The organism is Streptomyces sp. UG1 (genome assembly GCF_049974585.1).
GTDB lineage: Bacteria > Actinomycetota > Actinomycetes > Streptomycetales > Streptomycetaceae > Streptomyces.
In genome coordinates, this window is the sequence record NZ_JBNGGG010000017.1 from 1 (window position 1) to 57,126 (window position 57,126).

The 57,126-nt window shown below is 70.7% G+C and carries 47 protein-coding genes, 1 tRNA gene and 1 pseudogene (1 of these 49 only partly in view); 23 read left to right on the top strand and 26 right to left on the bottom strand.

Annotation, left to right across the window (positions count from 1 at the left end; all coding sequences use genetic code 11):
- Positions 1 to 521 precede the first annotated feature (521 nt).
- Complete coding sequence (locus ACP4J3_RS19965) at positions 522 to 1,967, top strand: DUF2079 domain-containing protein (protein WP_426536222.1); 1,446 nt, start codon at positions 522 to 524, stop codon at positions 1,965 to 1,967.
- A gap of 111 nt (positions 1,968 to 2,078) precedes the next feature.
- Here the strand turns inward: ACP4J3_RS19965 and ACP4J3_RS19970 are convergent, their stop codons facing one another.
- Together ACP4J3_RS19970 and ACP4J3_RS19975 are read right to left on the bottom strand one after the other, a co-directional pair.
- Positions 2,079 to 4,685 carry an ABC transporter permease gene (locus tag ACP4J3_RS19970; RefSeq protein WP_426536224.1) on the bottom strand — a complete coding sequence of 869 codons (2,607 nt, stop codon included), beginning with the start codon at positions 4,683 to 4,685 and terminating at the stop codon, positions 2,079 to 2,081.
- Positions 4,682 to 5,470 (bottom strand): ABC transporter ATP-binding protein, encoded by a 789-nt coding sequence (locus ACP4J3_RS19975; protein ID WP_426536226.1) that lies wholly within the window; start codon positions 5,468 to 5,470, stop codon positions 4,682 to 4,684. Before ACP4J3_RS19975 ends, ACP4J3_RS19970 begins: the two co-directional genes overlap by 4 nt.
- A gap of 464 nt (positions 5,471 to 5,934) precedes the next feature.
- Between ACP4J3_RS19975 and ACP4J3_RS19980 the strand changes: the two genes are divergently transcribed.
- A complete protein-coding gene (locus tag ACP4J3_RS19980) occupies positions 5,935 to 7,494 on the top strand; it encodes an MFS transporter (RefSeq protein ID WP_426536228.1) in 1,560 nt (519 codons plus the stop codon).
- Here the strand turns inward: ACP4J3_RS19980 and ACP4J3_RS19985 are convergent.
- Positions 7,475 to 8,644: an alpha/beta hydrolase family protein gene (locus ACP4J3_RS19985; RefSeq protein ID WP_426536230.1), complete on the bottom strand. Its 1,170-nt coding sequence runs from the start codon at positions 8,642 to 8,644 to the stop codon at positions 7,475 to 7,477. The genes ACP4J3_RS19980 and ACP4J3_RS19985 overlap by 20 nt on opposite strands.
- Before the next feature lie 141 nt (positions 8,645 to 8,785).
- On the opposite strand from ACP4J3_RS19985, the gene ACP4J3_RS19990 reads away from it, so the two are divergent.
- From ACP4J3_RS19990 to ACP4J3_RS20000, 3 genes are all read left to right on the top strand, one after another.
- On the top strand, positions 8,786 to 9,274 hold the full coding sequence (locus ACP4J3_RS19990; protein ID WP_426536232.1) for a GNAT family N-acetyltransferase: 489 nt from the start codon (positions 8,786 to 8,788) through the stop codon (positions 9,272 to 9,274).
- Between the two features lie 198 nt (positions 9,275 to 9,472).
- Positions 9,473 to 9,895 (top strand): DUF485 domain-containing protein, encoded by a 423-nt coding sequence (locus ACP4J3_RS19995; RefSeq protein ID WP_426536234.1) that lies wholly within the window; start codon positions 9,473 to 9,475, stop codon positions 9,893 to 9,895.
- On the top strand, positions 9,892 to 11,511 hold the full coding sequence (locus tag ACP4J3_RS20000; protein WP_426536236.1) for a cation acetate symporter: 1,620 nt from the start codon (positions 9,892 to 9,894) through the stop codon (positions 11,509 to 11,511). Before ACP4J3_RS19995 ends, ACP4J3_RS20000 begins: the two co-directional genes overlap by 4 nt.
- 49 nt (positions 11,512 to 11,560) lie before the next feature.
- Here the strand turns inward: ACP4J3_RS20000 and ACP4J3_RS20005 are convergent, their stop codons facing one another.
- From ACP4J3_RS20005 to ACP4J3_RS20015, 3 genes are all read right to left on the bottom strand, one after another.
- Positions 11,561 to 12,451, bottom strand: coding sequence for a cellulose-binding protein (locus ACP4J3_RS20005; protein WP_426536238.1), 891 nt, complete (start codon positions 12,449 to 12,451; stop codon positions 11,561 to 11,563).
- 207 nt (positions 12,452 to 12,658) lie between these two features.
- Positions 12,659 to 15,331, bottom strand: a complete 2,673-nt coding sequence (locus ACP4J3_RS20010; protein ID WP_426536528.1) for an SUKH-4 family immunity protein — start codon at positions 15,329 to 15,331, stop codon at positions 12,659 to 12,661.
- A gap of 902 nt (positions 15,332 to 16,233) precedes the next feature.
- A complete protein-coding gene (locus tag ACP4J3_RS20015; protein ID WP_426536530.1) occupies positions 16,234 to 17,259 on the bottom strand; it encodes an SMI1/KNR4 family protein in 1,026 nt (341 codons plus the stop codon).
- Positions 17,260 to 17,567: 308 nt separating this feature from the next.
- On the opposite strand from ACP4J3_RS20015, the gene ACP4J3_RS20020 reads away from it, so the two are divergent.
- On the top strand, positions 17,568 to 18,092 hold the full coding sequence (locus ACP4J3_RS20020; RefSeq protein ID WP_426536240.1) for a YwqJ-related putative deaminase: 525 nt from the start codon (positions 17,568 to 17,570) through the stop codon (positions 18,090 to 18,092).
- Between the two features lie 112 nt (positions 18,093 to 18,204).
- On the top strand, positions 18,205 to 18,699 hold the full coding sequence (locus ACP4J3_RS20025; protein ID WP_426536242.1) for an SUKH-3 domain-containing protein: 495 nt from the start codon (positions 18,205 to 18,207) through the stop codon (positions 18,697 to 18,699).
- Between the two features lie 24 nt (positions 18,700 to 18,723).
- On the opposite strand, the gene ACP4J3_RS20030 is transcribed toward ACP4J3_RS20025, so the two are convergent.
- Positions 18,724 to 20,058, bottom strand: coding sequence for a sensor histidine kinase (locus ACP4J3_RS20030; RefSeq protein WP_426536244.1), 1,335 nt, complete (start codon positions 20,056 to 20,058; stop codon positions 18,724 to 18,726).
- 167 nt (positions 20,059 to 20,225) lie between these two features.
- Between ACP4J3_RS20030 and ACP4J3_RS20035 the strand changes: the two genes are divergently transcribed.
- The 8 genes from ACP4J3_RS20035 to ACP4J3_RS20070 all read left to right on the top strand — a co-directional run bounded on the left by ACP4J3_RS20035 (position 20,226) and on the right by ACP4J3_RS20070 (position 26,638).
- The gene (locus tag ACP4J3_RS20035; RefSeq protein WP_426536246.1) at positions 20,226 to 21,098 is read left to right on the top strand and encodes a hypothetical protein; all 873 of its coding nucleotides are present in this window, start codon (positions 20,226 to 20,228) and stop codon (positions 21,096 to 21,098) included.
- A 6-nt stretch (positions 21,099 to 21,104) separates the two neighbouring features.
- A tRNA-Gln gene (locus ACP4J3_RS20040) sits at positions 21,105 to 21,175 on the top strand.
- A 112-nt stretch (positions 21,176 to 21,287) separates the two neighbouring features.
- Complete coding sequence (glmU, locus tag ACP4J3_RS20045; RefSeq protein WP_426536248.1) at positions 21,288 to 22,736, top strand: bifunctional UDP-N-acetylglucosamine diphosphorylase/glucosamine-1-phosphate N-acetyltransferase GlmU; 1,449 nt, start codon at positions 21,288 to 21,290, stop codon at positions 22,734 to 22,736.
- 98 nt (positions 22,737 to 22,834) lie between these two features.
- Positions 22,835 to 23,815: a ribose-phosphate diphosphokinase gene (locus tag ACP4J3_RS20050; protein WP_426536250.1), complete on the top strand. Its 981-nt coding sequence runs from the start codon at positions 22,835 to 22,837 to the stop codon at positions 23,813 to 23,815.
- 175 nt (positions 23,816 to 23,990) lie between these two features.
- Positions 23,991 to 24,587, top strand: a complete 597-nt coding sequence (locus ACP4J3_RS20055; protein ID WP_426536252.1) for a 50S ribosomal protein L25/general stress protein Ctc — start codon at positions 23,991 to 23,993, stop codon at positions 24,585 to 24,587.
- An 83-nt stretch (positions 24,588 to 24,670) separates the two neighbouring features.
- Entirely contained in the window at positions 24,671 to 25,267 is a 597-nt protein-coding gene (gene pth, locus ACP4J3_RS20060) for an aminoacyl-tRNA hydrolase (protein WP_426536254.1), read from the top strand.
- Positions 25,268 to 25,332: 65 nt separating this feature from the next.
- Positions 25,333 to 25,821: a hypothetical protein gene (locus ACP4J3_RS20065; RefSeq protein WP_426536256.1), complete on the top strand. Its 489-nt coding sequence runs from the start codon at positions 25,333 to 25,335 to the stop codon at positions 25,819 to 25,821.
- Between the two features lie 136 nt (positions 25,822 to 25,957).
- A complete protein-coding gene (locus tag ACP4J3_RS20070; protein WP_426536258.1) occupies positions 25,958 to 26,638 on the top strand; it encodes an LPXTG cell wall anchor domain-containing protein in 681 nt (226 codons plus the stop codon).
- A gap of 82 nt (positions 26,639 to 26,720) precedes the next feature.
- Here the strand turns inward: ACP4J3_RS20070 and ppc are convergent, their stop codons facing one another.
- Positions 26,721 to 29,450, bottom strand: coding sequence for a phosphoenolpyruvate carboxylase (gene ppc / locus ACP4J3_RS20075; RefSeq protein WP_426536260.1), 2,730 nt, complete (start codon positions 29,448 to 29,450; stop codon positions 26,721 to 26,723).
- Between the two features lie 311 nt (positions 29,451 to 29,761).
- On the opposite strand from ppc, the gene ACP4J3_RS20080 reads away from it, so the two are divergent.
- Both ACP4J3_RS20080 and ACP4J3_RS20085 read left to right on the top strand, forming a co-directional pair.
- Positions 29,762 to 30,772 (top strand): acyl-CoA desaturase, encoded by a 1,011-nt coding sequence (locus ACP4J3_RS20080; protein WP_426536262.1) that lies wholly within the window; start codon positions 29,762 to 29,764, stop codon positions 30,770 to 30,772.
- Positions 30,769 to 31,446: a TetR/AcrR family transcriptional regulator gene (locus tag ACP4J3_RS20085; RefSeq protein ID WP_194045210.1), complete on the top strand. Its 678-nt coding sequence runs from the start codon at positions 30,769 to 30,771 to the stop codon at positions 31,444 to 31,446. Before ACP4J3_RS20080 ends, ACP4J3_RS20085 begins: the two co-directional genes overlap by 4 nt.
- Positions 31,447 to 31,485: 39 nt before the next feature.
- On the opposite strand, the gene ACP4J3_RS20090 is transcribed toward ACP4J3_RS20085, so the two are convergent.
- The 3 genes and pseudogenes from ACP4J3_RS20090 to ACP4J3_RS20100 form a co-directional block, all read right to left on the bottom strand.
- Positions 31,486 to 31,659 (bottom strand): CsbD family protein, encoded by a 174-nt coding sequence (locus ACP4J3_RS20090; RefSeq protein ID WP_426536264.1) that lies wholly within the window; start codon positions 31,657 to 31,659, stop codon positions 31,486 to 31,488.
- A 63-nt stretch (positions 31,660 to 31,722) separates the two neighbouring features.
- Positions 31,723 to 32,105: pseudogene (locus tag ACP4J3_RS20095) on the bottom strand (glyoxalase).
- Positions 32,105 to 32,914, bottom strand: coding sequence for a trans-aconitate 2-methyltransferase (locus ACP4J3_RS20100; RefSeq protein ID WP_426536266.1), 810 nt, complete (start codon positions 32,912 to 32,914; stop codon positions 32,105 to 32,107). The pseudogene ACP4J3_RS20095 and the gene ACP4J3_RS20100 overlap by 1 nt, the downstream one beginning before the upstream one ends.
- A 94-nt stretch (positions 32,915 to 33,008) precedes the next feature.
- Here ACP4J3_RS20100 and tamR point away from each other — a divergent pair, with 94 nt between their 5' ends.
- On the top strand, positions 33,009 to 33,506 hold the full coding sequence (tamR, locus tag ACP4J3_RS20105; RefSeq protein WP_019753616.1) for a MarR family transcriptional regulator TamR: 498 nt from the start codon (positions 33,009 to 33,011) through the stop codon (positions 33,504 to 33,506).
- A gap of 100 nt (positions 33,507 to 33,606) precedes the next feature.
- Here the strand turns inward: tamR and ACP4J3_RS20110 are convergent, their stop codons facing one another.
- Positions 33,607 to 34,380: a LuxR C-terminal-related transcriptional regulator gene (locus ACP4J3_RS20110; protein ID WP_194045202.1), complete on the bottom strand. Its 774-nt coding sequence runs from the start codon at positions 34,378 to 34,380 to the stop codon at positions 33,607 to 33,609.
- A gap of 278 nt (positions 34,381 to 34,658) precedes the next feature.
- Here ACP4J3_RS20110 and ACP4J3_RS20115 point away from each other — a divergent pair, with 278 nt between their 5' ends.
- Both ACP4J3_RS20115 and ACP4J3_RS20120 read left to right on the top strand, forming a co-directional pair.
- On the top strand, positions 34,659 to 35,120 hold the full coding sequence (locus ACP4J3_RS20115; protein ID WP_426536532.1) for a GNAT family N-acetyltransferase: 462 nt from the start codon (positions 34,659 to 34,661) through the stop codon (positions 35,118 to 35,120).
- 41 nt (positions 35,121 to 35,161) lie between these two features.
- Positions 35,162 to 36,064 (top strand): sulfotransferase family protein, encoded by a 903-nt coding sequence (locus ACP4J3_RS20120; protein WP_426536269.1) that lies wholly within the window; start codon positions 35,162 to 35,164, stop codon positions 36,062 to 36,064.
- A gap of 91 nt (positions 36,065 to 36,155) precedes the next feature.
- On the opposite strand, the gene galK is transcribed toward ACP4J3_RS20120, so the two are convergent.
- Genes galK through galT form a run of 3 tightly spaced genes read right to left on the bottom strand, consistent with a single transcriptional unit; the run spans position 36,156 to position 39,366 of the window.
- Positions 36,156 to 37,319: a galactokinase gene (gene galK, locus ACP4J3_RS20125; RefSeq protein ID WP_426536271.1), complete on the bottom strand. Its 1,164-nt coding sequence runs from the start codon at positions 37,317 to 37,319 to the stop codon at positions 36,156 to 36,158.
- A gap of 26 nt (positions 37,320 to 37,345) precedes the next feature.
- Entirely contained in the window at positions 37,346 to 38,308 is a 963-nt protein-coding gene (gene galE / locus ACP4J3_RS20130) for a UDP-glucose 4-epimerase GalE (RefSeq protein WP_426536273.1), read from the bottom strand.
- Complete coding sequence (galT, locus tag ACP4J3_RS20135) at positions 38,305 to 39,366, bottom strand: galactose-1-phosphate uridylyltransferase (RefSeq protein ID WP_426536275.1); 1,062 nt, start codon at positions 39,364 to 39,366, stop codon at positions 38,305 to 38,307. The genes galE and galT overlap by 4 nt, the downstream gene beginning before the upstream one ends.
- Before the next feature lie 159 nt (positions 39,367 to 39,525).
- On the opposite strand from galT, the gene ACP4J3_RS20140 reads away from it, so the two are divergent.
- Together ACP4J3_RS20140 and ACP4J3_RS20145 are read left to right on the top strand one after the other, a co-directional pair.
- On the top strand, positions 39,526 to 41,217 hold the full coding sequence (locus ACP4J3_RS20140; protein WP_426536277.1) for a sodium:solute symporter family protein: 1,692 nt from the start codon (positions 39,526 to 39,528) through the stop codon (positions 41,215 to 41,217).
- 20 nt (positions 41,218 to 41,237) lie between these two features.
- Positions 41,238 to 41,573 carry a hypothetical protein gene (locus ACP4J3_RS20145; protein ID WP_426536279.1) on the top strand — a complete coding sequence of 112 codons (336 nt, stop codon included), beginning with the start codon at positions 41,238 to 41,240 and terminating at the stop codon, positions 41,571 to 41,573.
- Positions 41,574 to 42,179: 606 nt separating this feature from the next.
- On the opposite strand, the gene ACP4J3_RS20150 is transcribed toward ACP4J3_RS20145, so the two are convergent.
- From ACP4J3_RS20150 to rsmI, 11 genes are all read right to left on the bottom strand, one after another.
- Positions 42,180 to 42,875, bottom strand: a complete 696-nt coding sequence (locus tag ACP4J3_RS20150) for a helix-turn-helix transcriptional regulator (RefSeq protein ID WP_194045195.1) — start codon at positions 42,873 to 42,875, stop codon at positions 42,180 to 42,182.
- A 298-nt stretch (positions 42,876 to 43,173) separates the two neighbouring features.
- Entirely contained in the window at positions 43,174 to 45,072 is a 1,899-nt protein-coding gene (locus ACP4J3_RS20155) for a PQQ-binding-like beta-propeller repeat protein (protein WP_426536282.1), read from the bottom strand.
- A gap of 92 nt (positions 45,073 to 45,164) precedes the next feature.
- Positions 45,165 to 46,979, bottom strand: a complete 1,815-nt coding sequence (locus ACP4J3_RS20160; protein ID WP_426536284.1) for a PQQ-binding-like beta-propeller repeat protein — start codon at positions 46,977 to 46,979, stop codon at positions 45,165 to 45,167.
- Positions 46,980 to 47,294: 315 nt separating this feature from the next.
- Positions 47,295 to 49,103, bottom strand: a complete 1,809-nt coding sequence (locus ACP4J3_RS20165; RefSeq protein ID WP_426536286.1) for an ABC-F family ATP-binding cassette domain-containing protein — start codon at positions 49,101 to 49,103, stop codon at positions 47,295 to 47,297.
- Between the two features lie 134 nt (positions 49,104 to 49,237).
- Positions 49,238 to 50,362 (bottom strand): peptidoglycan recognition protein family protein, encoded by a 1,125-nt coding sequence (locus tag ACP4J3_RS20170; protein ID WP_426536288.1) that lies wholly within the window; start codon positions 50,360 to 50,362, stop codon positions 49,238 to 49,240.
- Between the two features lie 167 nt (positions 50,363 to 50,529).
- Entirely contained in the window at positions 50,530 to 51,447 is a 918-nt protein-coding gene (locus ACP4J3_RS20175; RefSeq protein ID WP_426536290.1) for a 4-(cytidine 5'-diphospho)-2-C-methyl-D-erythritol kinase, read from the bottom strand.
- Positions 51,448 to 52,332, bottom strand: a complete 885-nt coding sequence (rsmA, locus tag ACP4J3_RS20180; RefSeq protein WP_426536292.1) for a 16S rRNA (adenine(1518)-N(6)/adenine(1519)-N(6))-dimethyltransferase RsmA — start codon at positions 52,330 to 52,332, stop codon at positions 51,448 to 51,450.
- 46 nt (positions 52,333 to 52,378) lie between these two features.
- Positions 52,379 to 53,764, bottom strand: a complete 1,386-nt coding sequence (locus ACP4J3_RS20185) for a ubiquitin-like domain-containing protein (protein ID WP_426536294.1) — start codon at positions 53,762 to 53,764, stop codon at positions 52,379 to 52,381.
- Between the two features lie 140 nt (positions 53,765 to 53,904).
- Positions 53,905 to 54,786, bottom strand: coding sequence for a TatD family hydrolase (locus tag ACP4J3_RS20190; protein ID WP_426536296.1), 882 nt, complete (start codon positions 54,784 to 54,786; stop codon positions 53,905 to 53,907).
- A gap of 47 nt (positions 54,787 to 54,833) precedes the next feature.
- On the bottom strand, positions 54,834 to 55,244 hold the full coding sequence (locus tag ACP4J3_RS20195) for a hypothetical protein (RefSeq protein WP_426536298.1): 411 nt from the start codon (positions 55,242 to 55,244) through the stop codon (positions 54,834 to 54,836).
- Positions 55,245 to 55,434: 190 nt separating this feature from the next.
- Complete coding sequence (rsmI, locus tag ACP4J3_RS20200; RefSeq protein WP_426536300.1) at positions 55,435 to 56,283, bottom strand: 16S rRNA (cytidine(1402)-2'-O)-methyltransferase; 849 nt, start codon at positions 56,281 to 56,283, stop codon at positions 55,435 to 55,437.
- 62 nt (positions 56,284 to 56,345) lie between these two features.
- Between rsmI and ACP4J3_RS20205 the strand changes: the two genes are divergently transcribed.
- Positions 56,346 to 57,126, top strand: the 5' end (the start) of a protein-coding gene (locus ACP4J3_RS20205; RefSeq protein WP_426536302.1) for a dolichyl-phosphate-mannose--protein mannosyltransferase. 971 nt of this gene lie beyond the right edge of the window; 781 of the gene's 1,752 nt are visible here — the first part of the coding sequence; the start codon lies at positions 56,346 to 56,348; the stop codon falls past the right edge of the window.

Here is a 57,126-nt window from a genome sequence, read left to right on the forward strand (position 1 = left end):
CGCTCTCTGGGGGCTGCGCCCCCAGACCCCCGCTGCCGGCCCTGAACGGGCCTTGTCCTCAAACGCCGGACGGGCTGGATGATGCGGGCCGGCATCGAAAAGTGCCGTCGATGGCACCTGCGCCTCCAACGGGTGGGTGGGGGCAGGGGACGGCACAGCCTTGTCCTCGAACACCGGACCGACTGAGAGGCGCGGACCGGCTTTTACCAGAGGTCCCTGGCAAGCAGGTGTGCCCCGCGGGTGGGTGGGGTTCGGGGCGGCGAGAGCTCGGCCTCGGGTGCCGGGCGGGCTGGGATGCCTTGACCGGTGTTGATCTCGTTCCCGAACACCGGACGGGCCGAATGGTGCCGACCGGTGTCGGCGGGAGGCCTTCGGGGACGCGCGGGACCGCCGAAAGGAACCTGTACCCGCACAAAAGCAACCTGTACCCGCACAACACGGACCTGTGTCCGAAATCCCGCGCCGACCGAGTCGCACGGGTGGGCGAAAGGGCGCCATCCCGCACCGCGTATCGTCCCCTCATGCCCACCCCCGCTCCCTCGGCGACGCCCAATACCTCCTCCGAGCCTCATATACCGGCGTCCGACGCGCGCTCCACGGATCAGTCGCAGGACGCCGCTGCCCGGCGAGATCCCTGGCTGCTCGCGCTTGTGCTGTTCGTCGGGTATGCGGTGGTGTCCGTGGGGCGGTACCGGCATCTGGGGCAGCGGTCCTGGGATCTTGGGATCTTCGAGCAGGTCATCCGGTCCTACGCGCATCTTCAGGCGCCGATCGCCGACCTCAAGGGGCCCGGGTTCAACATCCTGGGAGATCACTTCAGTCCGGTGACCGCGCTTCTCGCGCCCCTGTACCGGGTCTTCCCCTCCCCCGTCACTCTGCTCATCGCCCAGGCCGCGTTGTTCGCCCTCTCCGCCGTCCCCGTCACCCGCGCCGCGGTCCGGCTGCTCGGGCGGTGGGGCGGGCTGGCGATCGGGGTCGCGTACGGGCTGTCGTGGGGGCTCCAGCAGGCCGTCGACTTCGACTTCCACGAGATCTGCTTCGCCCTGCCACTGATCGCCTTCAGCCTCGAGGCGCTGCTCGCCCAGCGCTGGCGGGCCGCGCTGCTGTGGGCCATGCCGCTCGTTCTCGTCAAGGAGGACCTGGGGTTCACGCTCACCGCCATCGCCCTGGTCGTCGCCTGGCGGGCCCGACAGGAGTCGCCGCGCGCGACGCGGTACGCGGTCGGTGTCGCCGTCTTCGGAGCCGTGGCGCTCGTGGTCACCCTGCTGCTGGTCATACCCAGCTTCAACTCCGCCGGTACCTACGACTACTGGAGCAAGGTCGACGAGTCCGGCGGCGGTGGCCCCTTCGACGGTCTCGACACCAAGCTGCGCACACTCGGCTGGCTGCTCATCCCGACCAGCGGGCTGCTCGCCCTGCGCTCCCCGATCCTGCTCGTCGCCCTGCCCACGATCGGCTGGCGTTTCGTCTCCTCGTATCCGCAGTACTGGGGGACCGACTGGCACTACAACGCCGTCCTGATGCCCATCGTCACCCTCGCCCTGGTCGACGCCCTCGGCACCGCACGGCACAGCACGCGCGCGTGGCTGCGCTCGTACGTCCGTCACCTGCCCGCCGCCGTCGCGGCCGCCTCGCTCGCGCTGACCACCTCGCTGCCGCTGGCCGCGCTGACCGAGAGCGAGATCTACCGCAAGCCCGCGCGCGTAAGCGCGATCGAACGGCTGCTGGCCGAGGTTCCGGACGGCGCCTCCGTGGAGGCGAACATCGCGCCGATCAGCCGGCTCACCTCGCGTTGCCGCGTCTTCTGGATCACCAACACGCGCGGCATCAACCCCGACTTCATCGCCCTCGACAACTCCCGCAAGCGCTACCGGGATGTCGAGGGCTACGTCCGGTCCCTCCATCCCAAGGCCCGGTACACCGTCGAGGGCAACGTCTACGGAGTCGTACTGCTCAAGCGGCAGTGACGACGACCGAGGGGCCCGGTCCCGGAAGGTGATCTCTGGGTGATCATTGAGTGATACCCAGGTAAATCCCTCCGGGCCGGGCCCCTCCCCCGCAACCCCCGTATGCGGTGGCTACTCGGTCGCGATCGCGTTCAGCACGTTCATCCGGCCCGCCCTGAACGCCGGCACCAGCGCCGCGAACAGGCCCACGAAGGCCGAGCCGATGAACACGCCGATGATCGTCGGCCACGGGATGTCGAGGACGTTCAGGCCCTCCAGAGCCAGCAGCTTCTGGGCCGTCGCGCCCCAGCCCATGCCCAGACCCAGGCCCAGCAGGGCGCCGAACAGGGCGATCACCACCGACTCCATGCGGATCATGCGGCGCAACTGGCGGCGGGAGAGGCCGATCGCCCGCATCAGGCCGATCTCGCGGGTGCGCTCCACCACCGACAGGGCCAGGGTGTTCACCACGCCCAGGACCGCGACGATGATCGCCAGGGCCAGCAGGCCGTAGATCATGTTCAGGAGCTGGCCCATCTGGTCCTTGAGCTCCTGCTTGTAGTCGGTCTGGTCGCGGACCGGGTACTGCGGATAGTCGTGCAGCGACTTCTTCAGGGCCGCGTACGCCGCCTCCTCCTGGCCTTCCTTCGCCTTGCCGAGCAGCATCTGGCTCTGCGGGATCCGGTCGGCGGGGAGGTACTTCTGCAGCGTCTCGATGCTGGTGTAGCGCGCGCCCTGGTCGAAGGAGGTGTCGTCGTCCGTGATGGCCGCGACCTTCAGCTTCGCCGTCTCGCCGCCCTTGAAGGCGACGGTGATGGTGTCGCCGACGTGCACGCCGTGCTTCGTGGCGTAGTCGGAGCCGACCGACATGGCGTCCTTGCCGTAGGCGGCGGACAGGGTGCCCTCCGTCGTCGTACGGCGCAGGTCCTCGGCGTAGGTCGGGTCGGCGGCCGTGAGCCCGCTGTCGTCGGTCTTGCCGTCCGGCGAGGTCAGGGTGGCCTTGACGTCCTTGGAGCGGGTGACGTGCGCCAGGCCCGGCGTCTGCCGCATCGCCTTCTCGGCGTCCGGGACGATCATCTGCTGGCCGCGCATGACGATGAAGTCCGCGCCGACCGACTTGTCCAGTTCGCTGGTGGCCGAGGCGACCATCGAGGAGCCGACCACCGACAGACAGGCCACCAGGGCGAGGCCGATCATCAGGGCGGCGCCCGTGGCACCGGTGCGGCGCGGGTTGCGCAGGGCGTTGCGCTCGGCCATGCGGCCCACGGGTCCGAAGGCCCGCAGTAGGACCGCGCTGATCACCCGGACGACGACGCCCGCGAGCAGCGGGCCGATGACGACGAAGCCGATCAGGGACAGCACCACTCCGGCGCCCAGCATCAGCGCGCCCTCGCTCGCCTTGTCGGCCGTGCCGGCCGCGTACAGGGCGAAGGCGCCCGCGCCCGTCAGGACCAGTCCGATCAGGCCGCGCACCAGGCCGGCCTTGCCGTCGGCCGGCGTACCGGCGTCGCGCAGGGCGGCCATCGGGGAGACCTTGCCGGCGCGGCGGGCGGGGAGGTAGGCGGCCAGGACGGTGACCACCACACCCAGGATCAGGCCGACCACGGGGGTCGTCACCTTCACCGTGAGGTCGTCGGTGGAGAGGTTCATGCCGGCCATCGACATCAGCTTCATCAGGCCGACCGCGATGCCGACACCGGCGCCCACGCCCAGCACCGAGCCGATGAGGCCGAGCAGCAGCGCCTCCACCAGCACGGACCGGTTGACCTGCCGGCGCGAGGAGCCGATCGCCCGCATCAGGCCGATCTCACGGGTGCGCTGGGCGACCAGCATCGAGAAGGTGTTGATGATCAGGAAGATGCCGACCAGGAACGCGATCCCGGCGAAGCCGAGCATGGCGTACTTGATGATGTCCATGAACTCGCCGACGTCCTTGCGGTTCTCGTCGGCGGTCTCCTTGGCCGTCTGGATCTTGTACGCGCCACCGGACGCGTCGCCGGACGCACCACCCGACGCACCGTCCAGCGCCTGCGCCACGTTCCGCTTGAGCTGGGCGTCGCTCACCCCGTCCGCCGCCGTGACGGAGACCTGCGTGAAGCGGTCGGGGGCGCCGAGCAGCCCGCGCTGGGCGGTCTCGGTGTCGAAGTAGACGACGGCCGCGCCCGGGTTGGTGACCTTCCAGGAGGCGATGCCGACGATCTTCGCGCGGATGTCGCCGGTGGCGGCGATGGTGCGCAGTTCGTCGCCGAGCTTCAGGTCGTGCTTGTCGGCGGTGTCCGCGTCGACCATGACCTCGGTGGGCCCGCGCGGGGCGTGCCCGGAGGTGATCTCCATGGACCTCAGGTCGTTCTGGGTCCAGTTGCCGGCGAAGGTGGGCGCGCCGGTGGAGGAACCCATGTTCTTGTTCTCGGAGTTGACGACGGTCACGTTCGTCGAGGCGATGGCGCCCTCCGCCTTGCGTACGCCGTCCACGGCCGCGACCTGCTCGACGGTCGAGGCGGGCAGCGAGACGGGGCGGCCCGTGCCGTTGCCGTCGTCCTCGTCGTCGGCGTCCTTGGGGCTGACGGTGACGTCGGAGGAGGTGACGGCGAAGAGCTTGTCGAAGGTGGTGTTCATCGTGTCGGTGAACACGAGCGTGCCGCTGACGAAGGCAACGGACAGCAGCACCGCCACGGCCGACAGGGCCATCCGCCCCTTGTGCGCGAAGAAGTTGCGCATCGAGGTCTTCAGGACGGTCATGACGTACGCCCCCGGGCGTCGAAGTCCTTCATGCGGTCCAGGACGGCGTCGGCGGTCGGCTGGTACATCTCGTCGACGATGCGGCCGTCGGCGAGGTACAGCACCCGGTCCGCGTAGGAGGCGGCGACGGGGTCGTGCGTGACCATCACGATGGTCTGTCCGAGCTCGGTGACGGACCGCCGCAGGAAGCCGAGCACCTCGGCGCCCGCGCGCGAGTCGAGGTTTCCGGTCGGCTCGTCACCGAAGATGATCTCCGGGCGGGCGGCCAGGGCACGGGCCACGGCGACGCGCTGCTGCTGGCCGCCGGAGAGCTGGGTGGGCCGGTGCTTGAGTCGGTCGGAAAGTCCAACCGTGTCGACCACGCGCGCGAGCCACTGCTTGTCGGGCTTGCGGCCGGCGATGTCCATGGGCAGCGTGATGTTCTCGATGGCATTGAGTGTCGGCAGCAGGTTGAACGCCTGGAAGATGAAGCCGATCCGGTCCCGGCGAAGCTGGGTGAGCTTCTTGTCCTTCAGACCGGTGATCTCGGTCTCGTCGAGATAGATCTGGCCCGCCGTCACGGTGTCGAGCCCGGCGAGGCAGTGCATGAGGGTGGACTTGCCGGACCCCGAGGGGCCCATGATCGCGGTGAACTGGCCACGCGCGATGTCCACGTCGACGTGGTCGAGGGCGACGACACGGGTCTCCCCCGACCCGTACGCCTTGACGACCTGCCGCGCCCGCGCGGCAACGGCCGTACGCCCTCCAGTGCCCCCGTGCCTGGGAATGGTCACAGCCGATGTCACGGTATGTCTCCTATATCGGTCGCGGATGAACGTACGAGGCGGTGTGCCCGGTACGTCGAGAACTGGGTACGTCGTCGAACTGGGTACGTCGTTGAGTCTGGCGCCGCACAGGGGTCCGGCGCGCTGGTGCCGAACCCCGTCTTGTACGGGGGAAAACCCCACCCCCGCCGGTTCGGTCAGCCTCCCCGACCTCCCCGACCGCCCCCCTCTCAGCGGCGTAAAGCCAGATTAAGGACGGCCCCCGCACCGTCTCGTCCTCCGGCGGTACCAACCCTCCCCGAGACGTAGTACGGAGGTCCCCCTAGGGGCGATCCACCCCACGGTGGAGACCGCCTAGGGGACGCCTAGGGGGTCGTCTCCCCCTCGGGCTCATCCAGGTTCCGCCCTGCCGCGACGTCAGGGTCAAGTGGGAAGCTGTTCGGCGGTGGATAGGTGCAAGGGGAAAGCAACAGGAGAGGAACCCGGTGGGCAGTACGAGACCCGCGATACGCGACACCGCACAGCGCACCGGAACCGGCAAACGCGGGGCGGTGGTCGCGGCCCTGATGCTCGCGATGGCGCTGGCCGCGCTCGACTCCACCATCGTCTCCACGGCCGTACCGCAGATCGTCGGCGACCTCGGTGGCTTCTCGGTCTTCTCCTGGCTCTTCTCCGGCTATCTGCTGGCCGTGACCGTGACCCTCCCGGTCTACGGCAAGCTCTCCGACACCTTCGGCCGCAAGCCGGTGCTGATCGCGGGCGCGGCGGTGTTCCTGCTGGGGTCGCCGCTGTGCGCGGTGGCCTGGAACATGGCGGCGCTGATCGCGTTCCGGATCGTGCAGGGGCTGGGCGGCGGGGCCCTGCAGGGCACGGTCCAGACGCTGGCCGCCGATCTGTACCCGCTGAAGGAACGCCCGAAGATCCAGGCCAGGTTGTCGACGGTGTGGGCGCTGTCGGCGGTGGCCGGGCCGGGGTTGGGCGGTGTCCTGGCGGCGTACGCGGACTGGCGCTGGATCTTTCTCATCAACCTGCCCATCGGGGCGGTGGCGTTGTGGCTCATCGCGCGCCACCTGCACGAGCCCGGGCGCGACCGCTCGACGACGGGCACGCGCGCGCGTGTCGACTGGGCGGGCGCGCTTGCGGTGTTCGCGTGCGGGGGTGCGCTGCTGACGGCGCTGGTGCAGGGCGGGGTGGCCTGGCCGTGGCTGTCGGGGCCGTCGCTCGCCCTGTTCGCCGCGGGGCTGGCGCTGGCGGCGGTCGTGGTGCTGGTGGAGCGCCGGGCGGCCGAGCCGATCATCCCCGGGTGGGTGTGGCGGCGCCGGACGATCGCGGCGGTGAACCTGGCGCTGGGCGCGCTTGGACTGCTGATGGTGGCGCCCACGGTGTTCCTGCCCACCTACGCCCAGGCGGTGCTCGGCCTGGCCCCGGTGGCGGCCGGATTCGTGCTGTCCGTCTGGACGTTGAGCTGGCCGGTGTCGGCGGCGCTGAGCCAGCACGTGTACCGCAGGATCGGCTTCCGCAACACGGCGATGCTGGGCATCGGCACGGCCGCGCTGATCCTGCTGGCGTTCCTGTTCCTGCCGTATCCGGGGCAGGCCTGGCAGCCGACGCTGCTGATGCTGTTGCTGGGGGCGGCGCTGGGCCTGTTCCAACTGCCGCTGATCATCGGCGTGCAGTCGACGGTCGGCTGGTCGGAGCGCGGTACGACGACGGCATCCGTCCTCTTCTGCCGGCAGACCGGACAGACGGTCGGCGCGGCGCTCTTCGGCGCGGTGGCCAACGGCGTGCTGGCCTCGCGGCTCGGCGGGGCGAGCGACCTGGACTCGGTGACGCGGGCACTGGACGCGGGCGGCGGGGCGCCGGAGGCCACCAGGCGGGCCATCGCCGACGCGGTGCACGCTGTGTATCTGGGCGCGTCGTGCGCGGCGGCGCTGGCCTTCCTGGTGCTGTTGCTGCTGGCGCCGAGGCGGTTCCCGGTGCTCAAGGAAGACGTCCCCAAGGAAGACGTCCCTACGGAAGACACCCTCAAGGAAGACGGACGGTGACCTCGGGGTTCTCCGGTGACGGCCCGTCGAGCACCGGCTGTGGCACGCCCTTCAGATGCAGGTCGAAGAACGCGGCGACGTACGCGCGCGTGAGGACCTGAGAGCGCTCGTACGGCATCGGCGCGGTGTCCGGGATGCCGGCCAGCTCCGCGAGGAGCGGCACGTCGGTGAAGGAGCCGTGGTCGGCCCCGGCGACGGTCAGCCAGCGCTTCCAGCCGTCCAGGTCGGCCCAGCTCTGGTGCCAGGTCTTGTCGCCCATACGGTCCTCGGCCCCGAGCATCAGGAAGGGGCGCCCGTCGAGACCGCCGCCGGGGACCGGGGAGAAGAAGCTGCCGTCCATGTTCACGCCGGCCCGCACGCGCGCGTCGCCGGCCATGGTCGCGGCCGCGGAATTGCCGCCGATGGAGTGCCCGGCCATCCCGATCCGCTTGGCGTCGGTCACGCGCGCGTGCCGCCACGAAGGATGCCGCCCGGTCAGCCGGTCGAGCACGAACGACACGTCCCGCGCCCGGCTCTCGGCGACGCTCGAGCCGCCGATCGAGGAGAACTCGTCGCAGATGGCACAGGGCAGGGTGCGCCCGTCGGGCAGGGTCGTACCGGCGTTCTCGTACGGGTGGTCGACCAGTGCGACGACGTATCCGCGACTGGCCAGGTCCTCGGCGAGACCGGTGAGGGTGGCGCGCGGGAACGTGAACCCGGGTGAGAGCACGACCAGCGGGAACCTGCCGTGCGCCGGTCGGGCGTCGGGGTGCGCCCAGGTGCGGACGCCGCTGATCGCCTCCGGCGGAACGGTGGCCTCGGGCGCCCTCAACTCCAGCAGGAACCGGGCCTCTTCGATCGTCATGTACGGGGCCGTCGGTCCGCCGGTGCCGGGGCGGGCCGGGTAGTACATGGACACCATGAGCTGACGCGGCCCGGCGGACGGCACCCAGGGGTCCGGGCGACCGGCGTCGACGAGGTGGAGGGTGCTGCGGCCGACGGTGTGCGGGCCGGTGGGGCGGGGCAGTTGGGCCGAGCCGGCGATCGGGGCGGCGGAGGCTGTGGCCGGGGCGCGGGCCGGCTCCGCGCCGGCGGCCGGCACGGTCAGGGTGGCAGGTCCGAGCACCAGCGCGGCGGACGCGGCCAGCGCTGAGAGGCGTGATCTGTTCATGCGGAGGACGGTAGGCCGCGGGCCCCTGGCCGGGCGTCAGGCCCGGGTCGTAATGCGGGGGTGGCCAGTGGGGGTACCGGCGCCGTACCTGCCGTACCGGAGTCGGACGACCACGGGGGCGCGAGCGCATACCCTTTCCCCATGCTGACCCTGGAGCGCCTGCGCGCCGACCACGCGGACGCCCTGCTGGCCTTCGAGCGCGAGAACCGGGAGTACTTCGCCCGTACGGTGCCGGATCGCGGGGACGCGTACTTCGCCGACTTCACGGCCCGGCTCGAGGCGCTGCTGGCCGAACAGGACGCCGGGATCTGCCACTTCCACGTGGTGCTGTCCGGCGAGGGACGCCTCGTCGGGCGGGTCAACCTGGTCGACGTCGAGGACGGTTGCGCCGAACTCGGTTACCGGGTGGGCGAGAAGGCGGCGGGCAAGGGCGTCGCCACGGCGGCCGTCGCGCAGATGTGCCAGATGGCGGGTGCGGCGTACGGGCTGACGTCCCTGGTCGCGATCACGACCCTGGACAACCTCGCCTCCCGGGCCGTCCTGGAGCGCAATGGCTTCGCGGTCGTGGAGCACATCACCATCGACGGCCGCCCCGGGATCCGCTGCCGGCGCCCGCACCTCGGGCACTGACGGAGAATCAAAAGTCTGAGTTAATGCGGGTAACACCCCAGGTCAGACACGGTTTGGCATAGCAAGCGCATACCGACCGCCCAGTTTGGTGAAACCCTCGCGCACTGCCCGTACTCCGAAGTAACGTGCGTGGCTCGCCCGCCCCCCACCTCCCTGCGGTCCGCCGCACCGGACCCGAGCCACGCAAGGAGCACCGGGATGTCCTCCCCGCACGACCAGTACCAGCAGTACGAGCAGTACACGTACCCCTGGCGACCACCCGCCCCACCCCAGCCACCCGCGCCCCCACGGCACCGCACCCCGGACCACCCGCCGCTCGGGCACCACAGCGACCTCAGGGTCCTGCGCAGCGCCTACCGCTGGCAGCGGCGCGTGGCGACGCTCACCGCGCTCGGGTACTTCACGCTGTTTCTGATCCTGTCCGCCTTCGCCCCCGGGTTCATGACCGGCACGGTCACCGACGGGCTCCCCGCCGGACTGCTGCTCGCGCTGCTGCAACTGCCCGTCACCTGGCTGGCGATAGCCCTCTACGAGCACACCGCCCGGCGCTACGTCGACCCGCTCGCGGACCGCATCCGCCGGGAGGCCGCGCTGGACGCCAAGAGGGGAGCCGGGCGATGACGGACTTCAGCGGGAACGCGCAGGCGATGTCGCTGGTCGCCTTCTGTGCCGTGGCCACCATCACGCTGCTGCTGTGCGTGATGACCGGCCCGGACCGCGACGACCTCGACGAGTTCTACACGGGCTACAGCTCCCTGTCCCCGATGCGCAACGGCCTGGCGATCGCGGGCGACTACATCAGTGCGGCGACCGTGCTCGGCACGACCGGAGTGATCGCGCTGTGCGGCTACGACGGGATCGTGCTGGCGCTGAGCACGACCCTGTCGCTGATGCTGCTGATGTTCCTGCTGGCCGAACCCCTGCGCAACGCGGGCCGGTTCACCATGGGCGACGCGCTGGCGCGCCGTATGCCGGGGCGGGGCGTACGCATCGCGGCGTGCGCGGTGACACTGGCGGCGCTGCTGCCGCTGATGCTGGTGCAACTGGCGGGGACCGGGCAGTTGCTGGCGTTCATCCTGGGGTTCTCCGGCGACTCCCTCAAGACCGGGTGCATCATCGGGCTGGGCGTGCTGATGATCAGCTACGCGGCGATCGGCGGGATGAAGGGCACCGCGCTCATCCAGATCCTGAAGATGGTGATGCTGCTCGGGTCGGGCGCCGTAATCGCCGTACTGGTGCTGCGGCGCTTCGACTGGGACCCGGGCGCGCTGTTCGACGCGGCGGCCGAGCGCAGCGGGGTCGGCTCGGCGTTCCTGGAGTCGGGCCTTCAGTTCGCGGGCGGGTCGTATCCCCGGCTCGACATGATCAGCTCCCAGTTCGCGGTCGTCCTCGGCGGCGCGGTGCTGCCGCACATCACCATGCGCATGTACACGGCGAGCGGCGCCCGTCAGGTGCGGCGGTCGATGTCCTGGGCGGTGTCGAGCGTGGCGCTGTTCGTGCTGGTGATCACCGTGGTCGGTTTCGGCGCGACGGCGCTGATCGGGCGAGAGGTGATCGCCGGGGCGGACCCGCAGGGCAACACGGCGTATCTGCTGGCGTCCAGGGCCGTCTTCGGCGCCGACGTCTCGACCACGGAGTCCCTCCTCTTCACAGCGGTGACCACGGCCATCTTCCTGACCGTGCTCGCCTCGGTGGCGAGCATGATCCTCTCCTGCGCCAACTCCCTCGCCCATGACGTGTTCGCCACCCGGGTACGGGAGCTGAGCGGCCGTCACGAGATGACGCTGGCGCGGGTGTCGGCGCTGGCGGTGGGCGTCCCGGCGATCGTGCTGGCGACGATGGTCCAGCACCGCAGCCTCCAGCCGCTGGTCACCCTGTCCTTCACCCTGGGCGCCTCGGCCATCGCCCCGGCCCTCGTCTACAGCCTCTTCTGGCGCCGGTACACCCGGGCCGGCCTGCTGTGGACCCTGATCGGCGGCTCGGCGGTCGTGCTGGCGCTGATGCCGGGGACCAACCTGGTCTCCGGCTCACCGGTCTCGGCGTTCCCCGACGCCGACTTCAACTGGTTCCCGTTCACCACGCCCGGACTGGTGTCGATCCCCGCCGGGTTCCTGTTCGGGTGGCTCGGGACGGTCGTGTCGGGGCGGCGGGAGTCCGAGGAGCAGCGGCGGCAGTACGAGGCCGTGGAGGGGTGGATCCTGGCGGGGGCGGTGCGCAGGGGCGCGGATCGGAGTTGATACGGGGGTCGGAGGAACCCGGAGGGCCGTGGGAAGCCGGTGCTCCGGTTCACTCCAGGGCGGCGGCCTGCCCCGTGAGCGCGGAGAGGCTGTTGCGCATCTGGCCGATGTGGGTCCGTACGTCGTCCCACATGTCGCCGTGTTCGCGCAGCACCCGTTCCGTCTCCCGGGCGATCTCCTCCGACTTCTCCCGGGCCTGCGCGAGCAGTTCCGCCGCGCGGGCCTGCGCCTCCTCCTCCAGTTGCCGGGACGAGGCCTCCGCCTGCGCGAACGCCTGCTTCGCCTCGGACAGCGCCGCCTCGGCCCGCGTCCGCCGCTCCTGCTCCGCCGCCTCTTGCGCGGCCAGCCGCTCCTCGGTCTCCCGCTCGAGTCCGGCCCACCGCTCGGCGTGCTCATCGGCCTGCTCGGTGAGCATCCGGGTGGTGCGCTGACGCAGCTCGCGCAGCGCGAGGAGTTCCAGTCCGCGCTCGTCACGCACCGCGCGCCGGGCGGCGACCCGGATCTCGTCCGCCTCGTCGCGCGCCGGGAGCAGCAGCTGATCGACGTAGGTGTCGGCCTCGGCGAGCAGGGCGTCGGCGTGCTCCTGCGCCGCGTCGCGCAGTCCGTTCACCCACGCCTGCACCTCGTCCTTCAGCCGCTGCGCGTCCTGCCGCGCACGCTCGCGCACGGCCTCGGCCTCCTCCTGCGCCATCTCGAAGAGCCGGCGCGCCCCCTCCCCCAGCGACTCGTACGTCTGCGGGGCGAGCTGCGCCACCTCCTCCCGCAGCCGCTCCGCCTCGGCCTCCATCTCCTTGGCCAGCACGGTGAGCCGCGCGGCCCGTTCCCAGGCGGCGTCCCGGTCGCGGAAGAGGGCGTCGACATAGGCGTCGACCTGGTCGGGACGGTAGCCACGCCCTCGTACGACGACGAAGTCGTGGAGCGAGACCGGTGCGCTGCTCATCCTGAGAACCCCTCTCCATCGAACGCCTACGAAAATGATGATTTAGCGCACATCTTGATGTATCGGGTGTAGACGCTCATAACGCGACACTCCGGGCCGAGAAGGCTGAGGAACACAGCACAGGGCACAGGCAGAGGGCATACGAAAGGGCCGGCCCCGGTCGTATCACCGGGAGCCGGCCCCTTCAGGTGCCGTGCCGGGGTGGCGTTACAGCAACCCGTCCCACATCTGCTCCAGCAGCACCGACCACCAGCTCTCCGGCGAACCGAGCGCCGCCGGGTCGAGGGCGGCGAGCTGGGCCTGGAAGTCGACGGTCCAGCGGCCCGCCTGCTCCTGGTTGAGGCCGAAGCGAAGCCGCCACATCCGGCCCAGCAGCGCCAGGCAGCGCTGGAACTCCGGCAGGCCGGTGTTCACGAACTGCGGCGGTACGGGCGCACCGCCCGGGCCGGCCTCCACCGGCACGGCGACGATGTTCGCCGTGCCGTACTGCACACAGACGGCCTTGCCGAAGTCGCTGCCCATGACGAGGTACGACCCCGCGTCCGACGCCGGCTGCACCCCGCGCTCCTGCGCCAGCTCCGCCAGCGTCGGCACGGGCCGCCCCGGCTGGGCCTGCGCCCAGAAGAACGGGCCCATGTCCATCGGCAGACCGCCGACGACCAGGCTGTGCGCCACGACCGGCGGCACGCCCTGCCGGGACACGGCGGCCTGCTCGAACCGGAAGAGACCCGGACCGAACGCCCCCGCCAGCTCCTGCGCCACACCCTCCGGCGGGATCGGCGGCGCCGACTGCACCTGCGGCAGCGGGGCACGCACCGGGCCCGGGCGAGCGGGGCCGTCGGCGACCTCGTGCAACTCGCCCTGGTGGGCGAGCAGTTGCTGCATGCCCTGCTGCCGGCTCGCGTGATCCGTGCCGTACGGCGCGATGGACGTGATGCGGGCCTGCGGCCACTGCTCCCGGATCATCCGCGCACAGTACGCACCCGGCAGCTCGCACGACTCCAACTCGGTGTGCAGCTCCAGCACCTGATCCGGCGGCACGTTCATACCGCGCAACTCGTGGAAGATCTGCCACTCCGGGTGCGGCGTACCCGGCGCGGAACGCCGAATGAGCTGCTGCTCGGACCCGTCCTGAGCACGGTAGCGAAGGACGGCCTGGTAGCCCGGGCCGACGGTGGGCTGGCCGGTGGGTTGCGGGGGGTAGCCGTACGAGGGCTGGGCGGGGCCTTGTTGGGCCGGGTGGGGCGGAGTGGGGTGGCCTGGCTGGGCCGGGGTGGGGTGGCCGGGGGCGGAGTGGCCTGGCTGGGCCGGGGTGGGGTGGCCGGGGGTGGGGTGGCCTGGCTGGCCCGGCCCGGGGTGGCCGTGCTGGTCGGTGCCGGGTTGGCCGGGGCCGGGGTGCCCGGGCGGGGGTGGGACGGCGCCTGGGGGCATGGGCGGCTGGGGGGCGCCGGGCATGCCTGGGGTGGGGGTGCCGGGAGCGCCGGGGGCCGGGGTGCCGGGGGTGCCGGAAGCCGGGGCGCCAGGGGCCGGGGCACCAGAGGCCGGGGCGCCAGAGGCCGGGGCGCCCGGAGTCGACGGAGCACCCGGAGCCGGAGCGGCCGGGGCATGCGGGGCGCCATGTGCGCCGGGAGCGCCGGGAGCGCCGGGAGCGCCGGGAGCGCCGGGAGCGCCGGGAGCGCCGGGAGCGCCGGGAGCGCCGGGAGGCGGCATACCAGGTCCCGCCGGCGGCATGCCGGGGGCGCCTGGGGGCATGCCGGGGCCGCCCGAAGACTGCGGTGCGCCGGGAGCCGGAGCGCCAGGGGCCGGGATGCCCGAAGACTGCGGAGCACCCGGAGCACCCGGAGCCAGCGGAACACCCGGGGCACCCGGAGCCGACGGCGGCGGGGGTACGCCGGGGCCGCCCGCCGGGGGCGCGGCCAGCACGGTCTCCGCGTGGTGCACGGCACCTCCCGAGGAGCCGGGAGCACCCGGGGCACCGGGCGGCTGCGGAGCGCCAGGCATGCCCGGGGCACCCGGAGTACCCGGCGGGTTGGGGAGGCCGGGCGGGTTCGGGGGACCGGGCGGGTTCGGAGTGCCCGGAGCCCCAGGGGCGCCCGAAGCCCCAGGCGCACCCGGAGCCCCAGGGGCGCCCGGAGGGTGCGGCGCGCCGCCCATACCGCTCGGTTCGGCCAGCACGGTCGCGGCGTGGTGCACCCCGCCGGGGGGCGTACCACCGGGCGTACCGGGCGGGTTGGGGGCGCCCGGAGGCTGCGGCGCGCCGGGCATGCCGGGCGCGCCCGGGGCACCGGGCGGCTGCGGAAGCCCAGGCGGGTTCGGCGCACCGGGACCCTGCGGAGCCCCGGGCCCGGCAGTGCCCTCCGGCCCATCGGGCCCGAGCGACGACACAAGCTGCGTAGGCACGTAACCGCCACCCGACGCACCCGAAGCCCCGGGCGCACCCGGAGCCGACGGCGCGCCCGGAGCCGACCGTGCACCCGGCGTCCCCGGCACCCCCGACCGCGCACCCGCCGCACCCGGCGTCCCCGGCACCCCCGGCGGCGGAGGCGGCGCGACCCCGCCCCGTGCCCGAGGGGGCTCCGCCTTGCTAGTCACGGCATCGGCGATGTCCCCGGCGTCCGGCGCGGGCGGCCGCCCCGGCGCCCCGGGAGCGCCCGGAGCCTGCGGCACCCCGGGAGCACCGGCGGGCCCGCCCTGCGGGTAGCCGTAGGAGGGTGCGGGCGGCGGCGTGGCACCAGGGCCCGGCGCGGGAGCCCCCGCCGACGGCGGCGTACCGGGCGCACCCGCGCCCTGCGGGTACCCGTAGGACGGCGCACCCGGCGGCGGAGGCGGCGTCGCCCCACCCGCCCCCTGCGGATACCCATACGAAGGCGCACCCGGCACAGGCAGAGGCGTACTCCCGGGCTCACCCGCCGCACCCGCCGCGTCCTCGTCGTCCACCGCCGGCGACACCGCCGTAGGCGGAAGCTGGCTGCCGCCCGACATCAGCGCCGTCTTGGCGTCCGGCGGCGTACTGTCGTCACCGCTGAGCGGCGGCGCGAACACCGTCTCCGGCAACGGCACGGAACGGTCCTCACCCGCATCGGCGTTGGTGTCCGTCCCCGCCCACGGAGTAGCCCCGTCGGGCACATCAGGCATCCCCGGCGACGAAGCGGCCGAAGACCCGCCCATCACCCCGGAACCACCCACACCCGAGTCGCCCGAGTCACCGAAGTGGCCCGAGTCACCCGAGCCGGACCCGGCCACCCCCACCGGAACCGCACCCTGCGTCTCAGGAAGCCCCCCAGCACCATCGGCGCCCGAACCCGAACCGGAGCCTGCACCCGCCCCGGAGCCCGCACCCGACTCCGAAGCCGACCCCGAACCCACCCCAGAGCCGGAACCCCCACCCCGCCGATCCGGAACCCCCAACTGATTGGCCGCCTCCTGCAACCACTCCGGCGGAGTCAGCAAAAACGACGTCTGGTTCAGGTCCACCCTCGCCGCCGCAGCCGGCGCAGGCTCCGCCGCCGCGTCCGCACGGCCGTACTCCTCCTCGTACCGGCGAATCACCTCACCCACCGGCAGCGCGGGCCACAGCGTGGCCTCCCCGCTGTCCCGGGCGATCACCAGCCGCTGGGCACCGCCGTCCGAACTCGGCCCGTCCGCGCGGTCCTCCGCCCACACCACGAACCCGCGCTCGAACTCCCGCACCCGCACCTCACGATGCTGGTACGCCGGCAGGTCCCCGTTGATCCACTCCTCGGCGCGCTCCTGCGCCTGTGCGAACGTCACCATCGCGAAGCTCACTCCCCCACAGCCGCGGCCGCGACAGGCACCACACGCGCGAACCCACCGTCCACCATCAGATTCGCCACCGTCTCCAACTCCGGCGGAGAACCCGCCAGCCGGGACAGAAACGCATCGAAGTCCTCACCGCACGGCAGCAACAACCGCTCCACACGCTCAGCCGGTGACCACGCCGGATCCACATCCCGCGCGTCGTCGTACGCGCAGAACCACACCGAACCGAGCCGCTCGCCCTTCACCTTCAAGGCCAGCAACCCGCCCTGCACAAACCCAACACCCAGATAGTCCTTGGTCAGATGGTCCCGCAGGCACTTGTTGACATAGACCAGGTCATTGACCGCCGCCTCGTCCCGCACCGTGAACAACGGCTGGTCGACCAGCAGCCCCAACTCCGCGTCCAGCGCGGTCCCCACGGGCGCACACCCGCCCGCCGCCTTCAGAAACGACCGATACGCACCCGGCAACCGATACCCGAGATCCTCCTCGACCCCCAGCACCTGCGACTCCGTCACGGCCACACCCGACTTCGGCAGCCGGAAGTGCGCCGGCCGCGTGTCCTGCAACGGCCGCGTGCCCCGCTTGTTCTGATCCACCGCCGACGTCGCGATCCCACCGTGATGCCTCAGCAGCGCCTTCACCTCGACCGGAACCAACTCCAGCCGCCGCGCGCCCACCACGTGATGCCAGGTCCAGCCGTGCGGAGTCGCCACCGCCGGCACCGTGTCCCACAACTCGTGCCCCGACGCCGCCAGCGCCGCGTTCGCCGACACATAGTCCGTCAGCCGCAACTCGTCGACACCGAAACCCTCCGGCGGCTCCGCGATCTGAGCCGCCGCGCGCGCATACGGCGAGAAGTCGGGGTAACCACGCTCGTCGACCCGTACTCCTCTCGGGTGACGCGACGCCCGTACCGGATCCGGGAAATGCACGACCTGCCCGGCGTAGGCCGCGTTCGGCGGCGCGGCTTGTCCCCCGGCCTGGCGGCCGGGAGGTGCCCCCAGCCCGAGCCGACCTGTCGTCATGGCGGTTGCCCCCTGCGGCGTTCTGATACGCGCCGCCACGACCACTCTCGGTCACAACGCCACGTATCGACTGTCTCGTCTGCGTCCACGCGTCACCGCATGGAAAGCGGTGCCGACAGCCTATGCGGTACGACGACACCGGTCACCGGCGCCGGTCACGACCCCCTCCGCTTCCGTGACCAGCCGTCACCCCACCGTGACAGCCAGCCCAAACCCGGGCGTGTCGCGTCGCCCCAGCTTCCGCACCCGCCACGGCATTTGGCACTCTGTGACGTCCGAGAGCATGCACGGGGGATGCTCGGGAGGGGATGATGATCATGAACGTGACGCAGACAGGGCCGCACCACCCGAGGTCCGGCGACCCCCGAATCGGCTGGAGCGCCACCGAAACCCCGCACGCGCCCACCCTCCACCACCGCCGCGACGGCATACTCCCCACCGTCGCCGCCGCCCTCTCCGTCCGCGGCGCCACCCTCACCGGCACCGCCGCCCGCGGCGACCAGCCCCCCGAGCTGCACCACCTCGTACAGGACTTCCTCGACACCCTCACCAGCGCCCAACGCGACCGCTTCACCGGCCGCTGCGCCGAGACCATCCTCATCTCACGCCACATCACCGCCGCCGACACCGCCCGCAGCAAACGCGCCGCCCGCAAACCCATGACCAACGGCGAAGCCCGCAAAGCCCTCAAACAGGCCAAACTCACCGCCCGCCGCATCCGCGAGGACGGCGACCCCCTGCACGGCAGCTTCGCCGCCCCCTGCCGCGCCTGCACCGCCCTCAGCGCCCACTTCGGCGTCCGCATCGTCGACCCGACGGCGACGGGCGGCTGACCCACCGCAACCACCAGATCCACCGGATCCACCAGATCCACCAGTACGACCGCACCCAGCCGGGCGGCCAGGCGCAGCCACGAACCCGGCGCACTCGACGATCGAAGGGCAGATGCACACCGACCGCACCTCAACCACCCGCTTCCCCGTCCCCGTCGACGCCGCCCTGCGCGCCGCCGGCTGGCAACCCGGACGCTGGGACATCAAACAGGCCGAAGTCTGGGCCGACAGCCTGCGCGAACACACCTCACCCGCCGGCCACCGGCACACCGTCTTCCCCGCCGCCGTCGAGGCCTGGGCCGAGTTCGGCGGCCTGCACATCACACCCACCGGCCCCGGCCGCCAGGTCGCCCCCGCCAACCTCCACTTCGACCCGCTCCACGGCCTCCACATGGCCCGCACCCTCGGAGACCTCGGCCGCGCCCTCGACACCGAGGTCTGCCCCCTCGGCGCCGAGACCGACAGCCAGGCCCTCCTCGCCATCGACACCGACGGCCGCGTCTACGTCCTCGACCACACCGGCGACTGGTACCTCGGACCCGACATCGACCAAGCCCTCGCCGGCCTCGTCGGAGGCATAGAACCGGTACGGCTCACCGCGGGCTGAACCCGGCCACCGGCCCGGCCCGGCTCACGCCGACGGAATCACCGCCGACACCCGAAAACCCCCCGCATCCGTCGGCCCGGACACAAACACCCCGCCCAGCGCGACGACCCGCTCCTTCATCCCCACCAGCCCGTTGCCCCCCGACGGCAACCGAGCCGACGACGCCGACGACAACTCCGGCGGCGGCTCGTTCTCCACCTGCATCGCGATCTCCGACACCCGATGCGCCAGCCGCACATGCGTCTTCGCACCCGCCGCATGCTTGTGGACGTTCGTCAGCGCCTCCTGCACCACCCGATACGCCGTCTGCTCGATCTCCGGCGCATACGCCCGCGTCTCACCGTCCACGGACAGATCCACGGCCATCCCCGTGGCGGCCGACTGCTCGATCAACTCGTCCAACTCCGACAGACAGGGCCCCTCGGCACCTCTCTCATCACCACCGGACCGCTCCCGATCGGCAGCGGCAGCGGCGGCAGCCCCCACCGCGGCAAGCGGCACGACGGCCCGCTGGGCCTTCTCCGCACCCGCACCCCCACTGCGCAGCACCCCGAGCATCTCCCGCAACTCGGTCAGCGCCTGCCGGCCCATGTCCCCCACCAGCGCGGCATTCTTCACGGCCTTCTCGGGATCCTTCCGAGCCACCGCCTGCAACGCGGCCGCATGCACCACCATCAGACTCACCCGATGCGCGACGACGTCATGCATCTCCCGCGCGATCCGCGTCCGCTCCTCACCCCGCGCCCACTCGGCCCGCTCCTCCGCCCGCTCCGCGAGCAACTGCAACTCCCGCTCCAGGCTGTCCGCGCGCTCCCGCAAGCTCTCCATCAGCCGCCGCCTGGCCCCCACGTACAAACCAAGGAGAAGCGGAGGCGCGGTCACGCCCAGCGCGGTGGTGAGCGACGCGAACGGCACCACCCAGTCCCCGAAACTCAGCTCACCCCGGTCCACGCCCTGCCGCATCCACACGAACATCACGATCAACGTGCCGACGAACGACATCCCCGCCAACGACGCGATGATCCGCCTCGGCAACTCGGAAGCGGCGAGCGTGTACAACCCGACGATGCCCAGCAGGAACCCCATCTGCGCGGGCAGCACGGCGATGAACACGAGGACGACGGCGATGGGCCAACGCCGCCGCAGCACCAGCACCGACCCCGCGAGCACCCCGAACACGACCCCCGCGGCCAGCGGAATCCCGGCGTCCCGCGCGAACCGAACCCCCTCGAAACCGCACTCCACCGCGGACACGACGCCCAAACCGACGTCCAGCACCGCACTGCGCACCCGGCCCCACCACCACGGCCCCACCCCCGGCTGCGGGACCTCGGCGCGCTCTTCCCCCGTCGTGGTCATGCCTCCAGCCTACGGGCGCGCGGCGGTGGTTTTCTGGTGAGTTTTGCGGACTGGCCTACACCACAGTCCGTGACCGAACGAAAGCGAAACCGCCCGATATCCCTCGAACTGCTGAATCGCTCACCGTTCGACCTCGGAAGCGATCATTCCGCCCGGACGGTATGCCCATGGCACATCCACAGGGCAAATACGCCGACTTCGAGGGGCTGCGGGAACAGGCGGTGGCGCTGCGACGGCGGGGCTACAGCCTTCGGCAGATCCGCGACGAACTTCAGGTCCACAACAAGGAGATCCTCCAACGCCTCGTTGAGGGCGAGCCGCCGCCGGATTGGACGAAGCGCCCACGAGCGAAGGACGACCTGCGCGAGCGGGCACGGGAGCTGCGAAGGCAGGGCTGGACGTACAACCAGATCCAGGCCGAGCTGGGCTGTTCGAAGAGCTCGGTGTCTCTCTGGGTTCGAGATCTGCCGACCCCCGAACCCAAGTGCACACCAGAGGAACAACGCGCACGCATGAACGCGGGACTGGCACGGCTGCGCGCCACGCAGGATCAAGAGCGCCGCGCGACCAAGCTGGCTGCAGCAGAAGCCGTGGGCGAGCTTTCAGACCGCGAGCTGTTCATCATGGGCGTGGCCCTCTATTGGGCCGAGGGCACAAAGGACAAGCCGCACGCCCGCCGCGAGAGCGTGGAGTTCGTCAACAGCGATCCCGGAATGATCTCCGTCTTCCTCGCCTGGCTGCGGCTCCTTGAGGTGGGGCGTGATCGCTTGCGCTGCCGCGTCATGATCCACGAGTCCGCAGACGTCGAGGCGGCGGAGCAGTACTGGGCCGACTTCGTCGGCATCGACCGGTCAGCCCTAGGCAAGACAACGCTCAAGAAGCACAATCCGACAACCGTGCGCAAGAACACCGGAGCCAGCTATCGAGGGTGCCTCTGCATCAAGGTGCGGCAAGGAGCTGATCTGTACCGTCGCATCGAGGGCGCCTGGTACGGCATAGTAGGAGCTGTCCGTCCGGGCGATCTATCGAACCGGACATAGCGGCCATCCCGGGTCGTCTAAGGGCAAGACGGTGTCTTTTGGTGTCACTTATGGGGGTTCGAGTCCTCCCCCGGGAGCCCAGCCTGAGCGGGCCCTGGCAACGAGCCGGGGCCCGCTCCCATATCCCCCACGAAACACCCCGGTATCCTGCGGATGTCACCCCACCCCGCCACATCCGAAGGGCAAACCGTGAGCGCCATTCGCCCGGCAGCCGTCGTCGTTCTCGCAGCGGGTGAGGGCACCCGTATGAAGTCGGCCACACCCAAGGTCCTGCACGAGATCTGTGGACGCAGCCTCGTAGGGCACGTGCTCGCCGCCGCGCGTGAGTTGGACCCCGAGCATCTCGTCGTCGTGGTCGGCCACGCCCGTGAGAAGGTCACCGCGCACCTCGGCGAGATCGACCCCGACGTCCGCACCGCAGTGCAGGCCGAGCAGAACGGCACCGGGCACGCCGTAAGGATGGCTCTCGAAGAGCTCGGCGGCGGAGTCGACGGGACCGTTGTCGTCGTCTGCGGCGACACTCCCCTCCTCACCGGCGAGACCCTCACCCACCTCACCGCCACCCACTCCACCGACGGCAACGCCGTGACCGTGCTGACCGCCGAGGTGCCGGATGCGACCGGGTACGGCCGGATCGTGCGCGACGGTGTTTCCGGTGCCGTGACCGCGATCGTCGAGCACAAGGACGCGAGTGAGTCGCAGCGGGCGATCCGGGAGATCAACTCGGGTGTCTTCGCCTTCGACGGGCAGCTCCTCGCCGATGCTCTCGGCAAGGTGCGTACCGACAACAGTCAGGGGGAGGAATACCTGACCGATGTGCTCGGCATTCTGCGCGAGGCGGGGCATCGGGTCGGGGCTTCCGTCGCCGGCGATCACCGTGAGATCGCGGGGATCAACAACCGGGTGCAGCTCGCCGAGGCGCGGCGGATTCTCAACGACCGGTTGCTGACCGCCGCCATGCTGGCCGGTGTCACGGTCGTCGACCCCGCGACGACCTGGATCGATGTGACCGTCACCTTCGAGCAGGATGCGATCGTGCAGCCGGGCACGCAGTTGCAGGGTTCCACTCATCTCGGCGAGGGCGCGGAGGTGGGTCCCAACAGCCGTCTGAGGGACACGCGTGTCGACGCCGGCGCTCGCGTCGACAACACCGTGGCCGTCAGCTCTCACGTCGGACCCAACGCGAGTGTGGGGCCGTATGCCTATCTGCGGCCCGGGACGCGGCTGGGCGCCAAGGGCAAGATCGGTACCTATGTCGAGACGAAGAACGCCTCGATCGGTGAGGGGTCGAAGGTCCCGCATCTGTCGTATGTCGGTGACGCGACGATCGGTGAGTACACCAACATCGGTGCCGCCAGTGTCTTCGTGAACTATGACGGGCAGGACAAACACCACACGACGGTGGGCTCGCACTGTCGTACCGGCTCGGACAACATGTTTGTGGCTCCGGTCACGGTCGGGGATGGTGCGTACACCGCTGCCGGGTCTGTGATCACGAAGGATGTGCCGCCCGGTTCGCTGGCCGTGGCCCGTGGTCAGCAGCGGAATATCGAGGGTTGGGTGGCTCGTAAGCGTCCGGGCAGTGCTGCCGCGAAGGCGGCGGAGGCTGCTTTGCGGCAGGTCGAGAGCGAGGACTGACCGGAAACGGGCGCGTCAAACACGGCGTACCGTGATAAGTGCAACCCGCACGCCACCAGCTCGACACCCAGCTGAGACACCTCTGAGGAGACAGTGCTGTGACCGGGATCAAGACGACCGGCGAGAAGAAGTTGATGTTCTTCTCCGGCCGCGCCCACCCCGAGCTTGCCGAGGAGGTCGCCCACGAGCTGGGTGTCGGGGTTGTCCCGACGAAGGCCTTCGACTTCGCCAACGGTGAGATCTACGTCCGTTACCAGGAGTCGGCGCGTGGCGCGGACTGCTTTGTGATCCAGAGCCACACGGCTCCGATCAATCAGTGGATCATGGAGCAGTTGATCATGATCGATGCGTTGAAGCGTGCGTCGGCTCGCTCCATCACGGTCATTGTGCCGTTCTACGGTTACGCGCGGCAGGACAAGAAGCACCGGGGGCGTGAACCGATCTCGGCGCGTCTGATCGCGGATCTGATGAAGACGGCGGGTGCGGACCGGATCCTGACCGTGGATCTGCACACCGACCAGATTCAGGGCTTCTTCGACGGGCCCGTCGACCACCTCTTCGCGCTCCCCCTCCTCGCGGACTACGTGGGCGACAAGGTGGACAAGGAGAAGCTGACGGTCGTGTCCCCGGACGCGGGGCGTGTGCGGGTGGCTGACCGTTGGTGTGACCGGCTGGGCGCTCCTCTCGCCATCGTGCACAAGCGGCGTGACAAGGACGTGGCGAATCAGGTGACCGTCCACGAGGTCGTGGGTGAGGTCAGGGGCCGGGTGTGTGTGCTGGTCGATGACATGATCGACACGGGTGGCACGATCTGTGCGGCGGCTGACGCGCTGTTCGCGCACGGTGCGGAGGACGTCATCGTGACGGCCACGCACGGTGTGCTCTCCGGCCCTGCCGCGGACCGGTTGAAGAACTCGCGGGTGAGTGAGTTCGTGTTCACGAACACGCTGCCGACGCCGGGTGAGCTGAGCCGGGATCTGGACAAGTTGACGGTGCTGTCGATCGCGCCGACGATCGCGTCGGCGGTGCGTGAGGTGTTCGAGGACGGTTCGGTGACGAGCCTGTTCGACGAGCAGTAGAGATCGTTTTGGGTGCGGCCTCCTGGTCCGAGTAGACTGTTTCAGTTGCTCGGCGAGGGAGGCCGTTCCCGTTTTTCGTGGGATGCGGTGGTCCGTTATCGACGCGCTCTTCGTAGCAGGCCGTTCGTGGCCGGGTGACCACGTCCGTTCCTAGTTTCTGCGAGGAGTGATCCGTATGTCCGAGGTGAAGATCTCTGCCGAGACCCGTACCGAGTTCGGTAAGGGTGCGGCCCGTCGTATCCGTCGTGACGCGAAGGTTCCCGGTGTGCTGTACGGCCACGGTGCGGACCCGCTGCACCTGACGCTTCCGGGCCATGACCTGCTGCTGGCGCTGCGTACGCCGAACGTCCTGATCTCGCTGGACATCGACGGCAAGACGAACGAGCTGGCGATTCCGAAGGCTGTGCAGCGTGACCCGCTGAAGGGTTTCCTGGAGCACGTCGACCTGCTGCTGGTCAAGCGTGGCGAGAAGGTCAACGTCGAGATCCCGGTGCACACCGAGGGTGAGCTGGCGGCGGGTGGCAACCTGCTGGAGCACGTCCTGAACGCGCTGCCGGTGGAGGCCGAGGCCACGCACATCCCCGAGTCCGTCACGGTGTCCGTGGAGGGTCTGGCGGCCGGTGCCTCCGTCCTGGCCAAGGACATCACCCTGCCGAAGGGCACCACGCTGGCGGTCGAGGAGGACGCGGTGGTCCTCCAGGTGCTGGCCGCGCAGGCCGAGGAGGCCCCGGAGGGCGAGGCGGCCGAGGGCGAAGAGGCTGCCGAGGCCTGATCCTCGCCGGCCGTTTTCGACGGTTCGTCGGCCGCTGTTCCCGTGCGGGGCAGCGGCCGACGCGTATCAAGGGAGACAGGGACGTGACGGGCGACGCCAATGCCCCGTGGTTGATCGTGGGTCTGGGCAATCCTGGGCCGGAGTACGCCATGAACCGGCACAACGTCGGGTTCATGGTGGCCGATCTGCTGGCCGGGCGGATCGGGGGGCGGTTCAAGCGGGCGGGCCGGGCGCAGGCGCAGGTGGTGGAGGGCCGTATCGGTCCGCCGGGGCCGGCGAACCGGCGGGTGGTTCTCGCGAAGCCGATGTCGTACATGAATCTGTCGGGTGGGCCGGTGAGCGCCCTGCGTGATTTCTACAAGGTGCCGGTCGCGAACATCGTCGCCGTCCATGACGAGTTGGACATCGACTACGGCACGCTGCGGCTGAAGCTCGGTGGTGGGGACAACGGGCACAACGGGCTGAAGTCGATGACGAAGGCGATGGGTGCGGACTATCACCGGGTGCGGTTCGGTATCGGGCGTCCTCCGGGTCGTATGCAGGTCGCGGATTTCGTGTTGAAGGACTTCTCGTCGGCGGAGCGCAAGGAGCTGGACTACTTCGTGGACCGTGCGGCGGATGCGGTGGAGTGTCTGGTGATCGAGGGCTTGGAGCGGGCGCAAAGCACGTACAACTCCTGACTTGTCCGGCTGTCGGGCCGGGCCGAGGTTGACCGGTCGCAGGGGCATGGCCAAGGATCGCGGCCATGCCTTCTGCCGTTGTTTCCAGTCAGGGCGCGGTCGCGGCGCTGCGGTTCGGGCGGGTCGCGGCGATGGGTACGGTCGCGGTGCTGATCCTGATCGCGGGTGTGTGGGCCTCGTGGGGCACCGCTCATCATGTGATGCTCACGAAGGGCCGGGAGAGCGGCACGATCAAGGTGACGCGTTGTGGTGCGGACACGTGCAGCGGCCCGTATACGCCGGTCTCGGAGGGTTCGCGGGCGCGGGAGTCGGTCGTCATCGACAAGAGCGTGGCCGTGCGCAAGGGGCAGACGTACACGGTCGTGGTCAAGCCGGGCAGTGACGATGTCGTGCGGTCGGGGCCCGCGGGTGTGCTGTATGCGTGGGTTCCGATGGGTGGAGCGCTGTTGCTGGCGTCGGTCGTGGTGGCGGGCGGGTTGCGGCGGTCGCGGCTTGCGTGGGTGCTGGCGGGATCGGGGGTCGCGTTGCTGACGGCGGCATTCGTGACCGTCTGAGGTGTGTGCCGTTCTCCATGTCTGTGGAGGATGGGAGTGTTGTCGGTTCGTGATTGACCTGAGGTCAGTGCGGGCTGGATGCTTAGCCGCCCCCTCCACATCTTCCCGTTCCTTCACGAAGATGGACTACTGCCTCATGCGTACCCTCAACCGCGTCGGCGCCCTGTCCGCCGTCGCCGCGGCCGCCGTTATCTGTGCCCCGGCCGCCGCTCACGCCACCGCTCCGGGTGACAACGGCACCGTCAAGATTCATGACGCCTCCACCGGCGAGGAGTTGCGCCGCAACGAGCCGCACGTGTGTGAGTTCTATCTGGACGCGTTCGGGTTCGACAGCGTCCAGAAGGTCTCGTGGCACATCGAGGCCTGGGCCCCGACGGCCGATGTCAAGGGCGAGACCGTGAAGTCCGGCGCGATCACGCTGGACGGCGAGGGTCACGGCCGTACCGAGGACATGACGCTGGCCGACGGGCACTACAAGCTGTTCTGGAACTTCGAGGGCGAGAAGGGGTCCGCGAAGCACAAGGTGTTCTGGACGGACTGTGAGGACGAGGAGGAGGGCGGCGGTACGGCCACGCCGTCGGCCTCCGAGTCGCAGGCGCCGGGTGAGCCGACCGACGAGCCGACGGACGAGCCGTCCTCGAGCCCGTCCACGTCCGCCGGTGCCGCCCCGTCGTCGTCCCCGTCGGCGCAGGGCGGCGTGGAGGGTGATCTCGCCGAGACCGGCAATGGTGCCCCGGTGGGTCTGCTGTCCGCGGCCGCCCTGGCGCTGCTGGGTGTGGGTGGCTATCTGGCGTTCCGGCGTCGTAGCGCCGCCTGACGCGAGCGGCTGACATGAGCGGTGCCCCCGTGCTTCGTAGCCTTCGTACGAAGCACGGGGGCACCGTTCGTGTGCGGGGCGCTCAGCCGGTGTTGCGCAGGCCTGCGGCCACGCCGTTGACGGTGAGGAGCAGGGCGCGGGAGAGCAGCGGGTCGGGCTCGGCGCCGGCAGCCGCGGCGTCGCGCTGGCGCTTGAGCAGGGTGACCTGGAGGTAGGAGATGGGGTCCAGGTAGGCGTCGCGGATGGCGAAGGTCTGCTTCAGGACCGGCGCCGCGTCGAGGAGTTCCTTCTCGCCGGTCACCTTCAGGACTTCCGCGACGGTGAGTTCGTGTTCGGCGCGGATGGTGTCGAAGACGTGCTTGAGTTCGTCCGGCACGAGGGTGTCGACGTAGTGCGTGGCGATCCGCAGGTCGGTCTTGGCGAGGGTCATCTCGACGTTGGAGATGAAGTTGCGGAAGAAGTGCCACTGTTCGTGCATCTCGTCGAGCACGGTGTCCAGGCCGGCCTCGCGCAGCGCCTTGAGGCCGGAGCCGACGCCGAACCAGCCGGGCACGATCTGCCGGGACTGGGTCCAGCCGAACACCCAGGGGATGGCCCGCAGTCCGTCCAGGCCCGCTCCCGAGTCCGGCCTGCGTGAAGGCCGGGACCCGAGGTGGAGGTCGGCGAGCTGGTCGACGGGGGTGGAGGCGAAGAAGTAGGCGGGCAGGTCGGGGTCCTCGACGAGCCGACGGTAGGCGGCGTGGGCGGCGTCGCTGACGACGTCCATGGCGGCGTCCCAGCGGGCCAGGGCCTCTTCGGGCTGGCGGGGGGCGGTGTGCAGGGCGGAGGCCTGGAGGGTGGCCGCGACGGTCAGCTCCAGGTTCTCGCGGGCGAGCGAGGGCACGAGGTACTTGTCGGAGATGACCTCGCCCTGCTCGGTGACCTTGATCTCGCCCTCCAGGGTGCCCCAGGGCTGGGCGAGGATGGCGTCGTGGGAGGGGCCGCCGCCGCGGCCGACGGTGCCGCCGCGGCCGTGGAACAGCCTCAGCCGCACCCCGTAGCGGTGGGCGACGTCGCGCAGGCGGCGCTGGGCGCGGTGGATCTCCCACTGGCTGGTGGTGATGCCGCCGAACTTGGAGGAGTCGGAGTAGCCGAGCATGACCTCCTGGACGTCGCCGCGCAGGGCCACGAGCCTGCGGTAGGACGGGTCGGAGAGCATGTCCTCCAGGATGGTGTCGGCGGCCTTGAGCTCGTCGGTGGTCTCCAGGAGCGGCACGATGCCGATCCTGGCCCAGCCGGCGTGCAGGTCGATCAGGCCGGCTTCGCGGGCGAGCACGGTCGCGGCGAAGACGTCGTCGGCGCCCTGGCACATGGAGATGATGTACGACTCGATGACCTCGGGTCCGAAGACCTCCAGGGCCTTCTTGACGGTCTGGAACACGCCGAGGGTCTTCTCGCCGGCCGCGTCGACGGGTGCCGGGGTGGGGGCGAGGGGGCGGCGGGAGCGCAGTTCCTTGGCGAGCAGCTTGGCGCGGTAGTCGCGGGGCATGTCGGCGTAGCGCCAGGACTCCTCGCCGAGCCGGTCGAAGAGCTGGCCGAGGGCGTGGTGGTGGGCGTCGGCGTGCTCGCGTACGTCCATGGTGGCGAGCTGGAGGCCGAACGCGGACAGCGTGCGGATCGTGCGGTTCATGCGGCCGTCGGCGAACAGGCCGCCGCGGTGTTCCCTGAGCGAGGTCTGGATCAGGGTGAGGTCGTGCAGCAGCTCGCCGGTGCCGAGGTAGTCGCGGCCGGCCTCGTGCGGGATGCCCTTGGCCAGGCGTGTCTTGGTGTTCTCCAGCTTCTGCCGGATACAGGTGGCCTTGAGCCGGTAGGGCTCCTCGGCGTTGAGGCGCTTGTAGCGGGGGCTGATCTCGGGGAGGGCTTCGAGGTCGGCCTTCAGCGACTCCAGGAGCTCCTCCGTCGCGCCGGTGTAGCGGATGGAGTTGGACAGGAAGCCGCGCAGCTCGTCGATCATCTCCAGGGCGTCGTTGATGCCGTGCTCGTGCTGGAGGATGAGGACGTCCCAGGTCACCTGGGGCGTGACGTTGGGGTTGCCGTCGCGGTCGCCGCCGATCCAGGTGCCGAAGGTGAGGGGGCGGGTGGTGTCGGGGAGCTTGTGGCCGACGCGCTCCAGTTCCGCGGTGAGGTCTTCGAGGACGTCGCCGACGGCGCCGGCGTGGAGTTCGTCGAGGTAGTAGATGGCGTTGCGGGCCTCGTCGGCGGGCTCGGGGCGGACCACCCGAAGCTCATCTGTCTGCCAGACGAGGTCGATGTTCTCGGCCAGTCGGGTGTCGTTCCGGCGGCGGTCCCCGTCGAGGACGGGGGTCTCCAGGAGGGCGGCGACGCGCCGGAGCTTGTTGAGGACGCTGCGGCGTGCGGCCTCGGTGGGGTGGGCGGTGAACACCGGGCGGACGTTGAGGTGCTCGACCGTCTGGCGCAGGTGCTCGGGGTCGGCGTCCTTGAGGCGGTCGGCCGTACGGGCGAGGAGACCGCCTTCGGCGGCGCGCCGGGCGCGCAGCTCGCGGCCGCGGTGGACCTGCTCGGTGACGTTGGCCAGGTGGAAGTAGGTGGAGAAGGCGCGGACCAGCTTGGCCGCGGTGTCCAGCTCGGTGCCGCGCAGCAGCTCGGCGGCGGCTTCGCCGTCCTCTCGGGTGAGACGGCGGACCTTCTCGACGAGCTCCAGCAGCTCGGGTCCTTCCTGGCGGACGAGGGTCTCGCCCAGGAGGTCACCCAGTCGGCGGATGTCGGCGCGCAGCTCGCTGCTGGTCGTCGTCTGGTCGTCGGCACTGCTCACAGGTGCGGCTCCTTGCAGTGTTGAAGCTCGTCCGGGAGGGTACCCGGCGCAGGTGCCGCGCGGTGGGGTGCCGCATACGGCTCCTGACATCCGGGAAGAAATCAGAGCGGACCGCGCTGTCCGACCGACTCCAAGGATAGGTGTCCATGCGGACGCGCAGACTCTCGGGCTCTTGCCGCCGTGCGCCGCACTGCCATACTTACGATGCCGTAGGTTACGGAACCGTAGGGATCGTTGTAACGGAACCTGGGAACAGTTCCCGCAGCCCGGCACCTGCTGTCTCAACCCTCGACCCCACAGGGGACGCCCCTATGACCACGAGTTCCGATGTGATCGAAGACGCCCCGAAGGCGAACGACGACACCCCGACCGACTCCGCCACGCTGGGTGGCGAGAGGAAGCGTTCGATCGAGCAGGTCGCGCTCCTTCTCTTCATCACCGTTCCCTTCCTCGCGCTCGTCGCGGCGGTGCCGCTGGCCTGGGGCTGGGGAGTGAGCTGGCTCGACCTGGGCCTGATGGTCTTCTTCTACTTCCTGGGCTGCCACGGCATCACGATCGGCTTCCACCGCTACTTCACCCATGGTTCGTTCAAGGCCAAGCGGCCCCTGCGGATCGCGCTGGCGATCGCGGGCTCCCTGGCGGTCGAGGGTCCGATCGTGCGCTGGGTGGCCGACCACCGCAAGCACCACAAGTTCTCCGACGCGGAGGGCGACCCGCACTCTCCATGGCGGTTCGGCGAGACCGTCCCGGCCCTGATGAAGGGCCTGTGGTGGGCGCATATCGGCTGGATGTTCGACGAGGAGCAGACGCCGCAGGACAAGTACGCGCCGGATCTGATCAAGGACCCGGCGATCCGTGCGATCTCCCGCCAGTTCATCTACTGGACGGCGCTGTCGCTGGCGCTGCCGGCGCTGATCGGCGGCCTGGTGACGATGTCCTGGTGGGGCGCGTTCACGGGCTTCTTCTGGGGCTCGCTGGTCCGGGTGGCCCTGCTGCACCACGTCACCTGGTCGATCAACTCGATCTGCCACGCGGTGGGCAAGCGGCCGTTCAAGTCGCGTGATCGTTCGGGCAACGTGTGGTGGCTGGCCGTGCTGTCGTGCGGCGAGTCCTGGCACAACCTGCACCACGCCGACCCGACGTCCGCGCGGCACGGTGTGGAGCGCGGCCAGATCGACTCCTCGGCCCGTCTGATCCGCTGGTTCGAGATGCTCGGCTGGGCGTACGACGTGCGCTGGCCGTCACGCTCGCGTATCGATTCACGCCGCAACACCGGGGAAGACGGCTCCCGGCGCCGGAAGGAACCCGTAGAGGCGGCATGATTGACGCCGTGGCGACCGACTCCAGCAGTACCCCCGGCAATGAGAAGCAGCGGCGGACCCGCCGTACCCGGATGACCGGTGCGGAGCGCCGCCAGCAGTTGCTGGAGATCGGTCGCACCCTGTTCGCCGCGAAGGGGTTCGAGGGCACGTCGGTGGAGGAGATCGCCGCGAAGGCGGGCGTCTCGAAGCCGGTGGTCTACGAGCACTTCGGCGGCAAGGAGGGCCTGTACGCGGTGGTGGTGGACCGCGAGATGCGGCGCCTGCTGGACATGGTGACCAGCTCGCTGACCGCCGGCCACCCCCGCGAGCTGTGCGAGCAGGCGGCCTTCGCGCTGCTGGACTACATCGAGGAGTACACGGACGGCTTCCGCATCCTGGTCCGTGACTCGCCCATCCCCCAGTCGACGGGGTCCTTCGCCTCGCTGATCTCGGACATCGCCACCCAGGTGGAGGACATCCTGGGCCGCGAGTTCAAGAGCCGCGGCTTCGACCCCAAGCTGGCCCCGCTGTACGCGCAGGCCCTGGTCGGGATGGTCGCCCTGACCGGCCAGTGGTGGCTGGACGTGCGCCGCCCGAAGAAGGCGGAGGTCGCCGCGCACCTGGTGAACCTGGCCTGGCACGGGCTGGACGGCCTGGAGGCGAAGCCGCACCTGATAGGGCGCCGGAAGAGCTGACCCGCGCCCCGTGTCGACGGTTCCTCGGTGCCGACGCGCTCAGCCCTTGAAGGTGTCCTTGCCCTTCTCCTTCGCCTGGCGTGCGTGGCCCTTCTTCTGCTCGGCCTTGCCCTCGGCGGTCATCCGCTCATTGCCGACCACGCGGCCCATCGCTTCCTTGGCCTTGCCCTTGAGCTGTTCCTTCTTGCCCCTGGCCTTCTCTTCCTTCGCCACGTCCCTCACTCCTCGCAAGGTTGACGTCGGTGTCATTCAGCGAGTGACCAGTGCGCCGCCGGCTCAAACAGTGGTGCGGGGCTCCTCGGTCACCGCCTCCAGGAACTCCAGCCGGTTTCCCACGGGGTCGCAGGAGTAGAACCTCTTGTGCCCCGGCAGCTTCTCGTCCCATTCCACTCGCGTTCCATGGGCCTGCAGCCGGGCGCCGTACTGCTCGATCCCGGTGACCCGCAGCCCGGGGTGGGCCTTTTTCGCGGGCCGGAAGTCCTCCTCGATGCCGAGGTGCAGTTGCACGGGCCCCGACTGGAACCAGCAGCCCCGCGCCCGGCCAGTGCGGGCGGCTTGGGGATCTCGGTCATGCCGAGGACGCCCACGTAGTACGTCCGCAGCCGCTCCTGCGAGCCGGGCGGGGCCGCGAGCTGGACATGGTCGACGGCGGTGATCATCACGCCTCCTTGCGGGCCACGGCGAAGATCCGGCGGAACGGGAAGGGCGTGCCGTGCGGGCCGGGCGGGTAGGCCGCGCGCAGGGCGTCGCGGTAGTCGGCGAGGAAGGCGTCCCGCGCCTCGGGGGTGTCGGCGAGGGCGGTGAGGACCGGGCGCAGGCCCGTGCCCTTCACCCAGTCCAGCACCGGGTCCTCGCCGGTCAGGAGATGGACGTACGTCGTCTCCCAGACGTCCGCCGAGCAGCCCAGGCCGGTCAGCCCGGTCAGGTAGTCCCGCGGGGCGAGCACGGCGTCCTGGTGGCGCAGGGTGTCGGCGAGGCCGTAGCGGGGCGCGAGGTCGCGCATCAGGCGGTGGCTCGGGGCGTCGAAGTTGCCGGGGACCTGGAAGGCGAAGGTGCCGCCGGGCCTGAGGCCCCGCACCCAGTTCGCGAACCGGTCCGCGTGCCCCGGCACCCACTGCAGGGTGGCGTTGCTGACGATCAGGTCGTACGGCTCCTCGGGCGTCCAGGTCCGTACGTCGGCGCGGGCGAAGCCGAGGCGCCCGCCGCCCGCGGTCGGCCCCTCGTGCTCGACGTGGGCCCGGTCGAGCATCTCCGCGGAGTTGTCGTAGCCGGTGATGTGCGCGGTGGGCCAGCGCTGCGCGAGCAGGGCGGTGACGTTGCCGGGGCCGCAGCCGAGGTCGGCGATGCGGGGGCGTTCGCCGGGGAGGTCGGGGACGCGGGCCAGCAGGTCGGCGAAGGGGCGGGCGCGGTGGCCGGCGTGACGCAGGTACTGGGCGGGGTCCCAGGTGGGGGTGGCGGCAGCGGACATGGGCGGGGCCTCCTGTCTTCTCGTCTCCAGCCTGCCCCCTAGATACCTTGACGTCAAGAGACTTCATGTCGACACAACCACTACACTGATCGCCATGGAGGACGAGGTCGATCGGCTGGTCGCAGCGTGGCGCCGGGAGCGCCCGGACCTCGACGTGGAACCGCTCGAGGTGCTCAGCCGGGTCAGCAGACTGGCCCGGCACCTGGACCGCGCACGCCGGCTGGCCTTCTCCGAGCACAGCCTGGAGCCCTGGGAGTTCGACGTGCTGACCGCGCTCAGGCGCGCGGGGACGCCGTATCAGCTCTCCCCGGGGCAGTTGCTGACGCAGACCCTGGTCACCTCGGGCACGATGACGAACCGCATCGACCGGCTGGCCAAGAAGGGCCTGGTGGAGCGGCTTCCCGACCCCAGCGACCGGCGCGGTGTGCTGGTGCGGCTGACCGACGAAGGGCGCGATCGGGCGGATCAGGCGCTCGCCGGGCTGTTGGACCAGGAGCGCGCGATTCTTGCGGAGTTGTCGCGGGCGCAGCGGGGGGAGTTGGCCGCGTTGTTGCGTCAGCTGACGGCGCCGTTCGACAACATTCCCGGTTGAGCTGAGTGCCGCGATCTGTTGTTTGCCGTCTGCGGCGCCATCGTGGCTGGTCGCGCAGTTCCCCGCGCCCCTTGACGGCGTTGCTGGCCCCCGGCATCTATCACGCGCTGCTGCTCTCCTCCGGCAAGATCCTGCCCGCCGGGCCCAGATCCACCGGCCCCACCCCGGCCCTGCGCGCGAGCGCGACCGCCGCCAGCGTCGAGTGCACGCCCAGCTTGCCCAGGACGTTCTGCATATGTGTCCGGACCGTGTGCGGGGACAGATAAAGGCGCTCTGCGACCGCCTTTCTGCCCAGACCGGCCACCATGCAGCGCAGGACCTCGCGCTCGCGCGGGGTGAGGGACTCGACCAGGCGCTCGCTCTCGGTGCGGTGCTTGCGGGCGGCGGTCAGCTCCCGCAGCACCCCGGTGAGCAGGGCCGGCGGCAGATGGGTCTCGTCGCGCAGGACGCCGCGGATCACGGTGAGCAGCCGGGACAGCGAGCAGTCCTTGGCCACCCACCCGGACGCCCCGGCCTGCAGGGCGAGCGCGGCCCGGCGCGGATCGTCCTTCTCGGCGAGGACGACGATCCGTACCGCGGGCTGCGCCGAGCGCACCCCCGCGACCAGCGAGATGCCGTCCACGAGCCCGTCCTCGCCCACCTCCTGCACGGGCACGGCGGGCCGGACCCCCGGCACATTGCCGCCCAGGTCGGCGTCGACGAGCAGGACGTCGAACCGCCGCCCCTCGGCGGCCGCGCGCTCCAGGCTGCGCAGCGCGGCCGGGCCGCTGCCGGCGGCGGAGACGTCGACATCGGGCTCGGCGGCCAGGGCGGCGGCGAGCGACTCGGCGAAGATGCGATGGTCGTCGACGACCAGCACTCGGATGCGAACCACGAAACCCCCTTCCCCAAGCTCTCGAAGAGCAGGGGACCCCATCGTCATGAGGACGACACCGGGAGACAAGACAAAGAACTGCGCGGGTACGACACCCGAAGCGTGATGGGCGCACGCACGGCCGCCGCCGTGCATGAACTGCTACCCCCCACTTCGGGCGTCGAACCCGACTGTCTCGCCCCCTGATCAGCACCGGCCCCCACCGGTGCTGTTCATCAGGGTACGGCCGGGGGGCAGGAGCGGAAGGTAATTTGCAGAACTGGTTGGCCGACGCGTTTATGGTGAGCCGCATGTTTCGTCTGGAGACAGAAGTCGACAAATCGCGCCAGGATCTGCTCCGCCGGCGACTGCGGGACACCAACTCCGCGGCCTCCCCGATCCTGCGCGCCCTGCGCGGAACCCCAGGTGTACGTGAACGCCCGCTCCAGGTCTGGGCGTTGGACGAGGCGGACGCCGTGGCCGGCGGGCTCGTCGGGTACACCTGGACCACCTGGCTCCATGTCACCTACCTCTGGGTCGACGAACGCCATCGCGGCGCCGGCCTCGGTTCGCGACTGCTCGCACAGGCCGAGCGCGTGGCCCGCGCCGAGCGGGGCTGTGCGGCCGTACGCCTGGAGACCTGGGACTTCCAGGCGCCGGAGTTCTACAAAAGGCAGGGATATGAGGTGGTTTGTGTGATCCCGGACTATCCGCCGGGAATCACGGAATACACACTGACCAAGCACCTGGGAGCAACCTGAGTCTCAGTGCCGTCTCAGGCACATCCCCTACCCTCCGCCCCATGAGCATGCTGCGGAAGTTGAACTCGAAGATCGCGGCGACGACCGGGTACCAGGTACGCCGAGTGCCGGCTCCCTCGCCGCCGAAGGAGAACCTCGGCGCCATCCCCGCGCCGCGCGGACCGCGCCCGGAGCGCCCGGCGGCCGAGGCGGTGGGCGAACCGGTGGATCCGGCCGTGGACCGGCTGCTGGAGCGGCCGGTGTTCATCCTCACCTCCGTGCGCTCCGGATCGACCCTGCTGCGCATGATGCTGGGCGCGCACTCCAGGCTGCACGCCGCGCACGAGCTGCACCTCACGGGCCTCGAGGTGTACTTCAAGACCCACAGCCCCACCGAGAAGTCCATGCGCGCGCTCGGGCTCGGGTACGAGGACCTGGAGGCACTGCTGTGGGACCGCACCCTGCACCGGGAACTGGTGAAGTCCGGCAAGTCGTTCATCGTGGAGAAGACGCCGGGCAACGCCTTCGCCTGGCGGCGCATCGCCGCGACCTGGCCGGACGCCCGCTTCGTCTTTCTGCGCCGGCACCCGGCCGCGGTGGCCCGCTCCTGGCACGAGGCCGTCCCGGACCGCACCCGCGAGGAAGCGGCCGAGCGCGTGCTGCAGTACATGGAGGCCATGGAGGAGGCCCACGCCGAGCTCGGCGGCCACATCCTGCGCTACGAGGACCTCACCGCCGACCCCGCCGCCGCACTCCGCGAGATCTGCCGCTTCCTGGACCTCGACTACGAGCCCGGCATGCTCGACTACGGCAGCAGCCTGGAGGGCGCCGTACTGGGCGGCGGCTTCGGCGACTGGAACGACAAGATCCGCTCGGGCCGCGTACAGCCGGACCGGCCGGCACCGGCCGAGGACGAGATCGCGGATGTGCTGCGGCCGATGTGCCGGGCGTGGGGGTACCTCTAGAAGGCTTCCCGCAGAAGGGCTTTCCGAAGAAGGGCTTTCCGCATACGGGGCTGAAGGCATCGCCCTCAGCCCCGTCCGCTCTGCTTCGGGCTCAGCTCAGCCGCCGCGCACCCGCCGCCGGCACCGCCTCGAACACGCGCGGCGCGGTGAACCCGGCCGCGGCGAAGGCCTCTTCGACCGCCTTGGTGATGGTCTCGACGTCGGCCGCCTCCGCCAGCACGATCGCCGAGCCGCCGAAGCCGCCGCCGGTCATGCGGGCGCCGAGGGCGCCGCCGGCCAGGGCCGTGTCCACGACCAGGTCCAGCTCGGGGCAGGAGATGCGGAAGTCGTCGCGCAGGGAGGCGTGGCCCTCCGTCAGGACCGGGCCGATCGCCCGCGTCTCGCCCGACTCCAGCAGGGCCACGACGCGCTCGACGCGCTGGTCCTCCGTGACCACGTGCCGGACCAGGCGGCGTACCTCCTCCTCGTCGCCCAGCCGCTGCAGGGCCGCGTCCAGGTCGTCGTAGGCGACGTCCCTGAGCGCGTCGACGCCCAGCAGCGCGGCGCCCTTCTCGCAGCCCGCGCGGCGCTTGCCGTACTCGCCCTCGCTGTGGGAGTGCTTGACCTGGGTGTCCACCACCAGCAGGCGCATGCCCTCCGCCGCCAGGTCGAAGGGGATCTGCTTCTGGGAGAGGTCCCGGGTGTCCAGGAACAGCGCGTGGCCGGCCTCGCAGCAGGCGGACGCCGTCTGGTCCATGATGCCGACCGGGGCGCCGACGTAGACGTTCTCGGCGCGCTGGCACAGCCGGGCCAGTTGCCAGCCCTTGAGCCCGAGTCCGTACAACTCGCCCAGCGCCAGCGCCACGACGACCTCCAGCGCGGCCGACGACGACAGGCCCGCGCCCGCCGGGACCGTCGAGGCCAGGTGGACGTCGGCGCCGGTCACCGGGTGCCCGGCCTCGCGCAGCGCCCAGACCACGCCCGAGGGGTACGCCGTCCAGTTCCGGTCCGACTCGGGCGCCAGGTCGTCGAGCCGCAGCTCCACCACACCGCCCCCGACATCGGCCGAGTGCAGCCGCAGGACGCCGTCCTCGCGCCGGGAGACCGCCGCGACCGCGGTGTGCGGCAGCGCGAACGGCATGACGAAGCCGTCGTTGTAGTCGGTGTGCTCGCCGATCAGGTTGACCCGTCCCGGCGCGGCCCACACCCCCTCCGGCTCGGCCCCGTACAGCTCCCTGAACCGCTCGGCGACCGCGGCTGCCGTGTCGACGCTCATCCCCTGACCCTGACCTTTCGTACGTTCTAGTTGCCGCGCCGCTGCGCGAACTCCCACGCGTCCGCGACGATCCCCGCGAGGTCCGCGCGGGACGGGTTCCAGCCGAGCCGCTCGCGGGCGGTGCCGGCGGAGGCGACCAGGACGGCCGGGTCGCCGCCCCGGCGCGGGGCCACGACCTCGGGGATCGGGTGCCCGGTGACCTTGCGGGCGGTCTCGATGACCTCGCGGACGGAGAAGCCGTTGCCGTTGCCGAGGTTGCAGATGAGGTGCTCGCCTCGCGTGGCGGCCTTCAACGCCAGCAGGTGGGCCTCGGCCAGGTCGGCGACGTGGATGTAGTCGCGTACGCAGGTGCCGTCCGGCGTCGGGTAGTCGTCGCCGAAGACGGAGATCGCGTCGCGCCGGCCCTGGGCGACCTGGAGGACGAGCGGGATGAGGTGCGACTCGGGGTCGTGGCGCTCGCCGCAGTCGCCGTAGGCGCCCGCGACGTTGAAGTACCTGAGGGAGACCGCGCCCAGGCCGTGGGCGGCCGCCTCGCCGGTGATCATGTGGTCGACGGCGAGCTTGGAGGCGCCGTACGGGTTCGTCGGCTTGGTCGGCGCGGACTCGACGATCGGGACCTGCTCCGGCTCGCCGTAGGTGGCGGCCGTGGAGGAGAAGACCAGCTTGCGCACGCCCGCCTCGCGCATGGCGCCGAGCAGCGCCATGGTGCCGCCGACGTTGTTGTCCCAGTACTTCTCGGGCTTCACGACCGACTCGCCGACCTGCGAGAACGCGGCGAAGTGCAGCACTGCGTCGAAGGAGGAGTCCAGCCACTTGGCGGCGTCGCGGATGTCGCCCTCGATGAAGGACGCCCCGGACGGCACACCCTCACGGAAGCCGGTGGAGAGGTTGTCGAGGACGACGACCTCCTCACCCGCCTCGATCAGGTGCTGCGCGACCACGCTGCCGACGTAGCCCGCGCCACCGGTGACCAGAAACTTCCCGCTCATGAACTCGCTACCTCTCGCAGTCGCTCAGCCGCGCGCTCCGGCGGCACGTCGTTGATGAACACGTTCATGCCGGATTCGGAACCCGCGAGGAACTTCAGCTTGCCGGAAGTGCGGCGGATGGTGAAAAGCTCGAGGTGAAGCGCGAAGTCGTCACGGCTGACGCCCTCGAAGTCCTCCAGCGTGCCGAACGGCGCCTGGTGCCAGGCGGCGATGTACGGCGTAGGAGGCTCCCCTTCCCCGAAGATCCGGTCGAAGCGCCTCAAGAGTTCCAGATAAACCTTGGGGAACTCTGAGCGCGCCTCCTCGTCGAGCGCGAGCAGATCGGGCACCCGGCGCTTCGGGTACAGGTGGACCTCGTACGGCCAGTGCGCGGCGTACGGCACGAAGGCCACCCAGTGTTCACCCTCCAGGACGACCCGCGGGCCGGCGAGTTCACGCTCCAGGACGGCGTCGAAGAGGTTCTCCCCGCCGGTGGCGTCCTTGTGCGCGGCGGCCGACCGCAGCATCAGAGCCGTACGCGGGGTGGTGAAGGGATAGGCGTAGATCTGTCCGTGGGGGTGCTGGAGCGTCACGCCGATCTCGGCACCGCGGTTCTCGAAGCAGAACACCTGCTCGACGGAGGGCAGGGATGACAGCTCGGAGGTCCGGTCGGTCCAGGCATCGAGCACGAGCCGCGCCTGCTCCTCGGTCAGGTCGGCGAAGGACGCGTTGTGGTCGGAGGTGAAGCAGACGACCTCGCAGCGTCCGGAGTCGCCGGCGAGCGAGGGGAAGCGGTTCTCGAAGACGACGGCGTCGTACGACGAGTCCGGGATCTCGCTCAGCCGGTCGCCCTCGGAGGGGCACAGCGGGCACTGGTCGGCCGGCGGGTGGTAGGTCCGCCCCTGCCGGTGCGAGGCGATGGCGACGCAGTCCCCGAGCAGCACGTCGTGACGGACCTCGGAGGAGGTGACGGTCCGGTCCAGGGGACGGCGGTCGACCGCGTCCCGCACGGTGTCGTCGCGCAGGTCGTAGTAGATGAGCTCACGACCGTCGGCCAGTCGGGTCGAGGTCTTCTTCACGCCGCACTCCCATCAAACAGAACTAAACATAGAACAACACATCTAACCCCCTCCGTCAACATCACAATCCAACAAAGAGCATCACCCGAAGTGTTCAATTACTGAATACAGGGGCGTAGGTTCCGCCGTGTATCGATTCGCGACACGAAGCGAGTACGTATGCAAACCCCCACATTTTCCCCCACCTATCTCGCTGCCGAGCTCCGGCTCCCCACGAACTGGGTCGACTACACGCTGCTCGGCATCTACTTCGTCGCCGTGCTGGGCATCGGATTCGCCGCCCGCCGCTCGGTCAGGACCAGCCTCGACTTCTTCCTCTCCGGCCGCTCCCTGCCGGCCTGGGTCACCGGCCTGGCCTTCATCTCCGCCAACCTGGCGGCCACCGAGATCCTCGGCATGGCGGCGAACAGCGCGCAGTACGGCGCCTACACGGTCCACTGGTACTGGGTCGGCGCCATCCCGGCCATGGTCTTCCTGGGCCTGGTGATGATGCCCTTCTACTACGGCAGCAAGGTCCGCTCGGTCCCCGAGTTCCTCCTCCTGCGCTTCGACAGAGGGGCGCACCTGCTCAGTTCGATCCTGTTCGCCTTCGCCGCGATCCTGATCGCCGGCGTGAACCTGTACGCCCTGGCGATCGTGGTCGAGGCCCTGCTGGGCTGGCCGGAGTGGGTGGCGATCGTCGTAGCGGGCTTCTTCGTCCTCGCATACATCACCCTCGGCGGACTGTCGTCGGCGATCTACAACGAGGTCCTGCAGTTCTTCGTGATCCTGGCGGCGCTGATCCCGATCACCGTGCTGGCGCTGAAGAAGGTGGGCGGCTGGGACGGCCTGACGGACACGCTCACGCGATCCCACGGCGACGACTTCGTCACCGCGTGGGGCGGCACGGGCATAGGCGACGCGAACCCGCTGGGCGCGAACTGGCTGACGATCGTCCTGGGCCTCGGCTTCGTGCTGTCCTTCGGCTACTGGACGACGAACTTCGCGGAGGTCCAGCGAGCGCTCTCGGCGAAGAACCTCTCGGCGGCGAAGCGCACCCCGCTGATCGCGGCGTTCCCGAAGATCTTCATCGTGTTCCTGGTGATGATCCCCGGCCTGGCGGCGGCGGCCCTGGTCCCCGGCTTCGGCACCTCGGAATCGGGCTACCAGTACAACGACGCGATCCCCTACCTCATGCAGGGCCTGCTGCCCAACGGTGTGCTGGGCATCGCGGTGACCGGCCTCCTGGCGGCCTTCATGGCCGGCATGGCGGCGAACGTGTCATCGTTCAACACCGTATTCACCACGGACATCTGGGCGAAGTACGTGGTGAAGGACCGACAGGATTCCTACTACGTCGGCTTCGGCCGCCTGATCACGGCGATCGGCGTCCTGGCGTCGATCGGCACGGCGTTCCTGGCGTCCTCCTTCTCCAACATCATGAGCTACCTCCAGACCCTGTTCTCCTTCTTCAACGTGCCGATGTTCGTGGTCTTCATCATCGGCATGTTCTGGAAGCGGGCGTCGATGAAGTCGGGCTTCTGGGGCCTGCTGGCAGGCACAACGGCAGCAATGCTGAACTACTTCGTCTTCTACAAGCAGGACGTCATCTCCATCCCCTCCGACCAGGGCGCGAACTTCGTGTCGGCAATCGCGGGCTTCGTGGCCGGCGCGGTCGTCATGGTGGCCGTCACCCTCTTCACGGCCCCCAAGCCGGCGGCGGAACTCCAGGGCCTGGTCTACGGCACCCGCTCCCCCGGCATGGTTGAGCCGCCGGCCGAGGGCGACGACGCGTGGTACCGGAAGCCGGCGTTGCTGGGCTGGGGTGCGGTGGTGCTGGCCGCCGCCTGCTACATCCCGTTCTCGTTCTGACGAAGGAGGCCTGAGAAACCATGAGCGACAACTCCGAACGCCCCTCGCCGTTCACCGAGAAGGACGTCCAGCGCGAGGTCAGCGAACTCGAGGGGAAGTCCGCGACGGCGGCCCGCCTCTTCGACATCCGGCGCATCATCGGCGGGCTCTTCGTCCTCTACGGCGTCATCGTCACGATCGTCGGGCTCACCGACGACGACGCCGCGATCGACAAGGCCGAGGGCGTGAACATCAACCTCTGGACCGGCCTGGGCATGCTGCTCCTCGGCCTGTTCTTCCTCACCTGGCTGAAGCTACGCCCCACGGCCCCACCCCCACCGACCACACCCCCGGAAGACGAGCCCCCCGGCCCCTGACTCCCTCGCCCCCGCCGCCCCTACCCATTCCCGACCCTGGGGGCTGCCGCCCCCAGCCCCCCGCTCCGGCCCTGAAGGGGCCTCGTCCTCAAACGCCGGACGGGCTGGAGGGTGCGGGCCTGGGTTGAAGGGGGCCGCCCGAGCGGGTGGGTGGGGGGCCGCCCCGAGCGGGCGGGTGGGGGCTAGGGACGGCAGAACCTTGCCCCCCAAACACCGGACGAGCCGGAGGACGCGGGCCAGCGCTGGAAGACGACACCCCCAGCGGGCAGGCGGGGCTAGGGACGGCAAGGCCCTACCCTCAAACGCCGCACGGGCCGGAGGGCGCGGGCCGACGATGGAAGGCGGCAGCCCCAGCGGGCAGGCGGGGGCCGGACGGGCTGGATGGTGCACGGCGGCGTACCCCCAGCGGCCCGCAGTCGCCCACGGCGGGAAGGGGACGTGGCGGGGGGTGTCCGCCCGCAGTGGCCGGCGTCAAGAAACGATGACCACCCTGCCCGAGGCCGGCCGCCGGTCCGAGGACGGACACCCCCCGCCACGGCCCCGACCCACCCACCGACCAAAGGCGCTACGCGCACCCCCACCGAACCCGCACAGGCGCCGCAGGCATCACGGCTCCACCCCCGCGTCACCCTCCGGCAACGGCCCCGCCCGATCCAGCAACCCCGTCCGCGCCGCCAGCGCCGCCGCCTCCAGTCGGGAGCCGACGCCCAGTTTCATCAGTACCCGCTGGACATGGGTGCGTGCCGTCGACGGTGCGATGCCCATGCCCGCCGCGATCAGGCGGGTGTCCTCCCCGTCGGCCACCCGCACCAGGACCTCGACCTCCCGAGGCGTGAGCATCTGGAGCAGCCGCTGCCCCTCGTCGTCCGGTTGCGCCGCGGGGTTCAGCAGTTCGCTGAACGCACCCTGCAGCAACTGCGGCGCCACCGCCGCCTCCCCCGCCCGCGCCTTCATGATCGCCCGCTCGACACCCTCTATACGCTCATCGTGCCGGACATAACCAGAGGCCCCGGCCGCAAACGCCGCCGCTATCCCCCGCGGACTCGGCACCGGCCCCAGCACCAACACCGCCACCTGCGGACGCTCCCGCTTGATCTTCGCCACCGGATCGAACATCCCCGGCTCCGCAGGCGTCGCCGTCCCCAGCAGGCACACCTCCGGCGCCCGCGTGATCACCAGCTCCGCCGCCCCCGCGGCAGGCGCCGCCGCGGCCAGCACCCGGTGCCCGCGCAGCTTCAGCGCCGAGGCCAGCGCCTCCGCGAGCAATCGGTGGTCGTCGACCACCATGAGCCGCACTCCCATCGAGCAACCCCCCAGTCCCCCCAATGGATCCCCATCAATACCCAGGACCGGCCGACTGCGCCGGTCCGGATGCCCCACTATGGATGCCCACTGGTCCGCGCGGACAGAAGCCCCCTCCCGGCTCCCCCGCCTTTCATGCCCCCGGAAGCTACACGCTTGTTCGACATTGCGCTCCCCCTACCGGCGAGAAGTGCCCCGGAACGGCGGATTTTCTGGCTTTCCGCGCATTCGACAGCGTTGAGGCAGTACGGAGTACGGAAAAGGGGGGTGCAGCGAAACCGCTGATCGCCCCCGCCCGTCAACCCGTCGCACCGAACGCGATCACATGCGCCTTCCGAGTGTCCGAACTCCCCAGCTCACTCGCGAACTTGGCTGCCATGTACAGACGCCCCCGCGAGTACAGAATCTCGGCGTAGTCCGGCGACATCCGCGTCTCCGCGTCCCGCACCGTCTTCGTCGCCGGATTCTCCAGCAGCTTCGTCTGCTCGAAGCTGCCGCCGTCGATGCTGACGATCTGCCCGCCCTTGTCGTACGGCGGACGCTTGTACGCGATCACATTGCCGCCGTCCATGCGCAGCGGCGAGATCGTGTACCGGTCACCCGCGTCCGCACGCTGCCCGGTCTGCTTGCCGGTGGCGAGGTCGAAGGCCACGATCTCGTTGGTCCGGCCGTACTCGCCACCGCCGGCGTGCTGTTCGGTCTCCACATAGAGCCGGTCGTTGCCCACCACGACGCCCGTGCACGCCTCGATCGTGGTGACACCGGAGCAGCGGGCCGCGAACCGGTCGCCCGGCACGGAGATACGGATGCGCAGCTTGCCGGTCTTGTTGTCGATCGAGAAGACGTCCGTGATGCCGACGGCGTCCTTGGACTGGCCCAGCTCGGCGGCCACGACCAGCGGCTCGGTGGAGACGACGCTGGCGTACTCGACGCCCGCGGCCATCTTGTACTCGGAGATCACCTTCCCGGTCTTCGGGTCGATGGTCTGGATGTTCAACTGGGGCTGGTCGTAGGTGCCGCACTTACGGACGACGGCCATCTTGGGACCGCCCGCGTACCCGAGGTCGTAGCAACTGTCGTCGGTCTTCGGGACCCACAGCGGCTTGCCGGACTCGATCTCCCACGCCGCGCCGCCGCTGGTGCCGCCGGCCGCGACCGTGCCCCCGCTGACGGTGACGTTGTCGTACCGGATCTCGCCGTTCTTGCCCTTGGCGGTCTTGGTCCACAGCTTCTTGCCGGCGTCGAGGTCGATCGCCGCGATCTGGGAGCAGCCGTGCGAGGGCTTGTCCTCGGTCGGCATCGCGGGCTCGAACGCGACGGCCGTGACGTGGTCCTCGGTCATGTGCTTGCTGGCCTGGCAGACCGGGCCGGGCAGCTTGACCGTCCACAGCTTGCTGCCCTTGTCGGGGTCGTAGCCGACGATCTCCGCGACGCCGCTCTTGACGTACGCCTTGTCGGTCAGCCACGAGCCGGGCACGGAGATGCTGGTGTCGTCGTCCACGTTGGGCGCCGGGACCTGGAAGAGGACCTGGGAGGCGGTGTTCGAGGGCACCTTCTCCGTGCCGTCGGGGGCGTCGAAGCCGCCGCCCCCCTCGCCGTCGTCGCCACCGCCGGTGCCGCCGCTGGAGCTGGCGGTGTCGTCCTTGGCGCCGTCGTCACCGGATTTCGCGTACCACACGCCACCGCCGATGATCAGGGCGATCGCCACGACGGCGGCCGCCACGATGACGGCGAGCTGCGAGCCGGACCGACCGCCCCCGCCGGCGCCCTGGCCGGGCTGGGGGTGCATCGGCACGGTCTGCTGCGGATAGCCGTAGCCGGGCGGCTGGGCGTACGGATTCTGCGGCTGTCCGTAGGGGGCGGCGGGCTGCTGAGCGGGGTAGCCGTACCCGGGCGGGGTCGCGGGGGGTCCCTGCGGTGTCTGGGGTGCTTGCGGTGCCTCGGGGTAGCCGTACCCGGGCGGACTCGCAGCGGGTCCCTGCGGTGCCTGAGGTGGCTGCGGTGCCTGGGGATACCCGTATCCGGGCTGCGGCGTCGGCGGACCCTGCGGCGGCTGCGGTGGTTGCTGGGGCTGCTGCGGGGGCTGCTGGGGTGCGCCGAAGCCGCCGCCCCCCTGCTGCTGGGGCGGCTGGTCCTGCGGCGGGCCGAACCCGCCCGGCGGGGGCTGGTTGGGCGGCGGAGGCGGCGGCTGGGTCATGGCGTGGGTACCTCAAGGGAGGGGACGACGGGCGGCGCGGCGGAGACGAGACGAGACGGGGACGACGGCAGGGACGGCGGCCTGCGCACGCCTCACTTGCCGAAGGCGAGCATCAGCTTCTCCTTGGCTTCGTCATTGCCGCTGAGCCGGGTGCTGGAGAGGTAGAAGCGCCCGTCGGCCCAGGCGTACGCCTTGGAGAAGAAGCCGTTCTCGATCCTCGCGACGCTCGCCGGGTTCTGGAGCAGCTTGGTGGGCTGGTGGTTGCTCCCGGTGGCCGGGATCGACACGACCTGGCCGCCCGCGTCGTACGACGGCTGGACGTACGCGACGAGCTTGCCGTCCTCGACCTCGATCGGCAGCATCGACTCCTCGGCCGGGGACTTCACCCGCCACTTCTCCTTGCCGGTGGCGAGGTCGATGGCGACGATCTCGTTGGCGCTGCTGATCGCCTTGGTCGGCATGTAGAGCGTGTTCGCGTCGGCGACCACGCCGGAGCAGCCCGTGAGGTCACGCTGCAGGATGGCCCAGCCGCACTCGGCGCCGATGTCGAGGTCGACGTTGACCTGCGAGCGGATCTTGCCGGAGGAGTCGAACGTGGAGATGTTCCACGCCTTCTTCTCCTTGTTGGTGCCGTAGATGACCAGCGGGTCCAGGGAGAAGACGCGCGCGACCCGCCAGCCCTTGTCGAACCGCATGGTCCACTTCGCCTTGCCGGTCGCCGGGTCGAGCTCCTGCACCTCGTCGTGCTCGTTGGAGCCGGAGGCGTCGCAGGACGCGACGGAGATGAGCTTGTCGCCGCCCGCGAAGGCGGCGGGGAAGCACTTGTCGCCGTACCGCGTCTTGTCCCACAGCTTCTCGCCGCTGTCGACGTCGTACGCCGTGCCGGACTGTGAGCGGCCCACCATCAGCGTCTTGCCCGTGATGGACAGTTCGACCTTGAGCGTGCTGTCGAACAGACCGCCCTTGGCGACACTGGCCTTCCAGCCCTTCTCGCCGGTGTCGAGGTCGACCTGCTGGAGCTGGTCGCACTTGGCGCGGTCGCTGCTGCCGTTCATGTACGCGACGACGATCTTGCCGCTCGACGACTGGTCCTTGGTGGCCGCGCAGATCTTCTCCGGGAAGGAGATCGGGTCCCAGGCGTTCTCGCCGTCGGCGACGTTGTAGGCGAAGAGCTGCTTGTACGCCGCCTTCACAGCGGTCTTGTCGGTGATCCACATGCCGGGCGCGTCCGCGCCGGACTTGGGCGCGTCCGGCGCCGGCTTGTACCAGAGCACCTTCGACTCGCCCGACTGGCGGCCCGCGTTGAGGTTCTCCGGGTCGGCGCCGCCCTTGCTGCCGCCGCCATCGGAGCCGGACGGGGACGCGGAGCCCTTGGGGTCGTCGGTCTGCTGGGCGACGGGCTTGTCGTCCTTGTCGTCGCCGCCGCTGGTCACCGCGTACACGGTGCCCCCGATGACGACCAGCGCCGCGACGGCGGCACCGATGGCGAGGGCGGGCTTGCCCTTGAAGGGGTTGCGCGAGCCGGAGCCGGGCGCGCCCGGGTACTGCGGCTGGGGCGGATAGCCGTAACCCTGGGCGGGCTGCTGGCCGTAGGGGCCGGGCTGCTGCGGATAGCCGTACGGCCCCGGCTGCTGCGGGGGTTGGCCGTACGGCCCCGGCTGCTGAGGCTGAGCGTATGGCCCCGGCTGGGCCGGCGGCTGCTGCGGGTACCCGTAGCCGGGCTGCGGGGCGCCGGACGGCGGGCCCTGCGGGGGCGGCGGGGTCTGCGGCGGGCCCTGGGGCGGCGGGGGTGTCTGCGGGGCGTCCTGCGGCGGGGGCGGGGTCTGCGGCGCCCCGAAGCCACCCTGCCTCGGATCCTGCGGTGCGCCGAATCCGCCCTGCGGCGGCTGGTTGGGCGGCTGGCTCATGAGCGGTTCCCCCTTGAGACCGGTGTGGTGCCACGTTCCGTGCCGTCGCGTTTCCGCCACACCGGCGTTTCTCAGACTGTTCTCAGCCGGCCCTTTCTATCACCCACCACCGACACCCCACCGGGCCCCATCTCCCCCTGTTCCCAAGGGAGGACCGCCCCGTGACGCCCCCGTTATGCACCTTCACACCCTCTTCACGCGGTGCGCAGAAGCGCCCTAAAGGGGCGCGGGGAACTGCGCGACAAGCCACAACGGACCCGCAGTCAAACAACGACCAACCGCGGCACCCCCCTCACGGCCCTCCCAGCGGAGCGCCTACGCCTCCTCGGCAAGTTCCAGCCACCGCAACTCCAGTTCATCCCGCTGCCCGGCCAGATCCCGCAGCTCCGTGTCGAGTTCGGCGACCTTCGCGAAGTCGGTCGCGTGCTCGGCGATCTGCGCGTGCAGCTTGGTCTCGCGCTCGGAGATCTTGTCGAGCTGTCGCTCGATCTTCTGCAACTCCTTCTTGGCGGCGCGCAGATCGGCCGCGCTTCGCTCCGGTACGGCCTTCTCGGCGGCCGGAGTGGCCGCCGCCGCGGCGACCTGGGCCTCCATGCGGTGGCGGCGCTCCAGGTACTCGTCGATGCCGCGCGGCAGCATCCGCAGGGTGGCGTCGCCGAGCAGCGCGAACACGCGGTCCGTGGTGCGCTCGATGAAGAACCGGTCGTGGGAGATGACGATCATCGAGCCCGGCCAGCCGTCGAGGACGTCCTCGAGCTGGGTGAGGGTCTCGATGTCGAGGTCGTTGGTGGGCTCGTCGAGGAAGAGGACGTTGGGCTCGTCCATGAGCAGCCGCAGCAGTTGCAGCCTGCGCCGCTCACCGCCGGACAGGTCGCCCACCGGCGTCCACTGCTTCTCCTTGCCGAAGCCGAACGTCTCGCAGAGCTGCCCGGCGGTCATCTCACGCCCCTTGCCGAGGTCGACGCGCTCGCGCACCCGCTGAACGGCTTCCAGCACCCGCCAGTCGGGGTCGAGTTCGTCGACCTCCTGGGACAGATAGGCCAGCTTGACGGTCTTTCCGACGGCGATCCGCCCACCGGCCGGCTGCGCCTCGCCCTCGGTCCTGGCCGCCTCGGCCATGGCGCGCAGCAGCGATGTCTTCCCGGCCCCGTTGACGCCGACGAGACCGACCCGGTCGCCGGGTCCGAGCTGCCAGGTCAGATGCTTGAGCAGCACCTTGGGCCCGGCCTGGACGGTCACGTCCTCCAGGTCGAACACCGTCTTCCCCAGCCGCGACGACGCGAACTTCATCAGCTCGCTGCTGTCCCGGGGCGGCGGCACGTCCTTGATGAGCTCGTTGGCCGCCTCGACCCTGAAGCGCGGCTTGGACGTGCGCGCGGGCGCGCCGCGGCGCAGCCAGGCCAGCTCCTTGCGGACGAGGTTCTGCCGCTTGACCTCCTCGGTGGCGGCGATGCGCTCGCGCTCGGCGCGCGCGAAGACGTAGTCGGAGTAGCCGCCCTCGTACTCGTAGACGTCGCCGCGCTGGACGTCCCACATGCGGGTGCAGACCTGGTCGAGGAACCAGCGGTCGTGCGTGACGCACACGAGTGCCGAGCGCCGCTCGCGCAGGTGCTGGGCGAGCCAGGCGATGCCCTCGACGTCGAGGTGGTTGGTGGGCTCGTCGAGGACGATCAGGTCCTGTTCGTCGATGAGCAGCTTGGCGAGCGCGATACGGCGCCGCTCGCCGCCGGAGAGGGGGCCGATGACGGTGTCGAGGCCCTGCGGGAACCCGGGCAGGTCGAGCCCGCCGAAGAGCCCGGTCAGTACGTCTCTGATCTTGGCGTTGCCGGCCCACTCGTGGTCGGCCAGGTCCCGGATGACCTCGTGGCGGACGGTGGCCTCGGGGTCGAGCGAATCGTGCTGGGTGAGCACGCCGAGGCGCAGGCCGCCGGAGTGGGTGACCCGGCCGGTGTCGGCCTCCTCCAGCTTGGCCAGCATCCGGATCAGGGTCGTCTTGCCGTCGCCGTTGCGACCCACGACGCCGATGCGGTCGCCCTCACAGACGCCGAGCGACACGCCGTCGAGCAGGGCACGGGTGCCGTACACCTTGCTGACGTTCTCGACATTGACGAGGTTGACGGCCATTTCTCTCCTGCCCAGGGGGACGATCGACCCTCCAGGGTAGTCGCGCCCACCGACAGACCTTCACGCCCTGCGGGTCTTCGGACACACGTGTGCCCCGGGGACCCCCTGTCCTCCCCGGGGCGGCGTGCTCGGTGTCAGCGGCGGGCGGCGGCCGCCGTGCGGACCTCACCGAGGAGGTCGTACATGACCTGGCCGGGGCATGTGGTGTCGAAGTAGTCCCGATGCCCGCCGATGGTGTTCGTGTCCTTCTTCGTGCCGTTGACGGGGTTGGTGTACGTCACCTTCGCCTGCGGGTCGAGGCCCTTGAGGCGGCATATCACCTTGATCAGCCGGATCAGGGAAGCCTTGGCCGCATCCGTGGGGCCCTGCTCCGTGAGGGTGCCGATCAGCGCGATGCCCAGGGCGCCGGAGTTGTAGCCCACGGAGTGGAAGCCGGTGACGAGGTCGCCGTCGGAGTTGAAGGCGGGGATGCCGTCGTCGCCGGAGTAGCGGCCCTCGTAGACCGTGCCCGCCTCGTCGATGAGGAAGTGGTAGCCGATGTCGCCCCAGTCGTTGGTGATCGCGTGGTACTCGTAGATCGCGCGCACCGTCGCGGCCGGGTCGGGGTCGTCGTTCGGCGTATCGGTGTGGTGGACCGTGATGACCTGCAGCGGGTAGTACTGCTCCGGCGAGTTGACCGAGCCGTCCTCCTTGAACCGCTTGGACTCGTCGGCGCCCCAGGCCGGGCGCGAGAGGTAGCCGACGCCGCGCACGCGCGTGGGCTCGCTCGGCACGTGGTAGGTGCGGTCGGGTCCGTCGGTGGTGTCGATCGCGAGCGAGTGGACGCCGTTGACGTCGCCCGGTGCCTTCACCGAGTACGCGGTGGCGCTGTCGGCGGCGACCAGGGCCGTGCCGCCGTCCTCGACGGCCGCGCAGCCGCTCGCCAGGGTCTGCCAGTCGCCGTCGGCGAGCCGGATGGCGGCGCCGCCCTTCGCTCCGGACCAGCGGACACCGACGTAGGAGGCGGCGAAGGCGGTGGTGGCCTCGCCGGTGCCGGTGGCGGCCTTGGTCCGGGTGGCCGGGAACTTCTCCGGCGTCGTGCCGGAATCGCCGGTGCCGGACGCGGAGTTGTCGCTCTCGCCGGAGTCGCCGGCCGCGAACACCATCGGCGTGATCGCGGCCCCGGCGGCCACCGCGCCGCCGGCGGCGATCACGCCACGGCGGGACAGGGAGCGCTTTCTGCGGTGGGACGGCTGTGCGGGGGTGGGGGATTCGGACACGGAGGTGTCCCCTTCCAGAAGTGCACTTGACGGTGCGTCGGCGCACGTGGGGGCCAGACGCTTGAATCGTCAAGCGACCTTAACCGTCCCACCCGTCCCACGTGTACTGCGATCGCAGTACATCCGTGTGGAGATCGAGCGAAGAACTCGTACTTGTGAGTTTGGAATTACGCTCCGCCGCCCCGCACCACCGTCGCGCCCTGCGCGGGCCCCGACGCCGTGCGCACCGCGCGGCAGGTGCCGGACGCGCGCAGGGCCTCGGTCACCTTCGCCGCCGCCTCGGGGTCGCGCACGAGGAACGCCGTGGTCGGGCCCGAGCCCGAGACGAGCGCCGTCAGCGCGCCCGCGGCGAGTCCGGCGGCGAGGGTGTCGGCGAGTTCCGGGAAGAGGGAGAGGGCCGCGGGCTGGAGGTCGTTGGAGACGGCGGCGGCGAGCGCGTGGGCGTCGCCCTTGGCGAGGGCGTCGAGCAGCGGCCGGGAGGCGACGGGTTCGGGGATGTCGGTGCCCTCGCCCAGCCGGTCGAACTCACGGAAGACGGCGGGGGTGGACAGGCCCCGCCCGGCCATCGCGAACACCCAGTGGAAGGTGCCGCCCACGTCGAGCACGCGCAGCTTCTCGCCCCGTCCGGTGCCGAGGGCCGCGCCGCCGACCAGGCTGAACGGCACATCGCTGCCCAACTCGGCGCAGATGTCGAGCAGTTCCTCGCGGGAGGCGCCGGTGCCCCACAGCGCGTCGCACGCCAGCAGCGCGCCCGCGCCGTCCGCACTGCCGCCCGCCATACCGCCGGCGACCGGGATGTCCTTGGCGATGTGCAGGTGCACGTCGGGGGTACGGCCGTAGCGCGCGGCGAGCGCCTCGGCGGCGCGGGCGGCGAGGTTCGTACGGTCCAGGGGCACCTGGTCGGCGTCGGCACCGGCGCAGGTGACGCGCGGTCCGTCCGGCGAGGGCGTGACGGTGACCTCGTCGTACAGGCCGACGGCGAGGAAGACGTTGGCCAGGTCGTGGAACCCGTCGGGCCGGGCGGCGCCCACCGCGAGCTGGACGTTGACCTTGGCGGGGACGCGGACGGTGACGCTCGCGCTCACTTACTCGGACTCCTTGTCCTGGGCGGCTTCCTTGTGCTCGGCGATGCGCGCGAACTCCTCGACGGTCAGGGCCTCGCCGCGCGCCTGCGGGGAGACTCCGGCCGCGACGAGTGCCGCCTCGGCGGCCGGCGCCGAACCCGCCCAGCCCGCGAGCGCGGCGCGCAGCGTCTTGCGGCGCTGGGCGAAGGCGGCGTCGACGACGGCGAAGACCTCGCGCTTGGCGGCGGTGGTCTTGACCGGCTCGGTGCGCCGGGTCAGGGCGACCAGCCCGCTGTCGACGTTCGGCGCGGGCCAGAAGACACTGCGTCCGATCGCACCGGCCCGCTTGACCTCGGCGTACCAGTTGGCCTTCACGGACGGCACGCCGTACACCTTCGAGCCGGGTGCGGCGGCGAGGCGGTCGGCGACCTCCGACTGCACCATGACGAGGGTGCGTTCGATGCTCGGGAAGGTGTCGAGCATGTGGAGCAGGACCGGGACGGCCACGTTGTAGGGGAGGTTCGCCACCAGCGCGGTGGGCGGCGGGCCCGGCAGCTCAGTGACGTGCATCGCGTCGGAGTGCACCAGCGCGAAGCGGTCGGCGCGCTCGGGCATGCGGGCGGCGATCGTGGACGGGAGCGCGGCGGCCAGTACGTCGTCGATCTCGACGGCGGTGACGCGGTCGGCCACCTCCAGCAGGGCGAGGGTGAGGGAGCCGAGCCCCGGGCCGATCTCGACGACCACGTCGTCGGGGCGGACCTCAGCGGTGCGGACGATGCGGCGGACCGTGTTCGCGTCGATCACGAAGTTCTGGCCGCGCTGCTTGGTGGGGCGCACGCCGAGGGCTGCCGCGAGCTCTCGGACGTCGGCGGGGCCCAGGAGGGCGTCGGGGGAGGGGCTGCTCACCCGACAAGGGTACGGGGCGCCGCCGACATGCCCGCCGACCAGGCACTCACCTGTGCAGCCGCCCCCCGCAGTGCGGCCAGGGACTGGTCCCCTGCCGCACGTACAGCTTCTTCGCGCGCATCGTCTGTTCCGCCGGCGGGGCGTCCTGCGGCCGGCCCTTGCCGCCGAGGTCCCGCCAGGTCCGCGTGTCGAACTGGTACAGCCCGCCGTACGTCCCGGACGAGTCCACCGCGTCGGCCCGGCCCCCGGACTCGCACGCCGCCAGCCCGTCCCAGTTGAGCTGCCCGGCACCGTCCACGGACGTCGGCAGGGGCTTGGTGCCCACCTTCACGATCTGCGTCTGCGGCTCGCGCACCACCTCGGACTTGATCCGGCGCGGCTTCTGCTTGACGCCGTTGACCGTGCGCAGGGAGTACGTGATCCGCCGCAGCCCCGCGCGCCCCGCCCGGTCGACGATTTCCGTGCCCTTGAAGACCGAGGGATCGTCGACGCGCTCCGTGGCGAACGGGATCGCCTCGTCGCGGATCTCCTTGCGGCCGGTGATCCTCAGGACGGTGACCGTCTGCCCGTCGCGCGGAAAGCTGTCCAGGGGGACGGAGGTGGTGTCCTGGCCGCGCAGGGTGATCCCCGCCTGCTCCACGACCTCGTTCACGGTCGCGGCGTTGGTGCGGATGGTGCGGGCCAGGCCGTCCGCCATGACCGTCACGGCCCGCTCGGTGCGCACATCCAGCGCGAGCCCTTCACGCCCGATGCGCCGGGAGCGCGGGACCGACAGATACGCGCCCTCGGCACGCACCCCCATCTGGGCGAGCGCCTCCTCCACCGTGTGCGCCGTCGTCCACACCTCGCGCTTGTGGCCGTCGATCGTGAGCCGCACGGGGCGCCCGTAGCGGACCGCGACCTCGTCCCCGTTGGCGAGCCCCGTGTCGGGAGGCGGCGCGACCTCGTCGTGCACCCCGACCTCGACGCCCTCGTCGTCGAGCAGTTCGGTGACGTCGTCGGCGAAGGTGTGCAGGCTGCGCGGCTTGCCGTCGACGCTCAGCTCGATCCCCTTGTCCTTGGCGACGAAGGCGCTGGTCCCGCCCGCGAGGAACGCGACGACCAGCGCCTGCGGGACGAGCCGGCGCATGGTCCCGTCGCCCCGCTCGGCCGCACGCGCCCTGCGCCGGTGCGCGGCCCGGCGTCCGCTCCTGGGGCGCACCACGGGCGTGTGCGCCGTCTCGGAGATCTCGTACGCCGGCCGGTAGGTGTCGTCGTGCTTCGCGTACGCCCCGCGCGTCTCGTACCCGGTTCCGTAACTGTCCGTACGCACCTCATACGGCCTCGGCACCCCGTACGCCAGCGTCTGGGCGCCGTACGGGTCGAAGCCGCCGTACGGCGGGGGCTCGTGGGCCCGGCTCGGGCCGTACGTCTCGAACTGCGCGTTGCTCACGACGACACGCTCCAGCGAGGGGTCCGATTCGGGCCCCCAGAACCTAGCGGAGCGTCCGTGACTCTCCAAAGCGACGCGACTACACAGCGTCGCCGTCGATCCGGGATGGTCCCTCGGGAGCGTGATCCCTTGGTTATCGCTCAGTAACCGAAGGCCTGTGCCGTGTTCGAGCCGAGGGCCGCCGCCAGCGCGTCCTCCTCGATCCCCCGTACGGACGCCATGGCGCGCACCGTGACCGGAATGAGATACGGCGCATTGGGCCGTCCGCGGTACGGCACCGGCGCGAGGAAGGGCGCGTCCGTCTCCACCAGGAGCAGCTCCAGCGGCGCCACCGCCACCGCGTCCCGCAGGTTCTGGGCGTTCTTGAAGGTGACGTTGCCGGCGAAGGACATGAAGTACCCGGCGCGGGCGCACACCTTGGCCATCTCCGCGTCGCCGGAGTAGCAGTGGAAGACGGTCCGCTCGGGCGCGCCCTCCTCCTTCAGGACGCGCAGCACGTCCTCGTGGGCGTCGCGGTCGTGGATGACCAGGGTCTTCCCGTGCCGCTTGGCGATTTCAACATGCGCCCGGAAGGACGCCTCCTGCGCCTGTTTGCCCTCGGGCCCGGTGCGGAAGTAGTCGAGGCCGGTCTCGCCGACGCCCTTGACCTCGGGGAGTGCGGCCAGGCGGTCGATCTCCGCGAGCGCCTCGTCGAGCGCCCCCGCGCCCCCGGGCTCGCGCGCCCCCTGCCTCGACCAGCCGTCCGGATCCCCGTGCACGATGCGCGGCGCCTCGTTCGGGTGCAGCGCGACGGTCGCGTGCACGGCGTCGTACGCCGCGGCCGTCTCGGCCGCCCACTGCGAGCCCCGTACGTCACAGCCCACCTGCACGACGGACGTCACCCCCACCGACGCCGCCTTCGCCAGGGCCTCCTCCACCGTGCCCGACTGCATGTCGAGGTGGGTGTGCGAGTCGGCGACCGGCACCCGGAGCGGTTCCGGGAGCGGCGGGGCGGCGTGCTTGTCGGCGGCGTTCGAAGGCATGCCCCGATCCTACGAAAGGGGCATGCCACAGGGTCCTGCCGCCCGGCTCAGCTCGCCTTGCGCTGGAAGACGTGCAGCAGGTCGGCCAGGTGCCAGTGGTGCGGCTGCTTCGGCGCCGTGCCGTCGGCCGGTACCGAGGGCACCTCCACCGGGCCCGCCGACGGCACCCGATGCTGCCGGTGCACCGCGTCGCGCACCGACGCCACCCGGCCCGGCCGCATGATCCGTACGACGTGGTTGTCGCAGTTGGGACACGTGGGCCGGCTCAGCGGCGACGGCACGACCTGGCCGTCGGCCACGTACATCACGAACTCGCGGCCCTCACCGTCCACGTGGTGCTCTATCTCGTACGACTGCTCCCAGCCGTGCCCGCAGCGCATGCAGGCGAAGGAGTACGACTCGTTCACGACGGCGGTCGCCCCGTTGCGAAGGCCGGTCTGCCCTGTGATCTCGCTCATGCCAGCTCCTGTAGTCCGCTGGTGGGGCGGTTCGCGCCCCACAACTCAGTGGACTCCTCGCCAGGAGTGAACGCACGCCATCTGTCCAGTATTGGCGCCGACTTGGACGTTCCTTGCCGAAAGGGCCGGGTCGCTTTACCTCGGCATGGGGCGCGCGCTCATGCGATAGACACCCTGCTCACACGGCGTTTCACGCCCCCGCGTTCTTGGCCGCCACCACGGCGTCGAAGACCTCGCGCTTGGGCACCCCGGCCGCCGCCGCCACCGCCGCGATGGCCTCCTTGCGCCGCTCCCCCGCCTCTTCGCGGACGCGAACCCGGCGCACCAGCTCAGCGGCGTCGACCTCCTCGGCCCCCTTCTGGGGCGCCCCCTCGACGACGACGGTGATCTCCCCGCGCACCCCCTGCGCGGCCCACTGCGCCAGCTCCCCCAGCCCGCCGCGCCTGACCTCCTCGTACGTCTTGGTCAGCTCCCGGCACACGGCGGCCCGCCGCTCACCGCCGAACACCTCGGCCATCGCGGCGAGGGTGTCGTCGAGCCGGTGCGGGGCCTCGAAGTAGACCAGCGTGCGCCGCTCCCCGGCCACCTCCCTCAGCCGCGACAGCCGCTCCCCCGCCTTGCGCGGCAGGAACCCCTCGAAGCAGAACCGGTCGACCGGCAGCCCGGACAGCGCGAGCGCGGTCAGCACGGCGGACGGGCCGGGTACGGCGGTGACGCGGATGTCCTGCTCCACCGCCGCCGCGACCAGCCGGTACCCGGGGTCGGACACGGACGGCATCCCCGCGTCGGTCACCAGCAGCACCCGTGAGCCCTCCCGGAGCGCCTCGACCAGTTCGGGCGTACGGGCCGACTCGTTGCCCTCGAAGTACGACACGACCCGCCCGGCCGGCTGCACGCCCAGCGCCTGGGTGAGGCGCTTGAGCCGGCGGGTGTCCTCGGCGGCGATCACATCCGCACCGGCCAGCTCCTCGACCAGCCGGGGCGGGGCGTCCTTGACGTCGCCGATGGGGGTGCCTGCCAAAACAAGGGTTCCTGTCACGTTTCCATCCTCGCAGGGCGCATCCACGCGACTGTCACAGACGTGTTCCCTACGATGGCGCGGTGACCAGTACAGCGTCGTCGGTGGACTCCACGGACATCCGGCGGGGCCAGGCCCCGCACGAGCAGCGGCCGTCGTGGCAGCAGCGGCTGCGCCGTTTCGGCTACACGGCGTCGCCCAGAAGCGATGTGCGTGACCGGCTCGTGCCGCCGTACGTCCAGCCCAGCCCGCGGATGTGGCAGTTCCTCGGCGTCTCGCAACCGCTCGCCGAGCGCATCGCGCGCTTCTCGGGCTGGGGCGGTCCCCTGCTGGTCACGCTGCTGGCCGGGGTCCTGCGGTTCTGGAACCTGGGCAGCCCGAAGGCGGTGATATTCGACGAGACGTACTACGCCAAGGACGCCTGGGCGCTGGTCCACCGCGGTTTCGAGGTCGGCTGGGACAAGAACGCCAACGACCTGGTCCTGAAGCTGGGCGACCAGGTGCAGATCCCGACCGACGCGGCGTACGTCGTGCATCCGCCGGTCGGCAAGTACGTCATCGGCCTCGGCGAGCTGATGTTCGGCTTCAACCCGTTCGGCTGGCGCTTCATGACGGCGCTGCTGGGCACCCTCGCCGTCCTGATGCTGTGCCGCATCGGCCGCCGTATCTTCCGCTCCACGTTCCTGGGCTGTCTGGCCGGCACCCTGATGGCGGTGGACGGGCTGGCCTTCGTGATGGCACGCACCTCGCTGCTCGACGGGGTGCTGATGTTCTTCGTGCTGGCGGCGTTCGGCTGTCTGGTCCTCGACCGGGACCGGACCCGGGCGAAGCTCGCCGCCGCGCTGCCGGCCGACGCCGACGGCC

Coding starts and splice junctions, on each gene's coding strand:
- ACP4J3_RS19965 (WP_426536222.1), top strand. CDS start 522: ATGCCCACCCCCGCTCCCTCGGCGACGCCCAATACCTCCTCCGAGCCT.
- ACP4J3_RS19970 (WP_426536224.1), bottom strand. CDS start 4,685: ATGACCGTCCTGAAGACCTCGATGCGCAACTTCTTCGCGCACAAGGGG.
- ACP4J3_RS19985 (WP_426536230.1), bottom strand. CDS start 8,644: ATGAACAGATCACGCCTCTCAGCGCTGGCCGCGTCCGCCGCGCTGGTG.
- ACP4J3_RS19990 (WP_426536232.1), top strand. CDS start 8,786: ATGCTGACCCTGGAGCGCCTGCGCGCCGACCACGCGGACGCCCTGCTG.
- ACP4J3_RS19995 (WP_426536234.1), top strand. CDS start 9,473: ATGTCCTCCCCGCACGACCAGTACCAGCAGTACGAGCAGTACACGTAC.
- ACP4J3_RS20000 (WP_426536236.1), top strand. CDS start 9,892: ATGACGGACTTCAGCGGGAACGCGCAGGCGATGTCGCTGGTCGCCTTC.
- ACP4J3_RS20005 (WP_426536238.1), bottom strand. CDS start 12,451: ATGAGCAGCGCACCGGTCTCGCTCCACGACTTCGTCGTCGTACGAGGG.
- ACP4J3_RS20015 (WP_426536530.1), bottom strand. CDS start 17,259: ATGACGACAGGTCGGCTCGGGCTGGGGGCACCTCCCGGCCGCCAGGCC.
- ACP4J3_RS20020 (WP_426536240.1), top strand. CDS start 17,568: ATGATGATCATGAACGTGACGCAGACAGGGCCGCACCACCCGAGGTCC.
- ACP4J3_RS20025 (WP_426536242.1), top strand. CDS start 18,205: ATGCACACCGACCGCACCTCAACCACCCGCTTCCCCGTCCCCGTCGAC.
- ACP4J3_RS20030 (WP_426536244.1), bottom strand. CDS start 20,058: ATGACCACGACGGGGGAAGAGCGCGCCGAGGTCCCGCAGCCGGGGGTG.
- ACP4J3_RS20035 (WP_426536246.1), top strand. CDS start 20,226: ATGGCACATCCACAGGGCAAATACGCCGACTTCGAGGGGCTGCGGGAA.
- ACP4J3_RS20055 (WP_426536252.1), top strand. CDS start 23,991: ATGTCCGAGGTGAAGATCTCTGCCGAGACCCGTACCGAGTTCGGTAAG.
- ACP4J3_RS20065 (WP_426536256.1), top strand. CDS start 25,333: ATGCCTTCTGCCGTTGTTTCCAGTCAGGGCGCGGTCGCGGCGCTGCGG.
- ACP4J3_RS20070 (WP_426536258.1), top strand. CDS start 25,958: ATGCGTACCCTCAACCGCGTCGGCGCCCTGTCCGCCGTCGCCGCGGCC.
- ACP4J3_RS20080 (WP_426536262.1), top strand. CDS start 29,762: ATGACCACGAGTTCCGATGTGATCGAAGACGCCCCGAAGGCGAACGAC.
- ACP4J3_RS20085 (WP_194045210.1), top strand. CDS start 30,769: ATGATTGACGCCGTGGCGACCGACTCCAGCAGTACCCCCGGCAATGAG.
- ACP4J3_RS20100 (WP_426536266.1), bottom strand. CDS start 32,914: ATGTCCGCTGCCGCCACCCCCACCTGGGACCCCGCCCAGTACCTGCGT.
- tamR (WP_019753616.1), top strand. CDS start 33,009: ATGGAGGACGAGGTCGATCGGCTGGTCGCAGCGTGGCGCCGGGAGCGC.
- ACP4J3_RS20115 (WP_426536532.1), top strand. CDS start 34,659: ATGGTGAGCCGCATGTTTCGTCTGGAGACAGAAGTCGACAAATCGCGC.
- ACP4J3_RS20120 (WP_426536269.1), top strand. CDS start 35,162: ATGAGCATGCTGCGGAAGTTGAACTCGAAGATCGCGGCGACGACCGGG.
- galK (WP_426536271.1), bottom strand. CDS start 37,319: ATGAGCGTCGACACGGCAGCCGCGGTCGCCGAGCGGTTCAGGGAGCTG.
- galE (WP_426536273.1), bottom strand. CDS start 38,308: ATGAGCGGGAAGTTTCTGGTCACCGGTGGCGCGGGCTACGTCGGCAGC.
- ACP4J3_RS20140 (WP_426536277.1), top strand. CDS start 39,526: ATGCAAACCCCCACATTTTCCCCCACCTATCTCGCTGCCGAGCTCCGG.
- ACP4J3_RS20145 (WP_426536279.1), top strand. CDS start 41,238: ATGAGCGACAACTCCGAACGCCCCTCGCCGTTCACCGAGAAGGACGTC.
- ACP4J3_RS20150 (WP_194045195.1), bottom strand. CDS start 42,875: ATGGGAGTGCGGCTCATGGTGGTCGACGACCACCGATTGCTCGCGGAG.
- ACP4J3_RS20155 (WP_426536282.1), bottom strand. CDS start 45,072: ATGACCCAGCCGCCGCCTCCGCCGCCCAACCAGCCCCCGCCGGGCGGG.
- ACP4J3_RS20160 (WP_426536284.1), bottom strand. CDS start 46,979: ATGAGCCAGCCGCCCAACCAGCCGCCGCAGGGCGGATTCGGCGCACCG.
- ACP4J3_RS20165 (WP_426536286.1), bottom strand. CDS start 49,103: ATGGCCGTCAACCTCGTCAATGTCGAGAACGTCAGCAAGGTGTACGGC.
- ACP4J3_RS20190 (WP_426536296.1), bottom strand. CDS start 54,786: ATGCCTTCGAACGCCGCCGACAAGCACGCCGCCCCGCCGCTCCCGGAA.
- ACP4J3_RS20195 (WP_426536298.1), bottom strand. CDS start 55,244: ATGAGCGAGATCACAGGGCAGACCGGCCTTCGCAACGGGGCGACCGCC.